Raw genomic sequence first — 41,950 nt, 5'->3', positions numbered from 1 at the left:
TCCGGCGTAGCCGGCTTACGTGTGAGCGGCTGACTCTGATGTGGTTTGAGTGTCACTGATCCTACAACGGCGCATATTTTTAACCGCTTATCACCGCTAATGGACCGCTAATCTTACACGCCGCATGGATCCTACCTCAGCATTCTTTTATAAGCGTGTTATCAGCGGTGATAAGCGGTTTCCGGCGCAGCCGGCCTGCGTATGAGCGGCTGACTCTGATGTGGTTTGAGTGTCACTGATCCTACCACGGCGCATTTTTTTAACCGCTGATGACCGCTAATGGACCGCTAATCTAACACGGCGCATGGATCTACCTCAGCATTCTATTTATAAGCGTGTTATCAGCGGTGATAAGCGGTTTCCGGCGCAGCCGGCTTACGTGTGAGCGGCTGACTGGGTTGAACTGCTGACTGTGTGCTGTATCTTTTGACTGTGGGGCTCGCCTGACGTGAGCGGGGTCTGAAGACCCCCGCTACTGGCTTTTAGACTCGTTTTTGATTCCAGGCTTTGCTGGCGAAGCGTTCTTTTTCTTGCTGAATTTGTTCGCTTTTGAAGAGGGGACGAATGTCTTCGAGCTCTCCCTGTGCTAGCTCTAGGGCTTGGGAGAGTTGGATGAGTAACTTCGGCTGGAAGTGGGCAAAATCGAAGTCTTCTGGCAGGGCACTGCGGTCGATCGAGCCTTGTATCAGGAGGCCTGCGCGGCTGCGCTTCATTGCGGCCCCGGCGATTTTTTGTCCGTCCAAGCGCAGCACGTCATTGACTGCGGGGTTGACGAAGCATTGAGAGACAGAACTTATGCTGTTGGGGGTGGGCTGTCTGGACTTGCAGGCCTTCGGGCAGGGCGCTAGCTGAGTCTCGATTTGCATGGATTGCAGTGTTTGTTGAATGGCTTGGTGGATTTGTTGATACAACTCGGTCGCGGGCCGCTTGCTGGCGGCTAGACTGCTGTGCAGAATGAGGGCGTAGGTCCAGTCGTTGCGATGGTCGACGATCCCGCCGCCAGTGAGGCGGCGGATGAGACTGAGCTCGGGGGCGCTGTTTTGTGCGACTTCATTATAGCGCTGGGCATAGCCGAAGCTAAGTGAGGGCTCGAGCCAGCCGTAGTGCCGGAAGGCGGCGAGCCCGGCAGGCATACTGGCGAGCAGTGCGGCGTCGATCGCCATGTTGGTGACGGCGTCTCCAAAGGCGTTGGGCAATGGAATGAGCATGGCGGCCTATGCGTTGAGTGGTTCGACGCGGGTGAGCTCTTCGAGTTGCGTTTCAAAATCGATCGGTTGGGTCTTTAGCTTGGAGACGATCGGGTGGAGATTGAATGTTAAATTGGCGGGCCGTGTGTCGTCTTCGCGGCAGACGGATTGCACGGAATCGAGTGGCAGGCCGAAGTGCTTGAGTATGCGTTGCCCCATCTCGAAGCGACTGAGGGTTTCGCTGCCGGCCCAGTGGAAGATGCCGTGCAAGTCGCGGCGTTCTGTGAGCTCGAGCAAGACTTCGGCGACGTTGGAGGCGGAGCAGGGCTGACGCATCTCGTCGCAGTAGAGTTGGGGGCGTTGCCCCGCTTGTACCGCGGCAAGTAGTTTTTCGTGCACGCTGCGTTGTCCGCCGGGGCTGTTGCCCATCAGGATTGGGATGCGCAGCACCACGGGGTCTTCGGGGTTGTGTTCCAGCACTTCGCGCTCGGCCATGAGTTTGGTCTGTCCGTAGAGGTTGCTGGGGGCGGGCATGTCGGTGGAGCGATAGGGCTCGCTGGCGAGTCCGTCAAAGACCATGTCGGTGGAGACATGTAGTAGGCGGGCGCCGAGGTGTGTCGAGAGTTGCGCCAGTAGGCGTGGCAGCGCGACGTTTAGCTTTTCTGCGGTTTTAGGGTCGGCGTCCACCGCAGCAGGGGTCGATATCGCGGCACAATTGACGATGGCATCGGGCCATTGTTCCAGGCATAATGCTGTGAGCGCTTCTGCTTGCGTCGCGTCGATTTGAATCGACTGAGCCAGGCCCTTGGCGATGGGTGGATTTTGTTGATACAGTGCGGTGACGGAGTGACCGCGGCGGATTGCGGCCTGTGCATATGCATGGCCGAGAAGTCCGGAGGCGCCAGTGAGTAAAATCTTCATGGTTTCTTAGAGCGTGTTTTTGTTGCAATCGCTCATAGGTGAGGCAAGTTCAAAGCGATAATCAATGAAATACGCTGAACTCGCGAATGCTGGTGTGCATGAACAACCGGTCTATCAACCCGGAAAACCTATTGAGTATGTTGCTCAGGAGTTTGGACTCGATCCTGCCCTGATCGCTAAACTCGCCTCAAATGAGAATCCGTTTGGACCCTCGCCTAAAGCTATGGCGGCGGCTCAGAGGGCTCTCCAAACCGCGCATCTGTATCCAGATGGCAATTGCTGTGCGCTGCGTGCAGCCATCGCTCAAGCGCGCGGAATTGACGAAGAGGCGTTGATCATCGGCAATGGCTCGAATGAAATTATCGAGTTGCTCGGTCATGCATTTCTGCGCCCCGGCGTGGAAGTGGTGATGGGTGACCAGGCTTTTATCGTTTATAAATTGATTGCTAAGCTTTTCGGCGCGACCGCTGTGGAGGTGCCGATGCAGGATTTCGGGCACGACTTGCAAGCGATGCGGGCCGCGGTGAACGAGCGCACTCGTTTAGTATTTGTGGCGAGTCCGAACAATCCAACAGGGGTGGCGAATTCCGAGGCCGACTTGATCGCGCTGGCGGAATCCTTGCCTGAGCACGTGATCCTCTGCTTGGATGAGGCCTACGCGGAATACCTCGACCGTGCGCCTGATTTGCGCGCACAAGTGGCGGCGGGCTGTAAGGTCTTTTGCATGCGCACCTTTTCTAAAATATATGGGCTGGGTGGCTTACGGGTGGGCTACGGTTATGGGGCGCCCGAGTTGATCCAATTGCTGCAGCGGGTCCGACAGCCTTTTAATGTGAATGCGATCGCTCAAGCGGCGGCCTGCGCAGCTTTGACGGATACTGCCTTTGTGGAGCAGTGCCGCAGCGAAAATGAACGCGGGCGTGCACAGTTGGTGGCGGGGCTGGAGGCCTTGGGCTTTGCCACACTTGGAGGGCAGGCGAATTTCGTGCTGACTAATGTGGGCGATGGTGGGGCCTTTTTTCAGGCTCTACAGCAAAGTGGTGTGATTGTGCGTCCCTTGGCTCCTTATGGTATGGCAGCCTATGTTCGGATTACAATTGGAACGGAGGCGGAGAATGTTCGCCTGCTAGAAGCCGCTGGTGTATATGCTGCATCCAATGGAGCTGCTGCCAAATGATTACTGACGCTTGGATTCGTTTCGGGATTTCCGTGGCTTCGGTGGGGCTGATGCTGGTATTGCATGCCTTCCTCGTCATGTGTGAAATCAGTCTGGTCAAGTTTCGCTACCGTAAGCCTAGTGAAGAGCAGCTGGAAGCCTTGAAGCAGTTGCCTGGCTTGGCCCGCATGATTGATAATAGCGATCAGACCGGCCGCGTGGTGCGCTTTAGTAAGACCTTGTGCACCGTAGCGGTTGGTTTGTTGTTGATGCCACTGGTGAGTGACTTCTTTGGCCTCTTCCAGATGGAGGTGGCCCCCGCGCGCTGGATTGTGGTCTTGGTTTCCTTTACCTTGGCTGTTTCGGTGCACTTCTTTTTCGCAGAGATCTTTCCGCGCGGGCTGGCGATGCGCAATCCTTCGGTGGCGATTCGGCGTTCCTACCGGGTCTTGCTCGCCTTTCAGTTTTTGACCTTTCCCGTGATGCTCTTCTTCCGGATGCTGAAGAAGTCGCTCTACCGGCGGATTGGGGTGGATGTCGAGGACGAGTTGAACCCCTTGGATGTGGATGTGCAAATTCGCGCTATGGGTGAAGACAGTAGTCAGCTTTCGGGCGTCGTGCGTAAAATCGTGAATCGCACGCTGCAGATGCAAGAGCTGGTGGTACAGGACATCTTGCTACCTCGTAGCCAGGTCGTGGTCTGTGATTTAGAAACCAGTATTCAGGAGAATTTAGAAACCATGAAGGCTGCGGGGCACACTCGCTTCCCGCTCTGTCGAGGAGATTTGGATGAGTGTCTTGGACTGATTCACATTAAAGATATCTTTCGCTGGCGTGAGCCTGTGTCGGAGATCGATTTAATGAAGTTGAAGCGTAATTTAGCCGTATTTCCTTTAGAGACCCCATTGGAGGAGGCGATGGAACGAATGCTGCGGGCCAAATTTCATATGGCCTTGGCGGTGGATGAGTTTGGTGGGATCGTCGGTGTGATTACACTCGAAAGTATTTTGGAAGAGTTGGTGGGCGAAATTCAAGATGAGTTTGACAGTGAGGAAGAGCAGATTGTGGCTCTGGGTGAGGGACGTCGCTTTCGTATATCCGGTCTGACCCCGATCCATGATATTGAAGAAGAGCTCGAGATCGAAATTGATAACGAAGAAGTGTCTACTTTTGGAGGCCTGATCACCGGTGAGCTGGGGCACATTCCAGAGCGTGGAGAGAGCTTAAGTTGCTATGGCTTGGATATTACGGTGGACGATGTTGATGACCGCCGAGTGATTGCTGCGACGGTGGTGTTATTGTAGCCTCGGTTCTCAGAACCGGGGAGCGTTGGCCGAGCTGCCGAGCCCCAAAACAGAGTTTTGAGGATACGCAGGGAATCGGCTGTGGGTAGCCTCGGTTCTCAGAACCGGGGTGCGTTGGCCGAGTCGCCGAGCCCCCAAAACAGAGTTTTGAGGATACGCTGGAGTCGGCTGTGGGTAGCCTCGGTTCTCAGAACCGGGGAGCGTTGGCCGAGCCGCCGAGCCCCAAAACAGAGTTTTGAGGATACGCTGGAGTCGACTGTGGGTAGCCTCTGTTCTATGAACCGGGGAGCGTTGGCCGAGGCGCCGAGGACTCAAACAGAGTTTTGAGGATACGCTGGGAGTCGACTGTGGGTAGCCTCGGTTCTCTGAACCGGGGTGCGTTGGCCGAGCCGCCGAGCCCCAAAACAGAGTTTTGAGGATACGCTGGAGTCGACTGTGGGTAGCCTCGGATCTCAGAACCGGGGTGCGTTGGCCGAGTCGCCGAGCCCCCAAAACAGAGTTTTGAGGATACGCTGGAGTCGGCTGTGGGTAGCCTCGGTTCTCTGAACCGGGGAGCGTTGGCCGAGCCGCCGAGCCCCCAAACAGAGTTTTGAGGATACGCTGGAGTCGGCTGTGGGTAGCCTCGGTTCTCTGAACCGGGGAGCGTTGGCCGAGTCGCCGAGCCCCCAAACAGAGTTTTGAGGATACGCTGGAGTCGGCTGTGGGTAGCCTCGGTTCTCAGAACCGGGGAGCGTTGGCCGAGTCGCCGAGCCCCAAAACAGAGTTTTGAGGATACGCTGGAGTCGGCTGTGGGGAGCCTCGGTTTTCTGAACCGGGGAGCGTTGGCCGAGGCGCCGAGGACTCTAGCTTTTGACTTCTACCAGTGACTGCGCGTTTTCGCGCAGTATAGAGCTGAGTTGCAGCAGTAAGCTTTCGCGGTCAGGTGTGAAAATGAAGCGATCGCTACCCAGTTTTTGGTAGGCTTCGACGAGTAGTTCCATTTGTGGGCGGCGCATCTCGAGTAAGCGTGCTAGCAGACGGTTCAGGTTTTCTGTGTTGCCGAGGGTCAATTCGGAGCGAATTAGCTCCGAGAGGATTTTTTGATTGGTGGGGGTCCTTTGATAGGCGACCATCAAAATCTTACGTGCCTGCTGGTGGCGGTCAATTTTTGTGAAACGTCGAGCCACTGCCAAGTAAGTTTGTGGCTGATTGTTTGCTTCGTCGATGAAGTCTTGTAGGTAAATCTCACCCAAGTCTGGACGGTTGATCCCGTAAGAAGCCACTGCGCGGAGGCTGTTGAAGATGGCCCAGCGTGCTGTCAGCCAGTCTGGGCGCTCCTTTAGGAGTTCTTCGGAGAATTCGAGGGCACCTTCGTAATCTTTATCCACTAGGTGGGCTTCGATCAGAAGTAGTGCGAAGGCGTCGATATTGTACTCGTTCTCAAGTGCTTCTTCATAGGTGCGGCGTGCTAAGTCGACGTTGCCTGTGTCTGCAGCAAAGTTGGCCAGTGCCTGCAGGGCGGCCTCATCTTCGCTGAATTGTTGTAACATGCGCTGTGTCTCGCGTTGTTCGCGCTCGGTGTCGCCCGATTTATTGTAGATATACAGTAACTCCAGACGTGGTGCGGAGCTCAGCGGGTCGCTGACATTACGGAGGATGGCGTAACGACGCGCTGCATCTATATTACCGAGTTCACGGTTGTAGCGACTTAATTGCATCAGTAGGGGTTCTGAGTTGGGGAACGTGCTAACGGCATCCTCCATCTTCGAAATCGCTGCTTCCTGATTGCCACGATCCCAGCTGATTTGGGAGGAGAGTAAGACTCCTTCGAGGGATTCGAGTAAGTTGTAAGAGCTTAGGTAGTCGTCCGCACGGTCGTAATTGCCACGCAAATAATTTGCGTTGGCAGCGCCAAATGCGAGTGTGCGGTTGATGTCAGTTAACTCGGGTTGCTCGGGAAGGTATTCATCTGCGAGTTCTTGGATTTGTTCGTCCATTTGGTAGCGGAGTAGCACTCGAAGTGTTTGCTTCAGGTAGTCGATGTCATCAATACCACCTTGCGAGAGTCCTTTGAGTAGTTGGTCGGCTGCAATATCATGGCGCTTCAGTGCGACTTCGTAGAATTCCGCTAAGACCCGACGCCCCTCTAAGTTGGCCGGAGCTCGGGCGACCCCCAGGCGTAGCAGACGCAAGGCGTCGCGATAATTGCCCTGCTTGATCTCTTCTAAGCCTTTCTCAATATGGTAGTTGCCCATCTCTACACGGTGATCCTCTATGCCAAATGGTAATAGCGTCAGCATCTTTGTGTAGGAAACTTGATCGAATTCTTTATTGTATTTGAAGTGGAAATAAAGTGCGCCCGCCATTGCAAACCAGCCGGTGATCAGCAGCAGTGCGAAGGCGCCGACAAGCCGTCCCCAGCGAACGGAGATCTCCATGCGTCCGTCAATTCCTTTACGTTGTACTACAAATCCTAATAGGATTGGCTTCTCGCGGGTAATAGGGTTGCGGGTGTTCCGTTTCTTGCTCATGTGTGAAGTTTCTATTGTGATTGGGGATATCTACGCGCTATTTGTTATGGAGATGCTGCCATGAGCCAAGCTCAAATAAAGCAGACTTTCGTATTGCAGTTGTTTTTTTTTGTACCTAGGGTTTTGTGCTCAGGTGTGATTCACTCTGTGACTCTCCCCTTATTTAGCCTACTATCTAACGAAACTTACTTTTCTCCATATGAAAAATAAACAACTTTGCCTGTTATCACTCATCTCTTCTGGTCTGTTTTTTCAGTCTGGTGTGAACGCTACGCCGCTCGTTTCAATTGGGGATCATGCGGATCTCTTTTTTAACGGCTCCTCTAGCTTGCGTTGGGCTTCTAATGTTTTTCGCAACGAGACAAATGAGTCTGATGATTTGATCTGGACGGTGTCACCTGGTTTTGAGCTTGATTTGGGGCGTGGTGCTTCAAATGCCGATCTTTCTGTGGTGACACGCTATGATATTGTTCGTTATCAGGATCTTGATAGCTTAGATACCGAGTTGTTTCATATTCGTGCTGATGGTTCCTATCGTGGTAGTCGTTTAGATTTGAGCGCGTCAGCCTCCTTTGATGAAAGTAAGACCAATAGTGGTGAAAATAATGCGCTAAGCGATTTGATCGAGTTTGATACAACTGCGGCGAATTTAGGTGTCGAGTATCGAGTCTCTCCTAAGTTTAGTTTTGGTTCCGGCGTGGGGTACTTGGAGCGCGAGTACGTTAACTTTCGCAATTTTTTTGCAGACCGTGAGACTGTAAGTCTGCCCTTAGACGTTTTTTACGAATTGACGCCGAAGGTTGATTTGAGCTTGGGATACCAGTATTCCGAAGTTGATGTGGATGATATTGCTGGGGGGGCTTTCGGCTATACCCAGGAATCTTCTTTTTATAACATTGGCGCACGCGGCAATTTGTTGCCTAAGTTAACTGGCTTTTTGAAAGTTGGTTACCGTGAGCGTGATTCTCGTGTAGGTTTGGATGATAATGGTATGTTGGGGCTTGATGCAGATCTGACATGGTCGGCCACTCCCAAGTTGAGTGTTATGTTGGGCTTGTCGCGTGATTTTGGCGTTGCGGGTGCAGGTGATTCTACCGAAGACACTTCAGTGGATTTGAGTGCCTACTATTTGATTAATACTCAATTCTCGGCCAGTGCTAATTTAGGCTATACTCAGCGTGATTACTCAACGAGTGCTCGTGAAGACGATCAATACTTGATGGGGCTACGCTTCTCTTATTCGCCAAATCAATACTGGAGCTTTAGCACTGGCTATACTTATGATGAAAATAGCTCTAATAATGCGGGTTCTAGTTATGAGAGCCATACATTAGACCTCACTGCAACACTTCGCTATTAATTCCTTGCAACCTTTTTCCCTAACTTGGGTCAAAATGCCTCTATCTAGAGGCATTTTTTACGTTATGAAGCAGTCATCATTTTTTATCTCACTTTGTTTTTTCTTTTTTTCTTTAATTGCGGCAGCTCAAGAAGGTGGCGGCAATTCAGGTGGAGGAAGCGGTTCAGCTTCTTACAGCAACAGTGGTAGTGCAACCGGCTCCGCTGGAGGATCGGCAAGTGGAATTGGTATCGTGGTCGGTGAAAATTACGTACTAAAGCCCTCCGATGTTGTTTCGGTTGAGGTGTACCAAGAGCCGGATCTTGAGAAAAGTGTGCGTATCGAGGGGGACGGATCTGTCGCGCTGGCGCTAGTTGGTAAGGTGAAGGTAGCAGGGATGACTGTCGCGGAAGCACAATCCTTAATTACGGATCTATATAATCGTGACTTTTTGGTCGATCCACAGGTTTCCTTATTGGTCGTTCAGTTTTCGCCTAGAATCGTGCATGTTTTGGGATCTGTAAATTATCCAGGTCAGGTGGAGCTTCCGCCTGATCGAGATTTGACCTTAACGGAAGCAATTGCTGCAGTGCGTGGGATTAGTCGTTTAGGTAATCCCAAATCAATTACTATCAAGCGTATTGATGTCAATGGACGTGCACGTCAAATGGAGGTGAATTTCAGTCGAATTGTGCAAGACGCGAATGAAAGAGACATTGTCTTGCAAGAGGGCGACACTATTTGGGTGCCTGAGCGTATTATTTAAACTTTTAAATTAAAAATATGAAGAACGATTATGTAAGAGGCGGCGCCGATCCAAATGGGGGCGGCTACGGCGGCTACGGTTATGGCTATGGTTATGGTGGCGGTTACGGCTATGGCGGCGGCGGTTATGGTGGCGGCGGATATAGCGAGGGCGGCAATGGAGGGCCACAGCGTTCCTTTAAGGACTATTTCCTGATGTTTCGTGAGCGTATCTGGTATTTAATTGTCGCGTTCTTTATTATCTTCTCCGGCTCTATTCTTTATACGTTTAACAAAACTAAAGAATACACTGCGGTGGCTCAGGTGCAGATGTTTCGTGATGATGCTTCAGCGCTTGGGCAGGTTATGGGCCAAGGGGTTGAAATGGAACAAAATCAAATTCGTACTGCTGAAGATTTGAATACGCAGATTAGCGTGCTGCAAAGCTCTACAATCATTAAGGGTGTGGAGCAGCGCTTGCAGGATGAGATGCGTGAGCGTTTTATGGCGCCTTATACTGATGCGCTTAGTTTGAGTGGCCCTTTAACTCCTTTGGAAATTTTAGGACGTTACCGTCAGATTATTCCGCAACGGATGAGCCTGATGATTAGCATCGCTTATACGCATCCGGATCCAATTGTTGCAGCTGAAGTGGCGAATCTTTTTGCTAAGGAGTTTATCGATTATAATTTAAAATTAAATATCGATGGTTCCATGAAAGCAGTGGAGGATTTGCGTATTCGGGCGGACCAGCAAAAAGAGCGGGTTGAGGAGCTTGAGCTGAAACTTGCTGAATATCGTGAAAAGAATAATGCGGTCTCCTTGCAAAGTGATGAGAACATTGCGGGAGCGCAATTGGCTCGTTTGAACGACATCAAGCTTGAGAATAAGAACTATTATGATCAACTAGAAACGAAATGGAACTTAATTGAGAGCTATCGTCGTGAAGGGAAGGACTTGTGGGAATTATCGTTTATTGCTGAGCAATCCCGTGTTTCTGTTCTACTTCAAGATATTACAAGCACGCGTATTAATATCTCCTCTTTAAGCAAACGCTATCGCGAGAAACACCCTGTGATGATTCAGCAGTTGCAAACCCTGCAAGAGGCTGAGTCGGAACTTGTGGGGGCCGTGCAAAATTCGGTGGATAAAATCTACGCCTCTTATTCCGAGGCAAAGAGTAACTTCGAAATGGCCAGTCAACGTTTGGCTGAGAAGGAGGCGGAGCTAATCGAATTGGGTAAAACTCGGATCGAATACAATTCATTACTGCGTGATCTAGAGGTGCAGCAAAACTTCTTCCAAGCCTTGAATTCACGCATGACCACTGAAAAGGCACAGGTCAATTTGAAGAATCCAAATGCTCGGATCGTGGATGAAGCTTTTCCACCCTCTGAGGATAATCCCTCTTCGCCTAATGTCGTCATGAATTTAGCTGCGGGCTTCTTCGGCGGTATTGCTGTGGGCGTCGGTCTCATCTTTGCAGTCGCCTTCTTGGATGACCGTGTGAAAAGCGCTTTCGATATCGAAGGTACCATTGGCCTGCCTATGCTGGGTGTGGTTCCGCGTATTAAGAAGTTAGATAGTAATACGAAGGCTCAAGCCGTGGCTTCCAATGTGGATCGACATGTTACCGAGACCTTCCGTTCGATTCATTCGGCACTTAAACTGAATGATGAAAGTAAGAATGCGAAAATCATACTGACGACCAGTACCGTACCGAGTGAGGGTAAGTCTTTTGTCAGTTCAAATTTGTCGCTGACGTTTGCCAATCATGGTGAGAAGACGCTGCTGATTGACTGTGACTTGCGTTTGCCGAATGTGGCACGTTCACTGCAATTGGAGAATGATTTTGGGGTCTTGGACCACATCGATAAGGGAGTTGAGCTGGATGAGGTGATCATCAAGGAGGTCTATCCTAATCTGGATGTGCTCCCTACCGGGGGGAAGTCGAAGAATCCTACACAAGTTCTAAACAGTGCGCGATTTGAAGCGATGTTTGCTGATTTGCGTGATCGCTATGATCGTATTGTAGTCGATTCGCCGCCATTGGCTGCTGTGAGTGATGCCTTGAATCTACTGCCCTTGGTGGATGGTATCCTCTATGTGATTAAATTCAATACGGTGAAGCGTAAGACTGCTGTAGTGAATGTCCGTCGCTTATGGGAATCGAATACGCCTGTATTCGGGGCGATTCTTAATAACATCACGAGCTCGCTCTCTAGTTATTACTATTCGAATTACTCGGATAAGGCGTATCAGGATTACTATATTCACCATGAGGAAGAGCTAGAGGAGGAAATGGCCGGCTCCGTTGAGCCTCAATCCGAGCTAGGACCCAAGGCGTAATCATACAGATTTGATAAACTTGTATTTTCAATACCCCGAAGAAATTCGGGGTATTTTTATGTCTTGGTGCAAGCCGAAGAGTTCGCGCTGTTTTTTTGCCTCCGAATGATACCCATTCGAAAAATGTTTTGTCCTAATAGATATGTCTTTTGTAGCCTCGGTTCTCTGAACCGGGGAGCGTTGGCCGAGCCGCCGAGCCCCCAAACAGAGTTTTGAGGATACGCTGGGAGTCGGCGGTGGGTCGCCTCGGTTCTCTGAACCGGGGAGCGTTGGCCGAGTCGCCGAGCCCCCAAACAGAGTTTTGAGGATACGCTGGGAATCGACTGTGGGTAGCCTCGGTTCTCTGAACCGGGGAGCGTTGGCCGAGCCGCTGAGCCCCCAAACAGAGTTTTGAGGATACGCTGGGAGTCGACTGTGGGTAGCCTCGGTTCTCTGAACCGGGGAGCGTTGGCCGAGCCGCTGAGCCCCAAAACAGAGTTTTGGGGATACGCTGGGAGTCGGCGGTGGGTCGCCTCGGTTCTCTGAACCGGGGAGCGTTGGCCGAGCCGCCGAGCCCCAAAACAGAGTTTTGAGGATACGCTGGGAGTCGACTGTGGGTAGCCTCGGTTCTCTGAACCGGGGAGCGTTGGCCGAGCCGCCGAGCCCCAAAACAGAGTTTTGAGGGTACGCTGGGAGTCGGTTTGGGTAGCCTCGGTTCTATGAACCGGGGAGCGTTGGCCGAGTCGCCGAGCCCCAAAACAGAGTTTTGAGGATACGCTGGAGTCGGCTGTGGGTAGCCTCGGTTCTCTGAACCGGGGAGCGTTGGCCGAGTCGCTGAGCCCCAAAACAGAGTTTTGAGGATACGCTGGAGTCGGCTGTGGGTAGCTTCGGTTCTCTGAACCGGGGGGGGGGGGATTAATTGCCGACCACTAGGAATACTACAATCGCTAAGGCGATTCGGTACCACGCAAAGAGAGCCAGCCCGTGTTTACTGAGATAGTTGACCAACCACTTGACGGCGAGTGCGGAGGATATGAAAGCCACGATGCACCCAATGATAACGGGGCCTGTGTCGAGGGCTTGAATCATGTTGGAGCCATCGCTGACTACTTTATAGCCGGATGCTGCGCTTAAAGTGATGAGTCCGAGTAGGAAGCTGAATTCGGCTGCGTGCTTGGGGGAGAGCCCCGCGATGTAGCCGCCTACAATGGTGGCCATGGAGCGGCTCGTGCCAGGCCACATGGCTAGGCATTGAAATAAACCAATCATCACTGATTGACGAATGCTGAGCTGATGAATGTCGGGGCCATCGTCGGATTCGATCGCGCCTTTTTGGCCATGTTTACGCCATTTCTCTACGATAAGCATGACGATTGCACCAACAATGAGTGCGCCGGCTACCGCTCTGACATTGTCTCCGAGTGTAGTTTCTATCCAGTCATTGAGTAGCAAGCCTATGATGGCGGCTGGAATGAAAGCGCAGATGAGATTGATGGCAAGCTTGCGCCCTTGTGGATCTTTGCCTAGGCATCCCTTTAGGATTTTTAAGATGGTTTGCCAGTATAGTAGTACGACGGCGGCGATGGCACCCGCTTGTATGACAATCACGTAAGCGTAGGCGGCCTCTCCAATTGTGTAGGGGCGTTTGGCTGCCATTGCATTGTCTTGGACTAGTATCAACTCTCCATTGTCATCTCGGATGGCAGTGTCGCCATCTAAACCAAGCACTGCGTTAGTGAGAATTAGGTGACCGGTGGATGAGATCGGGAGGTATTCGGTGATGCCTTCGACGATGCCAAGTATGACGGCATCAGTATACGTTAAGTTTGTTGATTCGTTGCTTTCTTTAATGGGGGGGGCAGGGGCTTCGCCCTCTATCGCGGATGCCCAAGTAGATGCGGTTAAGAAGCAAAGAATGATTTGGCAGATTCGAAAAGTCATTGCATAGGAGACATAGCGGAAAGCATTGCTATGTGAAGTCGCAAAAATGTATAATTTTAGCCACACTGTGAGTGTGTCGTGCTTTATGCTTGTGCAGATGCTTGGAAAGGTTTGCTTGTAAAAAAATCTTTATGACCGGAATTGAACAACTCACGAGTGCTCTGCTTGAGGGCCAGGATCTTAGCTCTGAAACTGCACGACGCGCGGCATCTATGTTGGCCGCGTCAAATGTTAGTATGGAGGCGAAGCAGGCCTTTTTGATCGCGCTCGCGGAAAAAGGGGAATCGGCGATCGAGGTGGCTGCATTTGCAGCTGAGTTCCGTTCCTTAGCCTTGGATCCAGGCGTCGAGGCTTGGGCTTCGCAGGCGATTGATGTCTGCGGGACGGGCGGCGATGGTTCGAGCACTTTTAATATTTCTACGGCGGTGTCTTTTATTGTCGCCGCTGCCGGAGTGCCGGTCTTCAAGCATGGTAATCGCTCGATTACATCAAAGTGCGGGAGTGCCGACTTGATTGAGGCTTTGGGAATTCGTTTGGATGCGCCGCATGAGGTGCTGCGTCGCTCATTGGATGAATTGAATTTTTGTTTCTTCTTTGCGCCGGCATTCCATCCTGCTTTTAAGGAGATTATGCCTGTGCGACAGGCTTTAGCTGCTGCAGGGAGACGCTCCATCTTTAATTTACTGGGACCTCTGATTAACCCCGGGCGCCCAGCTTACCAATTGATGGGTGTTTATGCAGAACGCTGGGTCGAGCCGATTGCGGCGGCCTTGGGAGAGATTGGTTTGAAGGCTGGTCTGGTTGCGCACTGCACGCCAGAGCCTGGACTTGCTTTGGATGAGTTGAGCTGTGTCGGGCGCAATCATGTGGCTGGTTTTGGACGACTTGCTTCGCTGCGGGGGGAGCTGTCGCCTGGCCAAGCAGGCTTGGATACCTGTGATCTGGCTTCTTTGCGCGGCGGTGATGTTGAAGCAAATATTCAAACACTTCATCAGCTCTTTGGCGCTGAATCTGGTGCTGCATCGAATTCTGTGCCTGCTGGATTATGGAACAGTGTATTGTTAAATGCGGGGGCGGCGCTTTGGATCGCTGAAAAAGCGCCCGACCTTAAGGCTGGCGTGTTTCTGGCGCGTGAGGTGCTGGAGTCTGGCCGAGCGGCTCGTTGGCTGGTACAGGTGCAATCCTTTTATTCTAATATGTAACGATCGATTTGATGACAAAATATTTTGGTACCGATGGTATACGCGGGCGATTCGGATCCCCATTGATGTGTCCTAGCTTTGCCTTTCGTTTAGGCTGCGCGCTGGGCGATTATTTGCAACAGCTTCGTCCAGGAGAGCGGCATGCCGTAGTAATGGGGCGTGACACTCGTTTCAGTGGAGAAGCGCTCTGTGCTGCTTTGACCGCGGGGCTGAATCAAGGTCAAGTTGAAGTCTATTTCGCGGGAGTCGTGCCTACGCCCGCAGTTGCGAAAGCGGTCTTGGATCATCAAGCAGATTTAGGCATTGCCGTGACTGCGTCGCATAATCCTTCCTGTGATAACGGTATAAAATTGTTTGATCATCGCGCCTGTAAATTTGAAGAGGCGCAAGAGTTGGGGATTGAAGCTTTGGTGGATCAGCAAGCCGACGCGCCGGCCGAATGGCCGCAGCCGTCTTTTACGAAAATAAATTCTGAGAGTGATTATGTGAGTCATTTGCAATCGCTACTTGCTAAGGATTCTCTGCGTGATTGGGACGTCGTACTTGATTTGGCCAACGGTGCCACGGTCCATACGACGCCAGCTGTTTTTCAGCGCTGGGGCGCTCGTTTGCACCTACTCGGGGATCAACCAGATGGTGTGAACATTAATGACGGGGTGGGGAGTGAATGTCCTGCTCAGCTCGCTCGTGCGGTGCTTGAGCGGGGCGCACGTATTGGTGTCGCTCACGATGGTGACGGCGACCGCTTAGTGGTGTGTGATGAGACTGGCACCATCGTCGATGGGGATATTTTACTCGCGATATTTGGCCGTTATTACATGGCAGCAGGTGCCTTGAAGGCGAAGGCTTTAGTCGCGACGATTCACAGCAATCTAGGCTTGGACTGCGCGTTGCGAGATGCGGGAGGGCGCGTCGAACGTGTGGGAGTTGGAGATCGTAATGTCGCTTGTCGTATGCGAGAGCTAGGTGCGAATGTTGGAGGAGAGTCTTCTGGGCATATTATTTTTTCTGATTACGCGACGACTGGAGACGGCTTGCTGGCTGCCATTAAGATCATTGAATTAATGTGTCAGACTGGGAAGCCGCTGTCGGAACTTCGGCAGGAGGTTACGCTTTTCCCGCAATGCACGCTTAACTTGCGTGTCGCCGACAAGATCCCTTTGCATGATTTGACTGGTTTGCAGGCTGCGATACAAGAGGTTGAGGCGGCTCTGGGCGAGGAGGGTCGAGTGCTGGTTCGCTATTCGGGTACGGAGCCCAAATTGCGTTTATTGGTCGAAGGTCCGACGTTGTTTGAGGTTGAACAGGCGTTAAAAAGCATTGAAATCGCGGCGCGGCAGGAGCTCTCTGTAATTGATAGTTGACCCCCCGCACTTTCGCGCGCGTAAATATACTTTTTATATACCATGGAAGAAGTTGCCCTAAAAGATCTCGATACCCGTCTACAAAAGCAGATTGAAAATGCACGTAAAGCGGTTGATAAAAACCCCAGCTACGCAGTCGATATTTTGATTAATATTGTGAGCCGTAATGTGGCATGCTTAGAAGCTCGAAAGATTTTGCGTCAAGCACAGCAACGTGCGACTAAGGGTAAGACGAAGGGCTTGGGTGGCTTTTTGTCGAAAGTGACGAGCATTCCATTTTCGATGGGGAGTGAGTCGAAGATCAAGAAGGATCCTAAGAAGGCGATCGATTCTGCGGAGCAGATGCTAAATTCGAACCCTGACAATGTGGTCGGGCATAAGATTCTGGGAGCTGCCGCCGAGGCCTTGGAGCTCTATTCGACGGCTGTATTTGCTTATGAGTCGGTTCGGAAATTAGAGCCTAATAATACCGAGAATATAAAGTCTCTAATGACTGTTCATATCAAAACCGGTAACAGCGAAGAGGCGATTCGTATTGGTGAGGCTGCTTATCGAGCCAACCCTTCCGATGATGAAGTGCAGACTTTGATTAAAAAAGCCTCGGTTGAACAGACCATGGAAAAGGGGAAGTGGGAGGAAGATAAGAGCTTTCGTGATAAGCTCAAAGATGAAGGTGAATCTCAAAAGCTGGAGCAGGCAGGTCGTGCTAAGACTGGTGATGCCGCGCTTCATTCTCTGATCGAAGAGGCAAAGAAGGGAGTCGCGGAGACTCCAGATAACATGAATTTCTATCGTGAGATTGCGACTAATTACCGTAAGCTTGGCGATTACGATAGCGCCTTGGAGTGGGTCGCAAAGGCTCGCGAGTTGGAAGCGGGGCGTGCAGACGTTACACTTGAGCGCTTGGTCGGTACATTGAAGGGCGAGAAAATGCAAAAGGCGATCGCCGCAGTTGAAGCTCGTTTAGAAGCGGATGTGGAGAATGAAGCTGCGAAGGCAGAGCTTGAGAAGCTTAAAGCCGAAGAGCGTGCATTCCGCCGTGAGCAGTGTGAAGATTTGGTCCAGCGCTACCCGAATGAATATAGCTATCGCTATGAACTGGGTGAACTGTATTTTGAGGATGGTGAAACAGATCTAGCGATTAAGGAGCTTCAGATGGCTCAACGTAGTCCAAAGGTTCGTGTCGGTGCGCTCATTCTTTTGGGCAAGGCTTATCTGGTTAAGGGCTTTCATGACTTGGCGGCTGAGCAACTTACATTAGCCAAATCCGAGATTCCTGGTATGACAGATCAGAAGAAAGATGTGCTTTACGAGCTGGGCTCTGCTTATGAGCAGCAAGGTGATATGGACCGCGCGATGATTGAGTTTAAGGCGCTCTATGGGGCGGATATCTCTTATCGTGACGTCGCTCAGAAGATTGACGATTTTTATTCCAGTAAGTAGCTCCCGAGCAGCTTAATGCCTTGCCTCCGCGCTAGTGGATGATGGGGCTTGTGCTCTATTGTGGGGCCTCATCTCTGGCTGGTTGGGAATCTTGCTTGAAGATGAGTTGCTGGCTAGCTGTGGACTGGGGGCTGTCGTTCGTTCTGTTCTAAGGGGAGCTGAATCTTGGCTCTAGCCTAGGGGCTTCAAGTGGGGCTGGGGGGTATTTGTTTGTAAAGCTTTGATCGCTTATTTGTAAATATCTTTTAATTAAGAGTTTTGAGTTGCATGAGTGAGGCTTTTTACTTGCTCACGTCATTTGGCCACGCAATCTTTCGTTGAGTGTTTTCTTCCCTATTCATTACGAAATTTCTATTGATTGCAGTGTGGGCGCTATCCCTTGGGGGCGGCTTTTATTGCTTCAAATTCACTACACTGTAACAGTATGCTTAACCCCAAGACTAAAGGCCTCTTTGTCGATGTTTCGGAATTTTCGATTTTAGCCGCGAGAACTTCTGGTTATAAGATTCCGATAGTGATTGAAGAATTGGCGGAGTTTCCTCTGAGTGCGGAGGATAGTTCAGTCGAGATACGTGATTTCTTTGAGCAGTTAGTTGATTTTAAGGGCGGAGGCTACTTCGTTTCACGAACTGGGGTATACCCTGAAGGGCGCTTTGTTCGCTTTTATGAAGCCGAGTCCGCGAATAAGGCTAAGGACTTGAACTTCCTCTCTGGCATCTTGCAGTCTGAGTTTAATGTAGACCCTGCGGTCAACACCGTTGCGATTTTAAATGCGCGCGATGGTTCCGACTATGATCCGCAGACTAGTCTGAGTAAGCGTCTCGTGTTTTGTGGCGCCCCTGCGCAAGCCTTTCAAGATGCTCAGGATCGTTTACTAGACTGCGGTATCTACCCTGAGCGTTTAGAGCTCTCCACCGTCACGACTTTAGGGGGCGTCAGTGATTATGCGCATTTTAATGAAATCAAGTCTCCCATTCTTTGTTTCGAGCTCACCTCGCAAAGTGCTAATATATTCATCATTAATCAAGGTCAGGTGGATGTTGCGCGTCCAGTGCCCTTTGGCTTAGACAGCATTTATCCTTTATTGCAGCGAGAATTGGGCCTTAAAGACGAGACCTCTGCTAGGAAGCTCTTTTTCTCTAACACTTTTGATTTCGCTGAGATGGGCCCAAAGTTGCTACGACGTTTGACTAAAGAATTACAAGCTTCGACGGGTTTTTACGAAGTGCAGACGGGCCAGACGATTGAGAAGGTTTTTATCAGTGTGCTGCCGCAAAATTTGGCTTGGGTCTCTAAAACGGTTTCCGATTCGCTTGGCTTGGAGATTTTGCAGCCCAATTTAGAAAAATGGCTCGAAGGGCTTAAGGTCACTTTAGGTGAGGGGGTTGAGGTTTCAAACCTCGGGCCGCGTTGGATGGGCTTATTTAGTTTGATGGGAGAGTTCCATTTAAGAGAGGAGGGCGAGAGTGAGTAGAAACCAAAAAGAAATCCAGCCATTCTGGCGCCCGAATTTTGTCAATCAGTCGGAATTGCCGGACATTAAAGTCGTTCGGACTGACTTTATTATTAACTTTGTCGCCATCACCGTGGCGCTGTGTGTGGCCTTTTTTCTCTTACAGCGTGAATACCGCTCTTATACTTTAGCTAAGACAATCGAGCAAATGGAACAACAGATTCGTGTTGCTGAAGCGGATGATGCTGAGAACCTTAAGTTGAGTGAGGCGTTTCGAAAGTCCGCCCAGTATGTCATTGAAGTTGAGCAGTTCTTCGAGTCTCCACTGCTCGTCCATGAGTTGCTTTATGGCCTGTCTCTGATTAAGCCTGAAGACTTGATTTTTAAATCGGTCGCTTTGAACGAGTCGATTTCAAAAGTAGGCTCTAAGAACGTAGTTGTTTACAATCTTGTGATTAATGGAAGCGCTAAGAATTTAACGGTTCTAGACGAATTTAAGAATATTCTAGAGGAAGATGAGTTGCTGCAAATCTCGGGCTTTGACCTCGAAATCGATGAAACTCTGCAGGGGCGTGATGAAAAGACTGGAATTTTCCCGTATCGTCTAGCGGTGAAACTGATGCCTAAGCAACAGAAGTCTTCGGCCAGTAAAAAAGAAAAGGATGCATCATGAAGTCCGAGAATAAATTGATTCGTATCTTCAAGGATTATCCTTTGGCGGTCGTGTGTTTCGCTGTGATTCTTATGTGTACTGCCGCCATTTTCTTGCGTGGTGGTACGACGATCGAATTAACCGCTCAAGAAAATGATTTAACGGCACGCATCCGAACCATTGATCAAAACGTTAAGAATGCTAAAGACTTAAAGGAAGAGGTGAATGAGGTGCAGCGACTCGTTGATGAGATTCAAGCACGGCTCTTTAACCGTAATGAGCGAGCCATTAATATTAACTTCTTCTATGCGCTAGAGAATCGGCTGAATGTTCGTATTTCTAATATCGCCCAAATGCCGGCGGGAAATCCTATCTATGAAAAAGGAGGGCCACGAGCACTGAAATTACATTCAACCATAGGTTACAGCATGTCGCTGAATGGTACTTTTGAGGATATTTTAGAATTTATGTATGAACTTCACCGCGTGGATCGTTTGATTCGAGTCGCTGATTTTCAAGTGGCCGATGCGAGTCGCAATGGGACTCAAAATACTCTGGATGCACGCCTGCGAGTGATCGTTTTGGCAGAAAATGAATAATACTCTGATCCCATGAAACTATCTATAAATACTCTGTCGACTACGCTACTCGCGCTTCTGCTGACGCAGGGTCTACATGCTAAATCTGAGATTAAACTTACAGGGCGCAAGGATTTGGTGTTGAGCGTGGAGAGTCGTTCGATGGTTTTAAATGTGGGGAAAACTCATTTGTCTGAGAAGGGCGACGCCTTTTATAACGTGGCTGCAAATGCGGACAGCCCCTTTGTGTTTGAGCAGCCTATCGTGCCGATTGAACGTGGAGCGGATGCGGTGCAGGAGCCAGTTGAAGAGGTTGTCATCAATTATGATGATGCTTCTGTGCTACGTGTGGTAGCGAAAAACTTTTCCCAACAGGTGCGCGGCACCCTTGCGCGAGGGAGCCAGAGTTTTCTTCAATTGACCGGTGGTAATTTGGTCCCACAGGGAACCAGTTTTCCCGTTAGTTTGCCGCAGGCTCAAACGCAGACTTTTACGGTGACTATTGCCGAAATCAATAGTGATTCGTACACCCTGAAACTAGGTGCCGCGACTCAAGTCGTTTACATCAATGCCAGTAGTTCAGGTGCAGGAGCGATCAAAATGGATCCCTAGTTCAGTCGGCATTCTTCCATCTATTTCTTAATTTTAAATTTATACTCACCACATTCTTCGAACAGTCTGGCCCAAACGTCCTATGAAAAAGCACACATTCTACACCTTATGGCTTCTCGCTCCGATTGCACTCTGTGCACAGGCAGAAGAGGAGGCTATGGTTGAAATTGATCTATCTGATGTCATTGTGGTGGAAGATACATCCGATCAAGACAGTCGTTCTGAGGCGGCCCCCGTCGCCGTTCCGGCCCCGGTTACAGTTCCGGTCCCAGTCCCAGAACCTGTCGCTGAAGAGGCGGAGGTGGTTGAAATCCCAGAAGATCCCATAGCTGGAGCGAGTATTGATGTGGAGACTCCTATTATACCAGAGGTGACTGAGAGCTTGCCGACCGATACCGAAATCGTGTTGGAGATTCCTGGCCAGGAGGCAAGTGCCCCAGGAGAAGCTTCTATGTCGAGCGAAGAAACCATATCGGTTGATTTTCCAGATGAGGATGTGCGCACGATCTTGCGTAATGTGGCGGACCTATTTGAGCTCAATCTTGTGATTCCAGATAGTTTAATCGGGCGCACTTCAATCAAGTTACGCAACATTACTTGGCGTCAGGCCTTCGAGGTGGTGCTTGAACCGCTCGGATATACCTATGTCGAGGATCGTAACATTATTCGTATCAAGAGCCTAGCGGAGCTGACTATGGAGCCTGTCGATACGCACGTCTTTGTCGCCAATTATGCACGCGCTGAAGAGCTGCGCAGCTCGATTGAACCTCTAATTGATAATGCGGCTGGTGGACGCATTCAGGTAGATATTCGCAGTAATGCACTCGTGATTACAGAGCGCCCTTCGCGCATGGGAAAAATTCAAGAGATCATTGAGCGTCTCGACCGAGCTACCGATCAAGTAATGATCGAGTCGAAATTTATCGAGGTAACCAACACAGACAGTAAGAACCTTGGGGTCAATTGGGCTTCATTGAGTGGTTACAGTGCTTCAGCGGGACCTTTTCAGCGTGAATGGTCACGCTCTCGTGCCAGTAGTTCAGGTACTACAGGTAGTGGTGGCGTGACGTCTAGTACCAGTACAGATACCTCGAGTGGCTCGATTGATGGCTTTGCGACGCCTTCTACAGTGGATACTAACGAAAGTGTAGGATCCACTTTTTCATCGCTTTCAGATCTCGCTTCAACTGCTTCCACCAGTCGTGTGGATACGGCCTTATTTTCAGCGGATGAGTTTGAGATCATTCTTAGCGCGTTGAAGACTCAGGATGATATCAAGTTGGTTTCTAATCCAACTGTAGTAACTTTGAATAATACGCAGGCAAAGATTGCGATTGGTGAGCGTTATCCCATCCCACAATACACTTTTAATTCGGAGACGGGACAGCGCCAACTCGATGATATTGAGTATGAGGATATTGGGATTAACTTGGACGTGACGCCACAAGTGAACAGTGCTGGTTTTATCAACCTTAAGATTATTCCTGAGGTATCGAGCACGGATCGTTTCGCGAGTATTGAAAATACAGATATTCCGATTATTGAAAGCCGTCGTACAGAGACAACTATCATGATCAAGGATGGCTATACACTCGCAATTGGTGGCCTCGTTGAAGATTCTATTACCAAGAGAGATACGAAGGTGCCTGTGTTGGGCGACTTGCCTGGTATCGGGCGTTTATTTAGTAGTGAGTCCGATGAGACGGCACAACGTAACTTAATTATCTTCATTACAGCTAGGACCCTCAATCCCGATGGCAGTACTTATCGCGATATTATCGATCCACGGGTAATCGATCGTATGGGAATCGTTCCAAGTGAACTACCAGGCTATCAAGTTTCTGCAGAGGAGCGTGCTTTGATTCAGCAACTCGAAGACTATCGGATTGAGCGTGATCTTAACGAGAGTATTGAGCAGCGGCAAGCTGCCATAAAGAGCATTGAGTATAAGAAAATGCAGGAAGAAGAGAGCGATTCTTCTTCGAACAACGGCCGATAATACGGCGCTCAGTGGCTACACAACATTACAACCCAAGACTTCTTATGAAATCAACGAGAGTGAATTTTTTCAAAAAAACTCAGCGACTGATTTTGCTATCTTTAGCAATGCTCCCGTTTGCTTCACTGGACGCAGCTGAAATATCCGCGGGCAATGCATCCGTACTCTATGTGAGCGATGCAGGAGATCTGTATGTTTGGGGCTCCAATAGCTCTGGGCAACTCGGTGACGGCACTCAAGTGGATCGCGATCTACCTGTGGCCTCAGCTGAGTCCGGGCCATGGCTTCAAGTGGCCACTAGCTTGGTGCCTACCAGCTCTGGTTCGGATGGTGGACATAGTCTAGCGATCAAGGCTGATGGCACTCTATGGACTTGGGGGAATAACGATTATGGGCAACTCGGACTGGGTGATACGACGACACGTCTGGTGCCCACGCAAGTAGGTTCGGCAACAAACTGGACCCAGGTCGAAGCGGGGAGTGCATTTTCTATGGCCTTGAATGCTGATGGCGAGATTTGGCTCTGGGGTAATAACAATCATGATCAATTGGGCAATGCGGTGTCTGCGCAGGTTCAAACGACGCCGGTGCGTTTGCAGGACAAAGAAGGCAATAGCCCTAATGATGACAAATGGATCGCGATCGCCGCAGGCGCCGATTACGCACTCGCGATTCATGCATGGGGGAATCCCAATTCGGGTTATGGTCAGATCTATGCTTGGGGCCGCAATTCTCTCTATCAGTTGGGGCTTGGACATACGTCCGCTGTATCGGCTCCCACTCGTGTCGGAAGTGGAAGCACGTGGAAGAAAGTAGAAGCTGGTTCGACCAGTTCTTTCGCGATCGATTCGTATTTCAAACTATTTGCATGGGGCCAAGGGGCCTTTGGCGGACTTGGAACTGGAGCAAGTTCGGGCACATCGATTCAAAATATAGCTACGCCGACAGCGGTGGTTAGCAGCCTTGGCAACATGACTTTTCAGGATGTTTCTGCTGGGACCTCACATACTTTGGCACTGTCGACAAATGGTTTCTTATTTTTTGCGGGGCAAAATGCTTCGGGACAGTCGGGGATCGCGAATGGGCAGAGCTTGTATAATATTTTTCAGTCTGTTCGTGCGGAAGTCAGCGACATTGCCGCGGGACGAGATTATTCCGCGATTGAACTCAATGACGGCAGCCTCTTAGCGGCGGGCAGTAATTCCAGTGGGCAACTCGGCCTAGGTGGAAATGACAGTTCTTCCAGCTTTGTTTCCAGCGCTTTGGGCGCGGTGGATTTGGTTGTTGAGTCCGTAGAAATCCTGTCTGATGTGAGCAATGTCAGCGGATCTTCCGACTTGGATATCGAGATTGTTGTTCAAAACAACGGTACCGGGACGATCGAACTTGCGGATGTTCAGGCACTCCAATTGGACATGGCTTTGAGCCCCGCGACAAATTTCGGAGCTACCGGGCAGGTTCAATTCACTGAAGGTCTCAGCTTTTCGGTGCCCGCTGGGCAGGCGCAAGAGATCGCGGGTGCTAGCACTTTAACGATTGCGCTCTCAGTGACGTTACCAGCTTCGGTTGATGTTGGTAACTACAATTTGCTCGTTGATTTGGATAGTAACGATCTGATTGAAGAATTCGACGAAAGCAATAATACTGGTTTCCTTGCTGATGCCGCGAATTTCACATTGGATCTACTACCGTCAGCCTTGAGCCTGCAGGCACCACAGCCGAGTTATGCGGTCGGCGATAGCATTACCCTCGACTACACCATCCGCAATGAGGGGACGGGAGATTTAGATAAAGATAAGAATACACCTTTCCAATTAAAGTTCCTGCTCACGCCGGACTATGATGATCTGAGCTCGAGCACTGTACTCGAATTGTCGCCCACTGCAGGTAGTTCAGCGTTGGCCTTGGATGTCGACCTGCCAGCGGGGAACAGTTATTCAGATAGTTTGAGTTTCAGTATCCCAGCAGGGGTCGATGCAGTCGCTTATTATGTAGTTTTAGTCGTCGATGAGACTGATGTGCTTTCTGAAGTCGATGAAGCCAATAATATATCAATTAGTGGCTCCAAGCTAATTTCGATTGCAGAGCTATCGCTAGCGGAAGGCCTCGATTATAATGGTACAGCTTTCACCACTACAGGCTCAGGCAATTGGTACGGCTTCGCATACGCGGGCGCTGAAGACGGAGATGCTGCGTTTAGCCCTTCACTTGGGGAAGCGCAGAGTGCTGCCTTACAGACCTCGCTCACTCTGCCATCGGTCATTCGATTTAATTGGAAGTCGGCGACCAGCTCAGGTAACAACCGTTTGAGTTTTCAGGCTACTGGCGGTTCTGAAGCCCTTGAGATTTCTGGACAAACTGCATGGGCAGAGGTCGTCATTCCAGTCGCTTCCGAGTCAGATTTACGCTGGGAGTATTATGTGGGCACCGCCAACGCCAACGATCGTGTGTATGTGGATCACTTACGAGTGGATCCTATGACAGCCCCGGACTTTGTGTTGGATAGTTTAACTTTAGAGCTCAATGGCCAAGAGGTTGATTCTGTTTCGCTCGTGGCTGGACAAGGTGGATTGAAGTATAATTTGAAAATACGCAACCAAGGTTTGCCCCATCCTGCAGGCACACCCATAGAGCTACAAATTTACCTCTCACGCGATTCCAATTTTGATCCCGCAGAGGATGTATTGGTCCGTTCTTTGACTTATTCGGGTGGGCTTAGCTCTAATGGCACAGTGACTATTCCAGAAACGATCAATCTTCCAAACAATTTGATTGATGATTATTATTTGATTGGAGTCGTCGATGCCAATAATGCGGTCGAAGAAATTGGTGTGAACGAAGCGGGACTAGCTCTCTTTCCCGATGGTGCCGGTGCGGCCGTTCAGTATAACAACCTTCTTGTTTCGGAGTCTGCAATTGTCAATGTCCAGGCTTTGCCGGATCTGACCATTCAGACCTACCCATCCTTGGACAGTATCTCTATTATTGGTAATGTCTTTACTGCAGGCCTCGATACATTTGCGGCTGAGTTTACACTCAAGAATGAAGGTTTGGGCGGTGCCTATGACTCGATGCAAGTAGCTGTGTTCCTCTCGGAGGATGAGGTTTTTGACGCATCTGATTATTCGTTGGCGTTGCACACGGAAGCGGGTGGTTTTTCGCCAGGGAATAGTCGTTCGGTGCAGATCTTCCTGCCTACGATTCCGTCAGATATTCCTGTGGGTGCATTCCGTTATGTCGGGGTCTATATTGATTCCACTAATGCGTTTACTGAAACCGATGAGACTAATAATGTAGTCTTTACTCGGAATCCTGTATACGCATTTGGCACCGTCGACGTTGACGATGCGGCTGAATATGCCATCAGTACGCCGACTGTTGCTCCCTTTAGTGCTGGCTTTCCTTTCTTTGGGCAAAAATTAGTGACTCACGATGATGTGGACGCTCTGCAGAGTGCTCAGATTGGAGACAGTCAGAAATCTTACTTTGAGGCTGATATCGCTGTCGCGGAGGACTCTCTTTTATCATTTTACTGGAAAGTGAGCAGTGAGAATAATGGCACTGATAAACGCGACAGCCTCAAGCTTTATTCAAACGGGCAATTGCGCACGATGATTGCCGGTGAAGTGGACTGGGCGTATCAAACGCTGCTACTGCCTGCCAGCGGTAGCCCCTACACCTTGCGCTGGAGTTACGAGAAAGATTCTTCCACCAGTTCTGGAGATGACATGGGCTGGGTGGATCAGATTTCAGTCGAAGCGCTCTCAGAGCCCGATTTTAGCTTTAGTACGGTGCAACTAGTGATCGATGGCAGTGAGGTCGACTCTGCGGAGTATGTGCTTGGTCGCGACCAATTACATTTGAACTATGATGTGCGTAATGGCGGGGTTACACAGCCTGCTGGCGGTAACATTCAGGTTCATTTCTATCTCTCCGAAGATGAATTCTTAGATGTGGATGATTACCCCGTCGATGGTGGCGATGGTTTGGTGCAGACTTTTACAGCCTTGCTTAATTCCGGGAGTCAGTTTTCGAACTCCCCCTCGATCACATTGGATCCCACGATTCCTGCGGGTGAATACTACCTGATTGCGACGGTCGATGAGCCCGACAACATCGTTGAGTTTAATGAAACTAACAATACCTTCATCTCCGAGAGCCGTATCGTTAAATTGTTGGCTTTGCCTGACCTTACGGTGGAATACACTAACCAGGCGTTTGGTGGCTTGCTTTTGATCGATGACTCGCTTGAGGCGTCCATGGAGATTACTAATTTAGGCTATGGTGTCGTCCAAGGGGATTTCGACGTTCGATTATTCCTGTCTGAAGATACGGTTTTGGATGAGTTTGACCTATTGCTTCGTGAGTATTCACAAAATGAGAACTTAACCTCACCTATTGGAGGCGATCATACGTATACCTTTACACCGACGATTGGTTCTGTGGGAGAGTTTGTGCCTCTGGGCCAGCGACTTTATCTCGCAGCTTATGTGGATGCGGACGATGTGTTCGATGAAAGTAATGAAACGAATAATACGGTGTTCTCCAGCACCGCTGCATTTATTTTCGGACAAGTTGATTTGGCTGAGGCGCTTGACTGGGAGTCGACCTCAGGAGATTTGCAGAATAATGAGGTTCAACCTTTTGAGGGCGACCTGCCTTTCATCGGTTTAATTGACGAGAGCGTTGTTTCAGGAGACATAGCGCGGAGCACATTCATTGCAAATGGTGAAAGCTCTGGCTTCGTCATGAATGTTGATTTAGACGCGCCCGCTGCGATCTCATTTTTATGGAAGGTCAGTAGCGAGTTTACTGAGAATGAGGATGGCACTATCAAGGCTGACACGTTCACACTATATGTCGATAATGTGGCCTACGGGGATTCGATTGCAGGCGAAGTGGATTGGGAGGAGAAGATCGTCCAAATTCCTGCCGGCGCCCATGAGATTCGTTGGGCTTATGAGAAAGATGATAGTCTGAGCGCAGGCAGCGACAGCGCATGGATCGATCAATTGAGTTTTATTCCGGATCTCGAAATTAGCGCTTTGTCAGCCTCCAGCCCAGCCGGGCAACCGCTGACGGATTTACGTCCTAAAGATTTGCTTGATATCGAACTGGTCGTGGCAAATACAAATCTCGGAGATGTGCCAGTAGATACTGCATATCAGGTTGAAGTGCGACTCTCACAAGATCAAGTGTGGGGGAACGATAACGATGTGATTCTAGATCTGACGCCGGAAAATGCACTTTCCTCGTTACCAGTGGTAGGGGCACCAACTGCTGGAAACTCTGTTACATTGAACTTTAATTCCTTAGTTCCTGAAGAGACCAGCCAAGGGAATTACTATTTGTTGGCACGCGTGGACCCCAGTGATTCGAATTCAGTCGTGAACGAGGCTGGTCTAGTGACTGAGTTTGATGACGAGAATAACGATTTTGTTAGCGCAGTCGCTGATGTTGAAATCAGAGCTCTACAGATTGTTGAAGCGCTCGATATCGATGGCACAGGAGGTTTCGATGCGGAAGAATTCAAAGCAGTCTTCCCCGCGATTAATCTAGACCGCATGGTGCAGACTGGAGACGCGTCATGGGATACTTCGCCTGACATTGAGGTCAACGAAGGCTTGGGACGTTGGTTTGCTCTTGCAGGTGTGGTTGGAGCGGTTGAAGGCGATGCAATCAAGAGCCCCGTGCTGGGCGCGGGTTCCGCGGCTTCCTTGCTCTTTCGTTTAGATCAGCCGCGAGTTGTCAGTTTTCGCGTGAAAGCGAATACCAGTAGTTCGCGTAACTATATGTTCTTCGGTGCAAATGGTAATGCACTGCGTCCCGAAGGAGACGAGGTGAGTGCCTATTTCTCAGGTGCTTCAGATCTTGGTGTCAGTGATGGTTGGCAACAAGTTCACTATATCGTGCCAAGTGGTGCGCCTATAGGCTTTACTTATGTGCAAGAGCTCGCGCGTGTAGGAGACGAGCGTGTGTTTGTGGACCAACTCGTCGTGGGCGAGCCGATCGATGAGCCTGATTATGTGATTGATTCGATTCAGTATACGCCAGGTGAATATGTATTGGGCAGTGATCGCTTATATGTAATCGTGAAGGGAAGTAACCGCGGCATTGTGGAAGCTCCATTACCAGAGGACTTCCGAATCAAGGTTTGGCTATCCAGCGATGCGGAGGCGGGCAATGGCGACGATATTTCTTTGGGCTATCTCGAGAAGTTTCAGGATCTCGATGAAGACGCGAGTTTTGCTTATCAAGCTAGCTTGATTTTGCCTGAGGAACTCGCCGAGGGGAATTACTATATTATCGCTCGTGTGGATGCCGATGATTCGGTGGCTGAGTATGCCATTGATGCGATTACGGGGGTTGAGGTGGATGAGCCTGCAGCCTTTGCGGGAAATGATAATAATTTCCTACGTTCGGATAATCGTGATATCTTCATTGATCGCCGTGCAAATCTGCGCGTGCAGCCTTCGGAGGACTCCGTCAATGACGAGATTAAGGTCGCGGGGCCTGCCGCAGATCCAGATTTTGAGGATGCGCCAAATGAGGTTCACGACTTATTTATTATCGCGCCCACTGAAGACGAGGGCCCCAGTGAGTTGTTCGTTAAGTTCGATATTTTAAATCGTGGACTATCAGGTGTGAGTGCGGCTAGTTCGGATGATTTTGTAATCAATGTGTATGCGACCACATCACGCGAGGAAGAGCTCACGGCGGATCGTTTGATCACCAGCTTTGTTGAAACGCGCGGTTTGGCTGCGGGTTCTCGCCAAACATATGAAATCACGACTGATATTCCAGACTACATCCAAGCGGGACAGTTTTATTACCTCAGTGTAGTCGTTGACGCGACTGATGTGATTTCCGAGTCTGATGAGGAAGATAATGTCACTTATTCAGAACATCCTAATGTTTTTGTCGGCGAAGTTTCGCTGAACGTCGCTTTAGATGATGAAGGCAATTATACTCCATGGGACTATAGTTTTGTCGTGCCTACCGAGTTGTCGTCTACACAGCAGGCACCTTTCTATGGCACAACATCAGTTTACGGCCAAGATAACCCTACGAATGGAATTCGTTCTTCGGCGCAGTCGGGCCCTGTTCAGAATGGAGGCGTGTCGTGGATGCAGACTTCTGTATCTGTCGACAGTAAACGTTTGATCTCCTTCCGTTGGAGAGTCTCTTCACAGTTTGAGATTCAAAACGGGGTCATATACGAAGATGTCCTGCAATTTAGTATCCGCGGTGTCAACGATGCCGAGTTCACTCCGATCGCACAGATTTCTGGCTTAGTCGAGTGGGCTCAATATAACTACACCATTGAGGAACCTGGTGATTACATTTTACGCTGGTCCTACATTGAGAATGGGGATGGTGTGCGTGCTGGGCTTGATGCCGGTTGGGTCGATGATTTCTCGGCAGCTGCCTATGATTTGATTCCCACCTTTGTTTTACCTGATGCAGATACATACCGCTCGGGCGACCCGATTAATGTGCCCGTTTACATCTGGAATATTAAGGATCGTCAATTGCCTGATGTAGGTGTGACGACTTACGTTCGCCTGTCGACGGCTCGCGGGGATGTCAGTAACTTGGATTGGACTGATGGCAATGCTTCGGATGTTGAGCTAACTCCTAGTGATGAAAAATTCGACAAACTCGATTTGGATGACCTTATCTGGCTGAGAGATAATTTGGATGACTTGGAAAGCAGTGTCTCACAAGATAGTTTGAATGCTTTGATGGATGCAGGCATACGTGATCTGTTAGAATCTGAGGCCAACGAGTTAGAAGCCGAACTGGATGCCCAGGAACTGTTGGAGCTCACCGCTGTGCTCGACGCAGGTTCTTGGCAGGATTATTCTGATGAGCAATTAAAGTTAGTCATTGGCTTTGATCAGAGTTCTAAAGAGCAACTCTCTCGTAAGCGCTTTTTACCTGTTCGCACTTACACCAACGAGCCCGAGTTGACGATACCAGTTGGACTCAGTCTTTCGGCGGAGTATTATTTGGGCGTCTGGGTGAACCCGCTCAATCTCTTGCTTGAGAATAATGCAAGTAACAACCTGTTGTGGTCTGGCGCTAAGGTTGTCACATTAGATGCGGATGAGACTGTGCCGTCTGCTCTGGAACGTGCGGGGACGGGGCTGCTTGAGGATTCAGCAGACTGGGAATTGTCAGGCTATGGGCGTTGGTTCCCATCTGCGGATCAATCTATTGTGGGCGGGTCCTCATTGAGTAGTCCCGATGTAGACCAACCGATACCTGTCGATGGCAGTGCGGTGGTTTCGGCTCGAGTCGAAGGGCCCAAATTACTACGTTTTCAGTGGTATTCTGAGATTGGTGATGCGATTGATCGAGTTCAGTTCATGTTGAACGAGGAGCCTGTGATGCGCGAATCGTTGATGGACCCAACACCCATGGAGCTGAGCAGTGAGGACGACGGTGTTTGGATTGAGGAAACTATCTTGATTCCTGCCGGTTTACAGGAAATTGCTTGGTCTTATACACGAGTAGACGATGAGCAACCGCAGGGGCGTGTGTTTGTCGATAATGTCAGACTTGATGATATTGCGGACGTTGCTGATCTATCGATCGTGGATGTCAGCTATGTCGGGGGGGAATACGTATTAGAGAGAGATTCGTTTCCTCTCAATGTCACCGTTGAGAACCGTGCAAATATGCCAGTCGGCTTTGATTATAATGATTTAGACCTGGAAGTTAGGCTTTCTCTAGATGATACCTTTGAGTCTGCCTCCGAATTGATTGGTCACATCGGAGTTGCAAGCGTGTTGGATTCTGGGCAACGCTTGGTCTTTACCGGCGACATTGAATTGCCGATTAATTTGACGCCTGGCACCTACTACTTATTGGTGCGGGTGCGATCGCTCGATCCCAATTTTCAGGAGTTCACCTACGATACGGGAGTTGAGTTGCTCGATAACAATGACTCTGTCTCAGTGTTGCAGGACGTGGAAATCACTCGTTTGCCGCAATTAGTGGTTCGGGCCATAAATGTAGAAAATCAGAAGCTGTTCTATCCCAACGAAACGATACTCTTTGATTGGGAGCTAGAGAATGTGGGCTTGGGCGATATTCCTGCGGGGACTGAATTGACGCAAACTATTGAACTCTGGCAGTTCGATGCGTCGGAGGATGAGTTCTTACTTTCAAATGCAGAGTTTGTGATGGAGCTTGATACGGTGACGGAGCAAGTCGCTTTGCCTGGTCGTTTGACGGCGCAGAATGCTGCACAATCGCTGCTGTCCTATCGTCATGTTCTCGAATTACCTGGCCAAGCCGAGCTTTTGGCCGCCCTCGGTGCAGACCAGGTCTCGGGAGGAATGGAAGATTTGGATGAAGCGGTGATCGCGGCACTTGCCGAACTAGAAGACTATCAGTATTTCTTCGTGATCAATCGTGATCAGACGATTGAACAGTCCAGTGATTTGAGCGTAATCGGTGTGACTGACCAACGGTTCCAGCTCGCAGCTTTCCCCTATGATGCGGGGTTAGATCCATCTACAGATGCGTTGGCAACGGTTGATTACGCGAGCTGGCAGAAGTTTGTCAGTTCACGTATCAGTAACGCCCCGTCTGGGGATTTACACGCTGATTTTGGCACTAGCAATTTCGCCAATCTCTATTACTACGCTTTCAATCTGCCCTTCTTAAGTGACCTCTCGGATACCAGTCCTAGCCTTGAGAGCGTTAATGGTGAAACAACTTACAACAAAGCACGCATCGTTTATGATGAAGGAGTGGCCTATCCAGCGATCACCTTCCCCGTGGTTCGAGGCGCAACCGATATTATCTATCAAGTGCAGAATAGTGACGATGATGGAGCCACTTGGAATACACTATTGGACATTGAAACACCATATCTCGATACGCTCTATGGATTGACGACTGGCTATGTCGGTGCTGATACGCTCACCGGTGAGGGCGGTTTGGTCGCTGATCCTTTAGTGATGGATGTTGTGGATCACAATTATACGGCGAACGTGACTGTACGTAATGATGTGGCGGTGGCACCAGGAGGCGTCGCGGTAGATCCTGCCACTCAGATGCGAGTGGTCGTTCGTCTTAAGAATCAAAGCGATCTCTCGCAGTTCGTGATCGATTACTTCCTCGATCGTGGTGTTTATGATTACACGCTGATGCGTGATCGCGACGACTACGACGGTGATGGAGTTTCGAACTTTGTCGAATTACAACTGGGCACCGACCCCACTGATGCTAATGATGTGAGCAATCCTACATTTTTGGAAATGTTTGTTGCTCAAGGGATGGGAGATGCTGGGGTGTATGGCTCACCGATTCCTCTTAATATCGGTCCGCTTGATGACTACGATAATGATGGGGATAGCAATGCCTTGGAGCTGATGTCAGGGAGCAATCCTAGTAATCACGGCTCCACTGTTGTATCGCAACCAGTGCCATATTTCGTTGCGGTTCAATTGCTGAACTACAACGCCTTTGATGTCCAACCTGTGGACAAGTATGCCCCAGGTGATGATTATGATGGGGATGGCGTGAGTAACATTGTTGAGCTTCAATTGGGGCGCGATCCCACAGATGCGGCCGATGCGAACAGTACGACTGTTTTACAGAACTTCGTCGCTGAGCGCTTTGTGAATGTCTATTCTGTTTATGGGGCACCTGCGCCGCTGAATATCGGCCCGCTAGAAGACTATGATGGGGATGGCGTTTCTAATCTGGCAGAAATTCAACTTGGTGGGAATCCGATCAGTGATCTAGATACCGGAGAATTCTCTATCATGCAGGCTTATACCGCCGTGGGTATGGCAAATGCGGGTGTTTTTGGTCCTGAAGTGCAAGTGTCCATTCAGCCAAATGACAATTACGACAATGATTTAATCAATAATGGGCTGGAGGTTATGCTGGGCTCGGATCCGACGGATGCAAATAGTGGAGTCTTGTTGACCAGCTTGGAGTATTTCGTAGCGAATCGTATGTTCTATTCTTTCATTGATCGCCCGGTTGATAATTATGGTCCATTTGATGATTTTGACGGTGATGGGGTTTCAAATATTGCTGAGCTGATGCTCTCCACATCCACCTCGAATGCGTTCTTCTCTCCGAGTGATCCACTTGATATTTTCGTGGTGGAGCAATTTGCATTACTCGGCGAGTTTGGCTCCTTTACTACTAGCTACTACGCGAGCTCTGATTTTGATTTTGATGGAGTATCAAATATTGCTGAGTTACAGCTTGGCCGAAATCCCTTATCGAATGTGGATTGGGGGAGCACGACTGAGCTGGAGAATTGCGTTGCCGAACAGATGGCTGAATATGGTGCTTACGGGAACCCTGTACCCGCTAATCTAGCTCCTGAAGATGATTATGACGGTGATGGCATGTCGAATGCCTCAGAGCTGCAATTGGGATCAGATCCTACGAATAGTGCTGATGTCGCAACGACCAGTGCCAGTGAGTCTGCACTGGCGGGGGCATTTGCCGCGGAAGGCATTCTCGTCGGCCAAATGTATAATGGTGTGACTGTTGTGGCTGCTGATTTAGCCAGCGATGCCGATTTTGACGGCGATGGTGAGTCCAACCTTTATGAGTGGGCACTTGGGGGAGATATGACGTCCGATGCTGCGAGCAGCCCTAGTTTGCAAGCTCAAATGATCGGCACTGATTTCATCGTCACCTATGTGCGACTGATCGGAGCCGAGCGACCTGCGAATCTCGAGATCATCGCGGAGTGCGCGTTGGTGTTGACGGGCCCGTGGGATGCCGTTCCGGCACTTGGCAGCACCGAAAGTCTCAACGCAGATCAGACTGGCTTATCTTCGACAGATTATGAAAGAATCGATCTGACGATTGATACCAATGAAATCGATTGCCCCTTCTTCCGGGTCTCGGTGAGCGAAGCCCCGTAGGGGTAGAGCTGAAACTTCTCAAACAAAGCGCGACGGCCATACGGGCAGTCGCGCTTTTTTATTTCTTAAAGACGACGATGCGGTTGCTATTAGTGCCGCGCGTATTATTGCGCACGCCCCAGCAGTTGGCAGTCTTGGTGAAGCTTTGACTGTTGATGAGCGTGTATTCCACTGTCAGCCCCGCGGCTTGCCCCGCGAGTATGATCTGTTCTTCCAGCTTGAGCTTGCCTTTGCGCACTTCGCCCACTTCCAGCGCAATGCGGCCAGTGGGCTTGAGCACACGCGCCATTTCTTGCAACGAGGCCGTCATCTTTTCAGTCCAGTCTTCGAGCTTGCGCAGTTGCCATAGCTTGCCGGGCTCGGGTTCGCATTGGCAGAACCAGTTGCGTAGCCAGTTGTCGCCCACGTAATTGACGATGTCCAAGAAGGGGGGAGAGGTCACAATCAGTTGCACGGATTCGTCTTTTATCTCTGGAGTGGCATCGGCCGAGCGGCAGAGTAGGGTGGAGGAGGTGCTGTTGTAATTTTCGGGCAATGCCTGACGCAAGAGGCTTTTGGATTTCTTCAGCATCAGCTCCTTGGTATTGCGATACTCTGGTTTCTGCTCGCGCTTCGCATTGATTTTACGTTGGGCATTGAGTGTTGTCGCTTGATTGGGTGGTAGCGTGTAGACGGAGAAAAAACCCTTGGAGTGACCTGTCAGACGGTTGCAGGCGACCATCTGTAGCCATGCGTCGATTGTGTCGAAGGTGCCTGCTTTGTGACGTGCCTTAAAGTAACTGCGCCAGCCGTAGAGTTCACGTAGGGTCTTGGCTTCGAAGAAAACCAGCAAATCCTCGTCTTTGATCTTCATCTTGGGGAGTTCGATGGACTCAATGCGGTGCGCAATTTGTTCTAAGTTTTGTTCGCACAGACGTGGAGCCGTGAGGATGGTACTGAGTGGATTGACATCGTTGCCGATTACATTGTGCCCGAGTAACTTGGCTTCGATCAAGGTGGTGCCGCGGCCCATGAAAGGGTCGTAAATCAATTGCCCCGGCTCTGCATAGCGTTGGATGAAGTAGGCGGGCAGTTGTGGTTTGTAGCAGGCGCGGTAAGAGATTTCGTGTATTGAATGTCCATCACGCTGTTTGGCGGTCCAGAATGCGCCTTGTTTGATGAGGTTACTGCTACTGCTGCTGCTGCTGCTGCTGCTGCTGCTGCTGCTGCTGCGAGGTATGGCTTGTGTGGTCGGCATGTTTCCGACGATGGAAGCTCCAGCTAATAGTACAAGCGTAGAATTTTGTTTTTAATAAAAAATAAAGCCAGCGATGCCACTACCGATCACCACTGCCCATGCGGGGCATTTATACCTGTAAAGTGCTAAAAAGGCGATTGATGCGAAAGCAAGGTCGCTCCAACTTCCGATGCCATGTGTCCAGACTGGGTGGATGAGGGCAGCTAAGAGCAGTCCGACCACGGCGGCGTTGGCGCCATAGAGCGCCGACTGTGTCCATTGCTGCGAACGTATGCGACCCCAGAAAGGGAGCAGTCCGGTCAGTAACAGTAGCCCAGGTAAAAAGATGGCGACGAGTGCCAGTATGCCTCCTATTGCTGCGGGACTACTGTTTGAGCCCACTGTGCCGAGGAAAGCCGACAGCGCGAACAGTGGGCCGGGCAGTGCTTGGGCAGCACTGTAGCCGGCTAGGAAGTTTTCTTCAGACACTAGGCCTGCTGCAACGATGCTATCGTTGAGTAATGGAAGCACTACATGGCCGCCGCCGAATACGAGTGCACCTGTTCGGTAGTGGAACGCGTAAATGGCGCCTGGGGCGGAGGACGTGGTGACCAGGCTCAAGAGCAGCAAGAGCGCGTAGAGTATCAGTGCCGCCAGAATGACTGTTTTTCGGGTGGATGCTTGTCCGGCCAAGAAAGATGGATGCGGAGGCTCGATGGCTGGTTTGAGCCATTGTCCTATGAGTGCACCAATTATGATGGCAGCGACTGGACTTAAATGACTGGGGCAGCTTAGGACAATTGCCGCTGCAAGTATTGCAATGGTTAGGCGTGGAAAGTCGGGACAGAGTTTTTTGCCCAGCCCGAGTGTGGCGTGGGCCACCACTGCGACTGCTGCAATCAGTAAACCATGGGTGAGTGGTTCCACGAAAGCGCCGAGTGCAAAGAGTCCGTAAGCGAAGCCGATCATCAGTAGGGCTGAGGGCAAGGTGAAGCCCAGCCATGCGGCACATGCGCCTGCCAGTCCAGCGCGGTACCAACCGATGGCATATCCGAGTTGGCTGCTGGATGGTCCCGGTACGAATTGGCAAAGTGCCAGCAGTTCGGCATAGCTGGCGCTGTCGAGCCAACGGCGACGAGTTACAAATTCGTCTTTGAAATAGCTCAAGTGTGCGATCGGGCCACCGAAGGAGAGGCAGCCCAGGCGAAGATAGATGAAGAAGATCTTAAAGAGCCCCGTGCGGTCGCAGCATGCTGTCATTGGCGCTGTGTCTGTGGTTATTGAAGTGGCTGCGCGAGAATAAATGGCCGCACGATCATGGCCCGAAACTGTGTTTTCTCTTTTTGCCAGTGTGCCGCATGCAAATCGCAAGGTTGCACCAGATCACCACAGCGGAGCCATTTTTGCACCTGTGCTTGATTGTCTTCGGAAAAGGCGAGTCCGGCGGTTTTTAAGTCGAGGCAGGGGTCTACATAGATCATGTTTCCAGCTTCAAAGTGGGGACGCAGGTAGCTCCAGTCGACTTCGCCAGAGTATTTTTCTAGTTTTTCACTCGGAGTGAGTTTGTCTTCGGCGGGGCTGAAATCGTCGTTAAACATTTGTCGTGTAGTGAGATGCGATCTTGTGGTGTCGCGTAGCTGCCAGGGTGCAGGATTTATATGAAAGTTTTTTTAGATTTATTGAACGCAGAGCAAGGTCGTGCGTCTATATCTATATAAATCAGTGTAATTTGTAATTGTTAGTTTGTTGTTTGTTAACAGAACGCCGCCCAAGCGATTGGGCGGCGTTTCTTGTTTCACCACTTATACATCGATCTAGCAAGCGACCAGTGCGGCGGCTCCGATGATGGCTGCGTCCCCCATCGGGAGGGCAGACTCGATAATTTTGATCTTATTTTTGAAGGGGGGGATCAGGTGTTTCTCGAAGGAGCGACGTGTCGGTCCGAGTAGCACCTCGCCGGCTTTGACGGGGCCACCAAATAAGAAGAAGGCTGCGGGACTGGTGATTAGTGCGCTGGAGGCCAGCGCTTCGCCGAGTAATCGTCCGGTAAAGTCCATAGTCGCTTGAGCAATCGGGTCTCCCTGATCGGCTGCGTCGGCGATGTCCTTGGCGGTGATCTCGCCGAGCGGCATATGGTCGAGTGAAGTGGTGCCGCCGCGTTGTGCGATCATTTCGAAGTAAGTGCGGCGGATTCCAGTGGCTGAGCAGTAGTTTTCCAAGCTGCCGCGGCGTCCGAAGCCGCAGTAGCGACCGTCGGGTATGACGCTGATGTGCCCCATCTCGCCCGCAAAGCCGTCGTGGCCGTAAACGAGTTGATTATTTACGAAGATGCCACTGCCGAGGCCAGTGCCCAGCGTGATCATGATGAAGTCGCTATAATCTTTGGCGGCGCCATAGATTTTTTCACCGATTGCGGCTGCGTTGGCGTCGTTAGTGAGCTGGATGTTGGGCAGGTCGAGGCGTTCCTTCAGCAGGTCCACTAGTGGTGTGATACCCTTGAAGCGCAGGTTAGGCGGTTCTTCGATGCTGCCGCTCAGGTAGTTGCCATTGGGGGCGCCGATGCCTAGCCCCGCCCAGCCATCTGCGGCGATTGCTGTGTCGCCTTGCATGACCTCGCGGACGGCTTCCGCCAAGCGATTTGCATAGGCGATGCCATTGTCGTACTCATCCGTGCGGAATTGTGCGCGTTGGTGAACGGTTCCGTCTGCGCTGACTGTACCTACGCAGGTGTTTGTGCCTCCAATATCGACTCCAATAGATTGTTTCATGCGGGTATTGATCGTGGCATCTATGACGCTGTCGAACTAAATTTTTACCCCACGAAACTATAAAGTGAGGTTGCTAGAATCTCCTTCCAAGTATAACATTCTGAACATGCCCCTAAATCAAGTTTCTGTATCTATTCTCCTCAGTGAAAAAAGTGCCTCCGTTATTTGTGTGAATGAAGAATTTACTGTGAGTGCGGCCGTTGCTGAAATGAATCGACAGCGTATTGGTTCACTACTGGTAAAGCGAGAGGGGCAGGTCTGTGGCATTTTTACGGAGCGAGATGTTCTAACCCGCGTGGTTTCTGCTGGTCGCGATCCGAGCGTCACGCTCGTGCGAGATGTTATGACGGAGGATTTTCAGTCGATTCGTTTGGAGACTTCAGTCGAAGATGCGATGCACATTATGACGGATAGACGTGTGCGGCATTTACCCGTATTTGATGATAATGTCTTGCTTGGTATGGTTTCGATCGGTGATGTCACTCGTTGGTTACTCAAGGTGAATGAGATGGAAGCTGAGAACCTGCGTCGCTATATTTTTTCGGAGTACCCAAGTTGAATGAAATTTAGTATTTATACTGTTTAATATGAAAGTTGAAAAATTTCCGGCAGGTAAGTTGATCTTTGCAGAGGGGGATTCGGGGGACGAAGCCTATCGAGTGCAGCAGGGGCGCGTTGAAATCTCGATTAAGGAAGATGGTAAAAAATTGATTTTAGCGATTCTCGAGGAAGGGGAGATTTTTGGTGAAATGGCAATCGTAGGAAGTTGTCCACGTTCTGCTTCGGCCCGTGCTTTAGAGACGACGACCGTAAGTGTGCTTGCGCGTGATGATTTTGAAACCACGCTGAGTAATCGTGAGGAAGAGCTGGTGCCTTATCTCTCGACAATTTTTGATCGTTTGCGTGTGACTAATGATCGATTACTAAACGCCTTAGCCCGACTGGATGAGTTGGAGCCGACACAGCCACACCGCAACCCTGAGATCTTGAGTCCATCGAAGTCTGGCTGTGTTGTGTTGGTAGAGCCGGCAACTGATGAAATTCGCCAGCAGACCGCGCTGCGCAGTCGAGTGGTCGATAGTTTTCCGGTTCTATTCGGGCGGCGTGGGGAGCTCGCTGGTTCCGAGGCGGTGATTCCAAATCAGTTTCTAGTGGCTGATCGTGCTCCTTTTCGCGTGTCTCGTAAGCATTGTGTGATCGATAGCAGTGCGGATGGTGTCTACATCGAAGATCACAGCAGTAGGCTGGGGACGATTGTGAATGGCATACGGATTGGCGGCAAAAGTTTAGAGTCACGTGTGCGACTTTCAGCGGGGAGTAATAGTTTGGTGTTGGGTGGGGGCGAAAGCCAAGTTCGTTTTTCGCTGACGGTGACTGAGAATGGTGTGAAATAGTGGCTGTATATTTATAATGGCTATAATGGCTTAGAGTTTCTGCTATCGGCTTGACTCGACACCTTTTGTTTAAGGACACTGCCGTTTCACATTTTTTAAGAACCCCTTATTTAGAGATCATATATTATGGCAGGCGTCGGCAAACTACTTAAACAAGCGCAAAAAATGCAAAAGCAGATGGAGGCCGTGCAGGCGGAGCTCTCCAACACCATCTTGGAGGTTTCCAGCGGCGGTGGTGCCATCAATGTCAAAATTAACGGGCAAGGCGAGTTTCAAGCATTCAAGATCGATCCTGAATTTTTGAAGGAAGATGCCGAATTCGTCGAAGAGACACTTTTGGCTGCTGTTCAAGAAGCAGCAACCAAGGCTAAAGAAACCAGTGAAGAAGCCATGGGCGCCGTGACCGGTGGTATGGGCGGCTTTCCTGGCTTGATGTAGTTTACTTGGAGGTCCGCTTCGTGGGTTGGGCCGTCTGTTGGCTTTTTGACTTTTGTTCGCTGCCCTCCGTCTTCTGATCATGACACCTGCCTACGATTCACTCTTGCAGCAGCTGAAGCGTTTACCCGGTTTGGGCTATCGCTCTGCGGAGCGTGTCGCGATGCATTTGTTAGTGGAGAAGCCCGACGTGATGGGCGAACTGCTGAATGCTATGACGACTGCGCGCGATGCGGTCGGTCGCTGCAAGAATTGTGGTAATATGGCAGAGAGCGAACTCTGTGCCATTTGCGAAGATGCCAATCGTGACCGAAGCACGCTATGTGTGGTGGAGCATGTGCCGGATTTGATCGCGATCGAGCGTTCCAGTGCATGGAAGGCGCAGTATCATGTATTGCACGGCAAGCTTTCGCCCATCCACGGGATTGGCCCTGAGCAGTTGAACTTTCAAAGTTTGCAGAGTCGGATCGAGTCCGACGAAGTGACTGAGCTCGTGTTAGCGCTTTCAAATGATATCGAAGGTCAGGCCACCTGCCACTATATTCAAGAAGAGCTGGTACAAGCGCGGCCAATTAAAGTCTCACGCATCGGATTTGGACTGCCGAGTGGAGGTGGTGTGACTTATGCCGACTCGGTCACCTTGCGCAGTGCTCTCGAAGGCCGGCGCACGTACGAATAAAATAATGATACACTTTTCAATTTTTGGTATTCCCGTGCGTATTGAGCCGTGGTTTTGGATCACGATGGCTTTGATCGGGGGCGGCTTTAGTGCGGCTAATTCGCTGGATATCATGCTGGTGCTGGTATTTATGTTTGCCGCCTTTCTTTCGATTTTAATTCATGAATTGGGGCACGCATTGACGATTCGCAAGTTTGGCTTGCCCACTTCGATTACGCTGCAGTCTTTCGGAGGCTTCGCCGCCTATCCCGCAGGGCGATTAAATCGCGTGCAGTCATTTGTCGTAACCGCAGCCGGTCCAGCGGTGCAATTTGCGCTCGGCGTCTTGCTGATCGTGCTCTCACGCTATTTAGCGATTCCCGAGGGCTCGCTTTTTGGGCCTTTCATGAGAGACTTGATTTGGGTGAGCATCGCCTGGTCCATTTTAAACTGTTTGCCCATTTATCCCATGGATGGCGGGCAAATGTTAGCCGCCGTGCTGGGCCCGCAGAAGCAGAGCTACGTGCACCTTTTTAGCGTTATCGTCGCCGTTTCCATCGGACTGGCTGGTTATTTCTTTTTAGGCACACTCTTTTTGTCCCTATTCATGGGACTTTTCGCCTGGCAAAACTGGCAAGCTTATCAAGCCACACGCTAAGGCTGCGCCATGCGTAGCTCGAAGAGCGAAGCCCCACGTTGTTCTAAGGGCTGTGCCATGCGTAGCTCGAAGAGCGAAGCCCCCACGTTGTGCTAAGGGCTGTGCCATGCGTAGCTCGAAGAGCGAAGCTCCCACGTTGTGCTAAGGGCTGTGCCATGCGTAGCTCGAAGAGCGAA

At 50.4% G+C, this 41,950-nt stretch carries 27 protein-coding genes; 19 read left to right on the top strand and 8 right to left on the bottom strand.

The features are described from left to right. Positions 1-482: 482 nt before the first annotated feature. Together QEH52_RS14435 and QEH52_RS14430 are read right to left on the bottom strand one after the other, a co-directional pair. Positions 483-1,208: a lipoate--protein ligase family protein gene (locus QEH52_RS14435; RefSeq protein ID WP_308951375.1), complete on the bottom strand. Its 726-nt coding sequence runs from the start codon at positions 1,206-1,208 to the stop codon at positions 483-485. A gap of 6 nt (positions 1,209-1,214) precedes the next feature. Next, on the bottom strand, positions 1,215-2,108 hold the full coding sequence (locus QEH52_RS14430; protein ID WP_308951373.1) for an SDR family oxidoreductase: 894 nt from the start codon (positions 2,106-2,108) through the stop codon (positions 1,215-1,217). A gap of 64 nt (positions 2,109-2,172) precedes the next feature. Between QEH52_RS14430 and hisC the strand changes: the two genes are divergently transcribed. Next, positions 2,173-3,285: a histidinol-phosphate transaminase gene (hisC, locus tag QEH52_RS14425; RefSeq protein ID WP_308951372.1), complete on the top strand. Its 1,113-nt coding sequence runs from the start codon at positions 2,173-2,175 to the stop codon at positions 3,283-3,285. Continuing rightward, on the top strand, positions 3,282-4,568 hold the full coding sequence (locus tag QEH52_RS14420) for a hemolysin family protein (RefSeq protein WP_308951371.1): 1,287 nt from the start codon (positions 3,282-3,284) through the stop codon (positions 4,566-4,568). The genes hisC and QEH52_RS14420 overlap by 4 nt, the downstream gene beginning before the upstream one ends. 842 nt (positions 4,569-5,410) lie before the next feature. Here the strand turns inward: QEH52_RS14420 and QEH52_RS14415 are convergent. Then, the gene (locus tag QEH52_RS14415) at positions 5,411-7,078 is read right to left on the bottom strand and encodes a tetratricopeptide repeat protein (protein ID WP_308951370.1); all 1,668 of its coding nucleotides are present in this window, start codon (positions 7,076-7,078) and stop codon (positions 5,411-5,413) included. A gap of 199 nt (positions 7,079-7,277) precedes the next feature. Here QEH52_RS14415 and QEH52_RS14410 point away from each other — a divergent pair, with 199 nt between their 5' ends. The 3 genes from QEH52_RS14410 (at position 7,278) to QEH52_RS14400 (ending at position 11,510) form a co-directional block, all read left to right on the top strand. Beyond that, complete coding sequence (locus QEH52_RS14410) at positions 7,278-8,438, top strand: outer membrane beta-barrel protein (protein WP_308951369.1); 1,161 nt, start codon at positions 7,278-7,280, stop codon at positions 8,436-8,438. A gap of 64 nt (positions 8,439-8,502) precedes the next feature. Further along, complete coding sequence (locus tag QEH52_RS14405; protein ID WP_308951368.1) at positions 8,503-9,183, top strand: polysaccharide biosynthesis/export family protein; 681 nt, start codon at positions 8,503-8,505, stop codon at positions 9,181-9,183. Positions 9,184-9,200: 17 nt separating this feature from the next. Beyond that, positions 9,201-11,510: a GumC family protein gene (locus tag QEH52_RS14400; RefSeq protein ID WP_308951367.1), complete on the top strand. Its 2,310-nt coding sequence runs from the start codon at positions 9,201-9,203 to the stop codon at positions 11,508-11,510. Positions 11,511-12,404: 894 nt separating this feature from the next. On the opposite strand, the gene QEH52_RS14395 is transcribed toward QEH52_RS14400, so the two are convergent. Next, on the bottom strand, positions 12,405-13,430 hold the full coding sequence (locus tag QEH52_RS14395) for an undecaprenyl-diphosphate phosphatase (protein WP_308951366.1): 1,026 nt from the start codon (positions 13,428-13,430) through the stop codon (positions 12,405-12,407). Between the two features lie 131 nt (positions 13,431-13,561). Between QEH52_RS14395 and trpD the strand changes: the two genes are divergently transcribed. From trpD to QEH52_RS14350, 9 genes are all read left to right on the top strand, one after another. Continuing rightward, positions 13,562-14,632: an anthranilate phosphoribosyltransferase gene (gene trpD, locus QEH52_RS14390; protein WP_308951365.1), complete on the top strand. Its 1,071-nt coding sequence runs from the start codon at positions 13,562-13,564 to the stop codon at positions 14,630-14,632. An 11-nt stretch (positions 14,633-14,643) separates the two neighbouring features. Then, positions 14,644-15,996 carry a phosphoglucosamine mutase gene (gene glmM / locus QEH52_RS14385; RefSeq protein WP_308951364.1) on the top strand — a complete coding sequence of 451 codons (1,353 nt, stop codon included), beginning with the start codon at positions 14,644-14,646 and terminating at the stop codon, positions 15,994-15,996. 42 nt (positions 15,997-16,038) lie between these two features. After that, positions 16,039-17,439, top strand: a complete 1,401-nt coding sequence (locus QEH52_RS14380) for a tetratricopeptide repeat protein (protein WP_308951363.1) — start codon at positions 16,039-16,041, stop codon at positions 17,437-17,439. A gap of 424 nt (positions 17,440-17,863) precedes the next feature. Further along, entirely contained in the window at positions 17,864-18,913 is a 1,050-nt protein-coding gene (locus QEH52_RS14375; RefSeq protein WP_308951361.1) for a hypothetical protein, read from the top strand. After that, complete coding sequence (locus tag QEH52_RS14370; RefSeq protein WP_308951360.1) at positions 18,906-19,565, top strand: hypothetical protein; 660 nt, start codon at positions 18,906-18,908, stop codon at positions 19,563-19,565. Before QEH52_RS14375 ends, QEH52_RS14370 begins: the two co-directional genes overlap by 8 nt. After that, the gene (locus QEH52_RS14365; protein ID WP_308951358.1) at positions 19,562-20,143 is read left to right on the top strand and encodes a hypothetical protein; all 582 of its coding nucleotides are present in this window, start codon (positions 19,562-19,564) and stop codon (positions 20,141-20,143) included. The genes QEH52_RS14370 and QEH52_RS14365 overlap by 4 nt, the downstream gene beginning before the upstream one ends. 12 nt (positions 20,144-20,155) lie before the next feature. Further along, complete coding sequence (locus QEH52_RS14360; protein WP_308951357.1) at positions 20,156-20,734, top strand: hypothetical protein; 579 nt, start codon at positions 20,156-20,158, stop codon at positions 20,732-20,734. Between the two features lie 82 nt (positions 20,735-20,816). Then, complete coding sequence (locus QEH52_RS14355) at positions 20,817-22,733, top strand: secretin N-terminal domain-containing protein (protein WP_308951355.1); 1,917 nt, start codon at positions 20,817-20,819, stop codon at positions 22,731-22,733. Positions 22,734-22,840: 107 nt separating this feature from the next. Next, a complete protein-coding gene (locus tag QEH52_RS14350; RefSeq protein WP_308951353.1) occupies positions 22,841-34,645 on the top strand; it encodes an RCC1 domain-containing protein in 11,805 nt (3,934 codons plus the stop codon). Positions 34,646-34,703: 58 nt separating this feature from the next. Here the strand turns inward: QEH52_RS14350 and QEH52_RS14345 are convergent, their stop codons facing one another. From QEH52_RS14345 to QEH52_RS14330, 4 genes are all read right to left on the bottom strand, one after another. After that, positions 34,704-35,882, bottom strand: coding sequence for a DNA methyltransferase (locus QEH52_RS14345; protein WP_308951351.1), 1,179 nt, complete (start codon positions 35,880-35,882; stop codon positions 34,704-34,706). 51 nt (positions 35,883-35,933) lie between these two features. After that, positions 35,934-37,121 carry a chromate efflux transporter gene (chrA, locus tag QEH52_RS14340; protein WP_308951350.1) on the bottom strand — a complete coding sequence of 396 codons (1,188 nt, stop codon included), beginning with the start codon at positions 37,119-37,121 and terminating at the stop codon, positions 35,934-35,936. Between the two features lie 17 nt (positions 37,122-37,138). After that, positions 37,139-37,459, bottom strand: coding sequence for a DUF2288 domain-containing protein (locus QEH52_RS14335; RefSeq protein ID WP_308951348.1), 321 nt, complete (start codon positions 37,457-37,459; stop codon positions 37,139-37,141). Between the two features lie 216 nt (positions 37,460-37,675). Beyond that, positions 37,676-38,629: an ROK family protein gene (locus tag QEH52_RS14330; protein WP_308951347.1), complete on the bottom strand. Its 954-nt coding sequence runs from the start codon at positions 38,627-38,629 to the stop codon at positions 37,676-37,678. A 106-nt stretch (positions 38,630-38,735) separates the two neighbouring features. Here QEH52_RS14330 and QEH52_RS14325 point away from each other — a divergent pair, with 106 nt between their 5' ends. The 5 genes from QEH52_RS14325 (at position 38,736) to QEH52_RS14305 (ending at position 41,774) form a co-directional block, all read left to right on the top strand. Then, positions 38,736-39,188 (top strand): CBS domain-containing protein, encoded by a 453-nt coding sequence (locus QEH52_RS14325; protein ID WP_308951346.1) that lies wholly within the window; start codon positions 38,736-38,738, stop codon positions 39,186-39,188. 28 nt (positions 39,189-39,216) lie between these two features. Then, complete coding sequence (locus QEH52_RS14320) at positions 39,217-40,023, top strand: cyclic nucleotide-binding domain-containing protein (RefSeq protein ID WP_308951344.1); 807 nt, start codon at positions 39,217-39,219, stop codon at positions 40,021-40,023. 126 nt (positions 40,024-40,149) lie between these two features. Further along, positions 40,150-40,461 (top strand): YbaB/EbfC family nucleoid-associated protein, encoded by a 312-nt coding sequence (locus QEH52_RS14315; RefSeq protein WP_308951343.1) that lies wholly within the window; start codon positions 40,150-40,152, stop codon positions 40,459-40,461. A gap of 79 nt (positions 40,462-40,540) precedes the next feature. Next, entirely contained in the window at positions 40,541-41,137 is a 597-nt protein-coding gene (gene recR / locus QEH52_RS14310) for a recombination mediator RecR (RefSeq protein WP_308951341.1), read from the top strand. Between the two features lie 4 nt (positions 41,138-41,141). Beyond that, the gene (locus tag QEH52_RS14305) at positions 41,142-41,774 is read left to right on the top strand and encodes a site-2 protease family protein (RefSeq protein ID WP_308951340.1); all 633 of its coding nucleotides are present in this window, start codon (positions 41,142-41,144) and stop codon (positions 41,772-41,774) included. The last annotated feature ends 176 nt before the right edge of the window (positions 41,775-41,950 follow it).

This window comes from Thalassobacterium maritimum, from assembly GCF_031127805.1.
Lineage (GTDB): Bacteria > Verrucomicrobiota > Verrucomicrobiia > Opitutales > Coraliomargaritaceae > Thalassobacterium > Thalassobacterium maritimum.
Note: the sequence above shows the minus strand (reverse complement) of the source record. Positions and strands in the feature narration are given on the sequence as shown.

Excerpts from the sequence above, each read along its gene's own strand:
- QEH52_RS14435 (WP_308951375.1), bottom strand. The coding sequence starts at position 1,208 with ATGCTCATTCCATTGCCCAACGCCTTTGGAGACGCCGTCACCAACATG.
- QEH52_RS14430 (WP_308951373.1), bottom strand. The coding sequence starts at position 2,108 with ATGAAGATTTTACTCACTGGCGCCTCCGGACTTCTCGGCCATGCATAT.
- hisC (WP_308951372.1), top strand. The coding sequence starts at position 2,173 with ATGAAATACGCTGAACTCGCGAATGCTGGTGTGCATGAACAACCGGTC.
- QEH52_RS14420 (WP_308951371.1), top strand. The coding sequence starts at position 3,282 with ATGATTACTGACGCTTGGATTCGTTTCGGGATTTCCGTGGCTTCGGTG.
- QEH52_RS14415 (WP_308951370.1), bottom strand. The coding sequence starts at position 7,078 with ATGAGCAAGAAACGGAACACCCGCAACCCTATTACCCGCGAGAAGCCA.
- QEH52_RS14410 (WP_308951369.1), top strand. The coding sequence starts at position 7,278 with ATGAAAAATAAACAACTTTGCCTGTTATCACTCATCTCTTCTGGTCTG.
- QEH52_RS14405 (WP_308951368.1), top strand. The coding sequence starts at position 8,503 with ATGAAGCAGTCATCATTTTTTATCTCACTTTGTTTTTTCTTTTTTTCT.
- QEH52_RS14400 (WP_308951367.1), top strand. The coding sequence starts at position 9,201 with ATGAAGAACGATTATGTAAGAGGCGGCGCCGATCCAAATGGGGGCGGC.
- QEH52_RS14395 (WP_308951366.1), bottom strand. The coding sequence starts at position 13,430 with ATGACTTTTCGAATCTGCCAAATCATTCTTTGCTTCTTAACCGCATCT.
- trpD (WP_308951365.1), top strand. The coding sequence starts at position 13,562 with ATGACCGGAATTGAACAACTCACGAGTGCTCTGCTTGAGGGCCAGGAT.
- glmM (WP_308951364.1), top strand. The coding sequence starts at position 14,644 with ATGACAAAATATTTTGGTACCGATGGTATACGCGGGCGATTCGGATCC.
- QEH52_RS14380 (WP_308951363.1), top strand. The coding sequence starts at position 16,039 with ATGGAAGAAGTTGCCCTAAAAGATCTCGATACCCGTCTACAAAAGCAG.
- QEH52_RS14375 (WP_308951361.1), top strand. The coding sequence starts at position 17,864 with ATGCTTAACCCCAAGACTAAAGGCCTCTTTGTCGATGTTTCGGAATTT.
- QEH52_RS14365 (WP_308951358.1), top strand. The coding sequence starts at position 19,562 with ATGAAGTCCGAGAATAAATTGATTCGTATCTTCAAGGATTATCCTTTG.
- QEH52_RS14360 (WP_308951357.1), top strand. The coding sequence starts at position 20,156 with ATGAAACTATCTATAAATACTCTGTCGACTACGCTACTCGCGCTTCTG.
- QEH52_RS14355 (WP_308951355.1), top strand. The coding sequence starts at position 20,817 with ATGAAAAAGCACACATTCTACACCTTATGGCTTCTCGCTCCGATTGCA.
- QEH52_RS14350 (WP_308951353.1), top strand. The coding sequence starts at position 22,841 with ATGCTCCCGTTTGCTTCACTGGACGCAGCTGAAATATCCGCGGGCAAT.
- QEH52_RS14345 (WP_308951351.1), bottom strand. The coding sequence starts at position 35,882 with ATGCCGACCACACAAGCCATACCTCGCAGCAGCAGCAGCAGCAGCAGC.
- chrA (WP_308951350.1), bottom strand. The coding sequence starts at position 37,121 with ATGACAGCATGCTGCGACCGCACGGGGCTCTTTAAGATCTTCTTCATC.
- QEH52_RS14335 (WP_308951348.1), bottom strand. The coding sequence starts at position 37,459 with ATGTTTAACGACGATTTCAGCCCCGCCGAAGACAAACTCACTCCGAGT.
- QEH52_RS14330 (WP_308951347.1), bottom strand. The coding sequence starts at position 38,629 with ATGAAACAATCTATTGGAGTCGATATTGGAGGCACAAACACCTGCGTA.
- QEH52_RS14325 (WP_308951346.1), top strand. The coding sequence starts at position 38,736 with ATGCCCCTAAATCAAGTTTCTGTATCTATTCTCCTCAGTGAAAAAAGT.
- QEH52_RS14320 (WP_308951344.1), top strand. The coding sequence starts at position 39,217 with ATGAAAGTTGAAAAATTTCCGGCAGGTAAGTTGATCTTTGCAGAGGGG.
- QEH52_RS14315 (WP_308951343.1), top strand. The coding sequence starts at position 40,150 with ATGGCAGGCGTCGGCAAACTACTTAAACAAGCGCAAAAAATGCAAAAG.
- recR (WP_308951341.1), top strand. The coding sequence starts at position 40,541 with ATGACACCTGCCTACGATTCACTCTTGCAGCAGCTGAAGCGTTTACCC.
- QEH52_RS14305 (WP_308951340.1), top strand. The coding sequence starts at position 41,142 with ATGATACACTTTTCAATTTTTGGTATTCCCGTGCGTATTGAGCCGTGG.